At 57.7% G+C, this 57,671-nt stretch carries 50 protein-coding genes and 2 CRISPR repeat arrays; of the genes, 8 read left to right on the top strand and 42 right to left on the bottom strand.

The genetic code is table 11. The features are described 5' to 3' along the window. Positions 1–51: 51 nt before the first annotated feature. From HJ536_RS08235 to HJ536_RS08215, 5 genes are read right to left on the bottom strand one after another with little or no spacing between them, the layout of a single operon-like run. Positions 52–1,056 (bottom strand): branched-chain amino acid ABC transporter permease, encoded by a 1,005-nt coding sequence (locus tag HJ536_RS08235; protein ID WP_177157382.1) that lies wholly within the window; start codon positions 1,054–1,056, stop codon positions 52–54. A gap of 1 nt (position 1,057) precedes the next feature. Then, positions 1,058–1,924, bottom strand: coding sequence for a branched-chain amino acid ABC transporter permease (locus HJ536_RS08230; RefSeq protein WP_176853590.1), 867 nt, complete (start codon positions 1,922–1,924; stop codon positions 1,058–1,060). Further along, positions 1,924–2,637 carry an ABC transporter ATP-binding protein gene (locus HJ536_RS08225; protein ID WP_177157381.1) on the bottom strand — a complete coding sequence of 238 codons (714 nt, stop codon included), beginning with the start codon at positions 2,635–2,637 and terminating at the stop codon, positions 1,924–1,926. The genes HJ536_RS08230 and HJ536_RS08225 overlap by 1 nt, the downstream gene beginning before the upstream one ends. Further along, positions 2,621–3,355 (bottom strand): ATP-binding cassette domain-containing protein, encoded by a 735-nt coding sequence (locus tag HJ536_RS08220; RefSeq protein ID WP_177157380.1) that lies wholly within the window; start codon positions 3,353–3,355, stop codon positions 2,621–2,623. Before HJ536_RS08220 ends, HJ536_RS08225 begins: the two co-directional genes overlap by 17 nt. A gap of 51 nt (positions 3,356–3,406) precedes the next feature. Next, positions 3,407–4,672, bottom strand: a complete 1,266-nt coding sequence (locus HJ536_RS08215) for an ABC transporter substrate-binding protein (RefSeq protein WP_177157379.1) — start codon at positions 4,670–4,672, stop codon at positions 3,407–3,409. A 234-nt stretch (positions 4,673–4,906) separates the two neighbouring features. Between HJ536_RS08215 and HJ536_RS08210 the strand changes: the two genes are divergently transcribed. The 4 genes from HJ536_RS08210 to HJ536_RS08195 all read left to right on the top strand — a co-directional run bounded on the left by HJ536_RS08210 (position 4,907) and on the right by HJ536_RS08195 (position 7,940). Then, positions 4,907–5,710 carry an IclR family transcriptional regulator gene (locus HJ536_RS08210; protein WP_176853594.1) on the top strand — a complete coding sequence of 268 codons (804 nt, stop codon included), beginning with the start codon at positions 4,907–4,909 and terminating at the stop codon, positions 5,708–5,710. Between the two features lie 183 nt (positions 5,711–5,893). Continuing rightward, positions 5,894–6,382, top strand: a complete 489-nt coding sequence (locus tag HJ536_RS08205; protein ID WP_177157378.1) for a hypothetical protein — start codon at positions 5,894–5,896, stop codon at positions 6,380–6,382. Positions 6,383–6,398: 16 nt separating this feature from the next. Continuing rightward, a complete protein-coding gene (hpaH, locus tag HJ536_RS08200; protein ID WP_176853596.1) occupies positions 6,399–7,181 on the top strand; it encodes a 2-oxo-hept-4-ene-1,7-dioate hydratase in 783 nt (260 codons plus the stop codon). 12 nt (positions 7,182–7,193) lie between these two features. Continuing rightward, positions 7,194–7,940, top strand: coding sequence for an HpcH/HpaI aldolase family protein (locus HJ536_RS08195; RefSeq protein ID WP_177157377.1), 747 nt, complete (start codon positions 7,194–7,196; stop codon positions 7,938–7,940). 65 nt (positions 7,941–8,005) lie between these two features. Here the strand turns inward: HJ536_RS08195 and HJ536_RS08190 are convergent, their stop codons facing one another. From HJ536_RS08190 to HJ536_RS08150, 9 genes are all read right to left on the bottom strand, one after another. Beyond that, positions 8,006–9,358, bottom strand: a complete 1,353-nt coding sequence (locus tag HJ536_RS08190; RefSeq protein WP_177157376.1) for an NAD(P)/FAD-dependent oxidoreductase — start codon at positions 9,356–9,358, stop codon at positions 8,006–8,008. A 14-nt stretch (positions 9,359–9,372) separates the two neighbouring features. Further along, positions 9,373–10,707: an NAD(P)/FAD-dependent oxidoreductase gene (locus tag HJ536_RS08185; protein WP_228028677.1), complete on the bottom strand. Its 1,335-nt coding sequence runs from the start codon at positions 10,705–10,707 to the stop codon at positions 9,373–9,375. Continuing rightward, positions 10,704–11,585: an ABC transporter permease gene (locus HJ536_RS08180; RefSeq protein ID WP_177157375.1), complete on the bottom strand. Its 882-nt coding sequence runs from the start codon at positions 11,583–11,585 to the stop codon at positions 10,704–10,706. Before HJ536_RS08180 ends, HJ536_RS08185 begins: the two co-directional genes overlap by 4 nt. Before the next feature lie 10 nt (positions 11,586–11,595). After that, a complete protein-coding gene (locus tag HJ536_RS08175) occupies positions 11,596–12,546 on the bottom strand; it encodes an ABC transporter permease (protein ID WP_177157374.1) in 951 nt (316 codons plus the stop codon). Positions 12,547–12,615: 69 nt separating this feature from the next. Further along, the gene (locus tag HJ536_RS08170; protein WP_177157373.1) at positions 12,616–14,277 is read right to left on the bottom strand and encodes a peptide ABC transporter substrate-binding protein; all 1,662 of its coding nucleotides are present in this window, start codon (positions 14,275–14,277) and stop codon (positions 12,616–12,618) included. A 106-nt stretch (positions 14,278–14,383) separates the two neighbouring features. Continuing rightward, positions 14,384–15,715 (bottom strand): NAD(P)/FAD-dependent oxidoreductase, encoded by a 1,332-nt coding sequence (locus HJ536_RS08165; protein WP_177157372.1) that lies wholly within the window; start codon positions 15,713–15,715, stop codon positions 14,384–14,386. After that, the gene (locus HJ536_RS08160) at positions 15,715–16,416 is read right to left on the bottom strand and encodes an SDR family NAD(P)-dependent oxidoreductase (RefSeq protein WP_177157371.1); all 702 of its coding nucleotides are present in this window, start codon (positions 16,414–16,416) and stop codon (positions 15,715–15,717) included. Before HJ536_RS08160 ends, HJ536_RS08165 begins: the two co-directional genes overlap by 1 nt. Further along, positions 16,413–16,916 carry a MarR family winged helix-turn-helix transcriptional regulator gene (locus tag HJ536_RS08155; protein WP_177157370.1) on the bottom strand — a complete coding sequence of 168 codons (504 nt, stop codon included), beginning with the start codon at positions 16,914–16,916 and terminating at the stop codon, positions 16,413–16,415. Before HJ536_RS08155 ends, HJ536_RS08160 begins: the two co-directional genes overlap by 4 nt. A gap of 228 nt (positions 16,917–17,144) precedes the next feature. Continuing rightward, entirely contained in the window at positions 17,145–18,770 is a 1,626-nt protein-coding gene (locus tag HJ536_RS08150; RefSeq protein ID WP_177157369.1) for an ABC transporter ATP-binding protein, read from the bottom strand. A 283-nt stretch (positions 18,771–19,053) separates the two neighbouring features. Between HJ536_RS08150 and HJ536_RS08145 the strand changes: the two genes are divergently transcribed. After that, positions 19,054–19,995, top strand: coding sequence for a YihY/virulence factor BrkB family protein (locus HJ536_RS08145; RefSeq protein ID WP_176853607.1), 942 nt, complete (start codon positions 19,054–19,056; stop codon positions 19,993–19,995). A gap of 144 nt (positions 19,996–20,139) precedes the next feature. On the opposite strand, the gene HJ536_RS08140 is transcribed toward HJ536_RS08145, so the two are convergent. The 27 genes from HJ536_RS08140 to HJ536_RS08010 form a co-directional block, all read right to left on the bottom strand. Then, on the bottom strand, positions 20,140–20,721 hold the full coding sequence (locus HJ536_RS08140; RefSeq protein WP_177157368.1) for a hemerythrin domain-containing protein: 582 nt from the start codon (positions 20,719–20,721) through the stop codon (positions 20,140–20,142). A 473-nt stretch (positions 20,722–21,194) separates the two neighbouring features. Beyond that, a complete protein-coding gene (locus HJ536_RS08135; RefSeq protein ID WP_177157367.1) occupies positions 21,195–22,157 on the bottom strand; it encodes an ATP-binding protein in 963 nt (320 codons plus the stop codon). Further along, positions 22,154–24,514, bottom strand: a complete 2,361-nt coding sequence (locus tag HJ536_RS08130) for a DDE-type integrase/transposase/recombinase (RefSeq protein ID WP_177157366.1) — start codon at positions 24,512–24,514, stop codon at positions 22,154–22,156. Before HJ536_RS08130 ends, HJ536_RS08135 begins: the two co-directional genes overlap by 4 nt. Next, on the bottom strand, positions 24,511–25,323 hold the full coding sequence (locus tag HJ536_RS08125; RefSeq protein ID WP_177157365.1) for a hypothetical protein: 813 nt from the start codon (positions 25,321–25,323) through the stop codon (positions 24,511–24,513). The genes HJ536_RS08130 and HJ536_RS08125 overlap by 4 nt, the downstream gene beginning before the upstream one ends. 278 nt (positions 25,324–25,601) lie before the next feature. Next, the gene (locus HJ536_RS08120) at positions 25,602–26,486 is read right to left on the bottom strand and encodes a transposase (RefSeq protein WP_177157364.1); all 885 of its coding nucleotides are present in this window, start codon (positions 26,484–26,486) and stop codon (positions 25,602–25,604) included. A gap of 271 nt (positions 26,487–26,757) precedes the next feature. Beyond that, complete coding sequence (locus HJ536_RS08115; RefSeq protein WP_177157363.1) at positions 26,758–27,261, bottom strand: DUF6634 family protein; 504 nt, start codon at positions 27,259–27,261, stop codon at positions 26,758–26,760. Between the two features lie 671 nt (positions 27,262–27,932). Further along, positions 27,933–28,799 carry a CRISPR system precrRNA processing endoribonuclease RAMP protein Cas6 gene (gene cas6 / locus HJ536_RS08110; RefSeq protein WP_177157362.1) on the bottom strand — a complete coding sequence of 289 codons (867 nt, stop codon included), beginning with the start codon at positions 28,797–28,799 and terminating at the stop codon, positions 27,933–27,935. Between the two features lie 20 nt (positions 28,800–28,819). Beyond that, the gene (gene cas2, locus HJ536_RS08105) at positions 28,820–29,110 is read right to left on the bottom strand and encodes a CRISPR-associated endonuclease Cas2 (protein ID WP_177157361.1); all 291 of its coding nucleotides are present in this window, start codon (positions 29,108–29,110) and stop codon (positions 28,820–28,822) included. 221 nt (positions 29,111–29,331) lie between these two features. Then, a CRISPR array of direct repeats spans positions 29,332–30,094; the repeat unit is 37 nt; unit sequence GTTCATGAACCTTCACCGCGCTAATGCGGATAGAAAC. A gap of 109 nt (positions 30,095–30,203) precedes the next feature. After that, on the bottom strand, positions 30,204–31,091 hold the full coding sequence (locus HJ536_RS08100; RefSeq protein WP_177157360.1) for a hypothetical protein: 888 nt from the start codon (positions 31,089–31,091) through the stop codon (positions 30,204–30,206). Beyond that, positions 31,081–31,380 carry a CRISPR-associated protein Csx16 gene (gene csx16, locus HJ536_RS08095; protein ID WP_177157359.1) on the bottom strand — a complete coding sequence of 100 codons (300 nt, stop codon included), beginning with the start codon at positions 31,378–31,380 and terminating at the stop codon, positions 31,081–31,083. Before csx16 ends, HJ536_RS08100 begins: the two co-directional genes overlap by 11 nt. Next, a complete protein-coding gene (gene cmr6, locus HJ536_RS08090) occupies positions 31,377–32,375 on the bottom strand; it encodes a type III-B CRISPR module RAMP protein Cmr6 (RefSeq protein WP_177157358.1) in 999 nt (332 codons plus the stop codon). Before cmr6 ends, csx16 begins: the two co-directional genes overlap by 4 nt. Continuing rightward, positions 32,372–32,833 (bottom strand): type III-B CRISPR module-associated protein Cmr5, encoded by a 462-nt coding sequence (cmr5, locus tag HJ536_RS08085; protein WP_177157357.1) that lies wholly within the window; start codon positions 32,831–32,833, stop codon positions 32,372–32,374. Before cmr5 ends, cmr6 begins: the two co-directional genes overlap by 4 nt. After that, a complete protein-coding gene (gene cmr4, locus HJ536_RS08080; RefSeq protein WP_177157356.1) occupies positions 32,830–33,669 on the bottom strand; it encodes a type III-B CRISPR module RAMP protein Cmr4 in 840 nt (279 codons plus the stop codon). The genes cmr5 and cmr4 overlap by 4 nt, the downstream gene beginning before the upstream one ends. Next, the gene (locus HJ536_RS08075) at positions 33,666–34,832 is read right to left on the bottom strand and encodes a type III-B CRISPR module-associated Cmr3 family protein (RefSeq protein WP_177157355.1); all 1,167 of its coding nucleotides are present in this window, start codon (positions 34,830–34,832) and stop codon (positions 33,666–33,668) included. Before HJ536_RS08075 ends, cmr4 begins: the two co-directional genes overlap by 4 nt. Further along, positions 34,783–36,759 (bottom strand): type III-B CRISPR-associated protein Cas10/Cmr2, encoded by a 1,977-nt coding sequence (cas10, locus tag HJ536_RS08070; RefSeq protein ID WP_177157354.1) that lies wholly within the window; start codon positions 36,757–36,759, stop codon positions 34,783–34,785. The genes HJ536_RS08075 and cas10 overlap by 50 nt, the downstream gene beginning before the upstream one ends. Then, positions 36,759–38,003, bottom strand: coding sequence for an RAMP superfamily CRISPR-associated protein (locus tag HJ536_RS08065; protein WP_177157353.1), 1,245 nt, complete (start codon positions 38,001–38,003; stop codon positions 36,759–36,761). The genes cas10 and HJ536_RS08065 overlap by 1 nt, the downstream gene beginning before the upstream one ends. Before the next feature lie 489 nt (positions 38,004–38,492). After that, a CRISPR array of direct repeats spans positions 38,493–39,307; the repeat unit is 37 nt; unit sequence GTTCATGAACCTTCACCGCGCTAATGCGGATAGAAAC. Positions 39,308–39,316: 9 nt separating this feature from the next. After that, the gene (gene cas1, locus HJ536_RS08060; protein WP_177157352.1) at positions 39,317–41,260 is read right to left on the bottom strand and encodes a CRISPR-associated endonuclease Cas1; all 1,944 of its coding nucleotides are present in this window, start codon (positions 41,258–41,260) and stop codon (positions 39,317–39,319) included. A 753-nt stretch (positions 41,261–42,013) separates the two neighbouring features. Beyond that, the gene (locus HJ536_RS08055) at positions 42,014–43,195 is read right to left on the bottom strand and encodes a Fic family protein (RefSeq protein WP_177157351.1); all 1,182 of its coding nucleotides are present in this window, start codon (positions 43,193–43,195) and stop codon (positions 42,014–42,016) included. A gap of 986 nt (positions 43,196–44,181) precedes the next feature. After that, on the bottom strand, positions 44,182–45,945 hold the full coding sequence (locus HJ536_RS08050; protein WP_177157350.1) for a PHA/PHB synthase family protein: 1,764 nt from the start codon (positions 45,943–45,945) through the stop codon (positions 44,182–44,184). Positions 45,946–45,985: 40 nt separating this feature from the next. Further along, the gene (locus HJ536_RS08045) at positions 45,986–46,870 is read right to left on the bottom strand and encodes a 3-hydroxybutyryl-CoA dehydrogenase (RefSeq protein ID WP_338082422.1); all 885 of its coding nucleotides are present in this window, start codon (positions 46,868–46,870) and stop codon (positions 45,986–45,988) included. Further along, complete coding sequence (locus HJ536_RS08040) at positions 46,867–47,427, bottom strand: cob(I)yrinic acid a,c-diamide adenosyltransferase (RefSeq protein ID WP_177157349.1); 561 nt, start codon at positions 47,425–47,427, stop codon at positions 46,867–46,869. The genes HJ536_RS08045 and HJ536_RS08040 overlap by 4 nt, the downstream gene beginning before the upstream one ends. Before the next feature lies 1 nt (position 47,428). Further along, complete coding sequence (locus HJ536_RS08035) at positions 47,429–48,337, bottom strand: gamma carbonic anhydrase family protein (RefSeq protein WP_338082421.1); 909 nt, start codon at positions 48,335–48,337, stop codon at positions 47,429–47,431. Positions 48,338–48,470: 133 nt separating this feature from the next. Beyond that, on the bottom strand, positions 48,471–48,638 hold the full coding sequence (locus HJ536_RS08030) for a hypothetical protein (RefSeq protein WP_177157347.1): 168 nt from the start codon (positions 48,636–48,638) through the stop codon (positions 48,471–48,473). Between the two features lie 116 nt (positions 48,639–48,754). Further along, on the bottom strand, positions 48,755–50,446 hold the full coding sequence (locus HJ536_RS08025; protein WP_177157346.1) for a methylmalonyl-CoA mutase family protein: 1,692 nt from the start codon (positions 50,444–50,446) through the stop codon (positions 48,755–48,757). A gap of 4 nt (positions 50,447–50,450) precedes the next feature. Further along, positions 50,451–51,410, bottom strand: coding sequence for a methylmalonyl Co-A mutase-associated GTPase MeaB (gene meaB / locus HJ536_RS08020; protein ID WP_177157345.1), 960 nt, complete (start codon positions 51,408–51,410; stop codon positions 50,451–50,453). Further along, on the bottom strand, positions 51,407–52,849 hold the full coding sequence (locus tag HJ536_RS08015) for a phenylacetate--CoA ligase family protein (protein ID WP_228028676.1): 1,443 nt from the start codon (positions 52,847–52,849) through the stop codon (positions 51,407–51,409). Before HJ536_RS08015 ends, meaB begins: the two co-directional genes overlap by 4 nt. Continuing rightward, positions 52,849–53,256 (bottom strand): cobalamin B12-binding domain-containing protein, encoded by a 408-nt coding sequence (locus HJ536_RS08010; RefSeq protein ID WP_177157344.1) that lies wholly within the window; start codon positions 53,254–53,256, stop codon positions 52,849–52,851. Before HJ536_RS08010 ends, HJ536_RS08015 begins: the two co-directional genes overlap by 1 nt. Positions 53,257–53,391: 135 nt before the next feature. On the opposite strand from HJ536_RS08010, the gene HJ536_RS08005 reads away from it, so the two are divergent. After that, positions 53,392–54,051, top strand: coding sequence for a GntR family transcriptional regulator (locus tag HJ536_RS08005; RefSeq protein WP_177157343.1), 660 nt, complete (start codon positions 53,392–53,394; stop codon positions 54,049–54,051). A 140-nt stretch (positions 54,052–54,191) separates the two neighbouring features. After that, positions 54,192–54,395 (top strand): hypothetical protein, encoded by a 204-nt coding sequence (locus tag HJ536_RS08000; protein WP_177157342.1) that lies wholly within the window; start codon positions 54,192–54,194, stop codon positions 54,393–54,395. A 3-nt stretch (positions 54,396–54,398) separates the two neighbouring features. On the opposite strand, the gene HJ536_RS07995 is transcribed toward HJ536_RS08000, so the two are convergent. Continuing rightward, positions 54,399–55,313, bottom strand: a complete 915-nt coding sequence (locus HJ536_RS07995; RefSeq protein WP_177157341.1) for a LysR family transcriptional regulator — start codon at positions 55,311–55,313, stop codon at positions 54,399–54,401. A 118-nt stretch (positions 55,314–55,431) separates the two neighbouring features. Between HJ536_RS07995 and HJ536_RS07990 the strand changes: the two genes are divergently transcribed. Next, the gene (locus tag HJ536_RS07990; RefSeq protein ID WP_177157340.1) at positions 55,432–57,474 is read left to right on the top strand and encodes an NADH:flavin oxidoreductase; all 2,043 of its coding nucleotides are present in this window, start codon (positions 55,432–55,434) and stop codon (positions 57,472–57,474) included. Positions 57,475–57,671: the final 197 nt, after the last annotated feature.

Genomic DNA, 57,671 nt, shown 5'->3' with positions numbered 1-57,671 from the left:
ACCCGCGCCAGTCCAGCGCGGGTTTTCCGAATGTCCAACGGGCATTGCGACTCAATCGAGGGTACGTTTCACCGGCAACAGGTGCCAACCGGTCAGGCTCTCGATCCGGCCCCAGATGCCGCGTTTATCCACCAGCATGACCGAGATCGCGATGACCCCCATCAGCATCAGGTACCACGTCCCCCAATCCGCCGCGACCTGACGCAGGGCAAAGAACAGAACCGTCCCGATGATCGGCCCCTCGATGGTGCCGATGCCGCCGATGACGACGATAAAGATCACGAAGGCCGTCCAGTCATTCACGCTAAAGGCCGCGTCCGGCGTGATCCGCAGCTTTTGCAGGAACAGGAACCCTCCGGCCAGCGCGGTGAAGCCTGCTGTCAGGACATAGATCATGAACTTCAGGCGGCGGGTACTGACGCCCACGGTCTCGGCGGCCAGTTCGCTGTCGCGGATCGCGGTCATCGCCAGACCCCAACGGGACCGAAGCAAGCCCCAGACCAGTGCAACCGAAGCCACACCGATGGCGAAGGCGATGTAATACATGGCCATCTCGCGCTCTGCCCGACCATCGGCCAGCGAGCGAGCCACATCCACGGGCAGCGAAATCCCCGAGCCACCGCCAAGCGAGCCGACCTGGGCCATGCCCAGACGGAAGACCTCGGCGATCACCCACGTTCCGATGGCAAAGTAGGCGCCGTTCAGGCGGAAGGCCAACCAGCCGGTCGGGATCGCGATGATCGCGGTGCCCACGGCCGCCAACCCCAACGCGGGCAGCACGCCCATCCCGCCGAAAATAGCCAGCCCAAAGAACATGTAGCCCCCAAGGCCCACGAACGCTTGCTGCCCCACGGACACCAGACCGGTGTAACCCGCGAGCAGGTTCCACATCTGGGCCAAGGCCAGATAGCTCAGCGCCTCCATCAACAGGCGCAATTCGGCGCGGCCTGCCCACATGGGCGCGGTCGCCAGCGCGGCCAGCGTGGCCCCGAGGATGATGACAGACAGGCTGGTTTGCAGACGCGGTGCCGCGCCGGTTTGTGCGATCATGGTCATGTTAATGGCTCACTTTCGGGAACAGGCCGGTCGGGCGGATGACCAGCACCAGCAAGAAGGCAAGGTGTCCGGCAAGGATCTGGTAGCCAGCATCCACCTGCGCGCCGACGGTTTGCGCCACCCCGAGGATAATCCCCCCCAGCAGCGTGCCCCAGATGTTGCCAAGGCCACCGATGATCACCGCCTCGAACGCGAACAGCAGACGGGCTGGACCGGCGGCAGGGTCAAAGTTGGTCTTCATCGCCAGCCAGATGCCCGCGACCCCGACCACCAGCGAAGCAAGTCCAGTCGCCAAAGCAAAGGTATGCGCGTTGTTGCCCCCCATTAGTGGCACGATTTCCGGATCATCCGAGGTCGCGCGCAGCATCCGGCCCAAGGGCGTCTTGTAGAACACGAATTGCAGCAGACCGATCACCGCCACCGCCGTCATGAACATCAGGAACGGCAGCAGCCCCACGGCGAACTGGTCGCCAAGCTGGACGCTCGTGGTCTCCAGCCAGCCGGTTTGCAGCTTTTGGCTGTCGGCGGAAAAGACCTCGAGCAGACCGTTCTGGATGATGATCGACATGCCAAAGGTCACGAGGATCGGCGGCAGGATATCCTTGCCCAGGACGCGGTTCAGCAGCAGGCGCTGATTCATGTAGCCAGCGACCGCCAGCAGTACCAGAACCATGCCGACCCCGAGCACGGGGCTTAGCCCCCAGCTGACCACAAAGGTCAGGATCAGATAGGCCCCGACCACGATGAAATCCCCGTGGGCGATGTTCACGAACCGCATCACGCCGAACATCAGGCTCAGGCCCGCGGCGAACAATGCATATAGACCGCCAAGCATCACGCCTTGGACGATCGAGTTGATCCAGACCATCAGGCGGCCTCCCCTATTCCGAAATATGCGTTTGCGATCTGCTCTTTGGACAGGCTGTCGGGCGTACCCGTCAGGGACACGCGCCCCTCCATGAAGCAATAGATGCGGTCCGCCACGGCCAGCGCCTGACTGACATCCTGTTCGACCACCAGGATCGAAGTCCCTTGGGCGCGGATCATCGGAACGGCCTCGTAGATGTCCTTGATGACCTTGGGCGCAAGGCCAAGACTGATCTCGTCGCACAGCAGCAAGGACGGGTTCGACATCAGCGCGCGCCCGATCGCCACCATCTGCTGCTGACCGCCGGACAGGGCCGTGCCGGGGTTATTCCGCTTGGCCACCAGATCGGGGAAGAGATCATAGATTTTCTTCAGGTCCCAAGGCCCCTTGCGTTTGCCAGCCGCCCCGATCAGCAGGTTTTCCTCGACCGACAGGGACCGGAACAGGCGGCGCCCCTCGGGGACCATGGCCAGACCCAGCTTGTGGATCTGGTCCGCAGGCAGGCCCGCGATCTGCTGGCCGCAGAACCGGATCTCCTGCCCCTTGGACGGGCGCAGGCCGGTCAGGGTGCGCAGGAACGTGGATTTACCGGCGCCGTTCGAGCCGATGATGGCGACGGTCTCGCCCTCTTCGACTTGCATATCGACACCGAATAGGGCCTGAAAGTCGCCGTAATGGGCGGTCAGGCCGGACACCTCAAGCAGCTTGGTCATCGACCGAGATCCCCATGTAGATTTCCTGAACAAACGGATCAGACATGACTGCGCGGGGCTCGCCCTCGGCGACGATCTTGCCAAAGTCGATCACGATCAGCCGCTCGACCACAGCCAGCAGCGCGTGAACGATGTGTTCGATCCATATAATAGAGACACCGCTGGCATGAATGCCCTGGATGGTTTCCACCAGCTCGTGGCATTCGGCCTCGGTCAGGCCGCCGGCGATTTCATCCAGCAGCAGCAGTTCCGGCCCCGTGGCCAAGGCGCGGGACAGCTCCAGTCGCTTGCGCTCCAGCAGGGTCAGGCTGCCCGCGGGGCGGTTCGCCTTGTGCAAAAGGCCGGTGCGATCCAGAATTTCGCGGCAGGCTTCTTTGGGGTTGCGATGCCCCGAACCGCCAAAGGACGACGCGACCAGCAGGTTTTCGTAAACGCTCATCCCGACAAAGGGGTGCGGGATCTGGAACGACCGCGCGATCCCCGCACGGCAGCGCACCGACGCGGGCTGTTGGGTGACATCCGCGCCCTTGAACGACACGGTCCCCGAGGACGGCGGCAACGCCCCGCCAATCAGGTTGAACAGGGTCGATTTACCGGCGCCGTTCGGCCCGATGATCCCCAAGGCCTGCCCCTTTGGCAGATCAAAGGTGATGTTGTCCGAAACGGTCAGCGCCCCGAACTGTTTGTTAACGCCTTTAAGGCTGAGAAGTGGTTGCACGGTTCCCTCCACATCAAGGGGCGCGACCCGCAGCAGGGTCGCGCCGGTCGATCAGGCGATCGGCTTCATCGCACCGGTCAGACCGATGGACGGGGTGTGGCTGTTGGTGACGATGTGCAGAACGGGCTTGTCGCCCTCGATCTGCCACTGCCCGCCCGCAACAGGCGTTTTCGAGATGTTGGGCACCGGACCGGTCTGGAAGTTCACCGGACCAAAGACCGTGGCCAGATCGGTGGTGCGGATCGCCTCGGCGATGCTTTCGGGGCTGTCCAGATCCTGCGTGCGGCGCAGGGTGTCGATGACCACCTCGAACAGCGAGTGCTTGGCCCCCAAGGGCATGGTCCACGGCTTGCCGGTCGCGGCCTCATAGGCATCCGACAGGGCCTCGCAGCTCTGGCCGTTGAAGCTGGACATGTAGGGGAAGTACTTGTGCCACCAGACCTCGACCGACAGACCATCGGCGCGGTCCCCGAGCGCGGCCATCGCCTGCGGGAATTCGCTGGCCTTGGCGACGTTGACGACCTTGGGGTTAAAGCCCTGCTGTGCGGCCTGCGTCCAGAAGGTGGTGAAATCCGGCGGGATCATCACGCCCGAAATGATCTCGACGCCTGCTTCCTTGAACGCTGAAATCTGCGCGCTGAAATCGTCGGTCATGTTCTGGTAGCGGCCCGGATCGACCAGTTTGTAGCCCGCCTGCTGCATCACAGGGGGGAAGCCCAGTTCGGGGTGGCTCCAGCCATTGCCATCGGGATCGTTGGGCCACATCGCGCCCACGACCTTGTTGGTGCCGACCGCGTCCCACAGGGACATGAACACCTGAATGACGTCCTCGAGGCCCCAGAAGAAGTGGTAGGTGTATTCGAAACCCACCTTCGGATCGCCCTGACGGCCAAAGAAATGCGGCTGCCACGGGGTGTCGTTGGTGATGCAGGGCACGCCGTTCAGCTCGGCCTGATCCGCGACGGGGTTCGTGGTGTCGGGGGTCGAGGATGCCGCGATGATGTCCACCTCGTCCTCGAAGATCAGTTCCTGCGCCGCCGACGACGCGCGGTTCGAGTTCGACTGGCTGTCCTTGACGATGAATTCGACGGGATGCTTGGCGCCGTTGATCTCTAGCCCGTCCGCAAGCGCGGTGCGGAACTGGGACAGCACAAATTCATCGGGCTCGGCGAAAATGGCGAGCGGGCCGGTTTTCGGGGTGACGAACCCGATCTTGATCGGACGGGTCTTGGCATAGGCCGGCAGCGGAAAGTTGGAAACAGCGCCAAGCACGCCAGTGGCGGCCGCGCCCTTCAAAAGGCGACGTCGTGAAAGCATGAAATTCCTCCCTGATGCGCCCCTCCCTTGGCCGGAACCACGCGCTCCTCCTTGCGTGGATCTGCGGTCACCGGCGCGTGTCCGGTCGGGGTGCAATGTGCTTGTATCAATATACGATACACTATACCAAAATGCGGTAAGGTTGGATTCGTGTCAATAGCCTTGCCCGAAATGAATCAATTCGCGGTGCGTCGCCGCGCGGCGTTGAAGATGCGCCCAAGGGGGAGTAGCTGTTTGACAAAGACTTTTTCGCAGACCGGATGGAGCAAGCAGGTGGCCGAAGAAAAACCCCGCGCCAGTGACGGACAGTCGATTTCCAAGGCGATCGCCGTGTTGCGCGCGATTGCCGACCATCAGGGCAGCAGCCTTGGAGAGATCGCCAAAGCCACCGGACTGGCCCGATCCACCGTCCAGCGCATGGTCGGCGCCCTGAACAAAGAGGGGCTGGTGACCAAGAATTCCGGCCATCAGGGCGTGTTTCTGGGCATGGAGCTGGCGCGTCTGGGGGCCAAGGTGAACCTGAACGCCCGCACCCTGCTGATGCCCCTGATGGAGGAGCTGCACGCCCAAATCGGGGACAACATCGACCTGACGGCCTTGGACGACGGGCGGGTGATTGTGATCGAACAGATCGCTTCGAACGAGGATATTCGCGTTATTTCCTTTGTCGGGCGCGAACATCCCATCCACTGCACCGCCAACGGCAAAGCCCATCTGGCGCAGATGCCCCGCGACGAAGCACTGGCCCTGCTGCGCGCCAAAGGCATGCCCGCAATGACCAGCCACTCCATCACCGACCCCGAGCGTTTGCTGGCCCAAGTCGAAGCCTTTGCCGAGTTCGGCCTGTTCATCGATCGCGAGGAATACGGCGTCGATGCCTGCGCGATGTCCACCACCCTACCCGAGATCGGCGGCCGCAAATTGGCCATCTCGATCGCGATGCCGACAGCGCGGTTCAAGCGCCGCGAAGAAGATCTGAAGGCGGCGCTGCTGTCCTTCCGCCGCGCGGTCCAGGACCGTTTCGGCCCCTCGATCTAAGAATTTTACAACGCCCAAGCTGTTGAATTTGCGGGAAATGCCCCGCCAAGCGCCCCGCACCCCGTGCGAGGGCGCTTGACAGATTCGCGACTCATGCTCATTTTATGATACAGTGTACCATATTACGATACACTCGATCCGTTGAGGAGCGGACCTATTTCCACACCCTTGGGAGGACCCCAGATGCTACTCGCAGCCAAAATTCTGCTGACGATCTCTTCGCTCGGCTACAGCCTGATCCCTTTCCTGTTCGATTCGAACAAAACCCACTGGTTCAACCCCAGCTGGACCCCGCACGCGCGCTTTCACTGCGTCTGGCAGGTGATGTCCTACGTCTATATCGCCATTCTGGCGCTGGTCCTGATCTGGACCGCCGGTGACACCGCATGGCCCATCTGGATCGCCGCGATCCTGTCGGTCTGCGCCTATGGCGGCTTCTGGACTGCGGTTGCGATGCGCCCGATCTATGGCGGCCATCTGGTGGACGAAGTGAACGGCGTTCCCCCCTTCAAGCTGCCGATCCTGGGCCTGTGCGATGCGAACGTCACCCTGTTCACCACCGCCGTCATCATCCTGATGACCGGCTGCGCCCTGCTCGGCAGCGCCGCATTTGTTGTCGAAGAAATTACTCAGGCCGCTGTCATCCTGCCGACCGCGACCGCCGCATTCTAAACCACAGGACCAGTTCATGCTTTCGAACGAACAGCGTCAGGCGGCAGCAGAATCCCTGCTGACCGCCGAGCAGACCCGGATCGTTGTCCCTCAATTGTCCAAGACCTATCCCGAGATGGAGATCGAGGACGCCTATGACATCCAGCGCCGCTGGGCCGAGGGGCGCATCGCCAAAGGGGCCAAGATCGTTGGCCGCAAGATCGGCCTGACCAGCCGCGCCATGCAGATGGCCAGCAAGATGACCGAGCCCGACTACGGCGTCATGCTTGACGACGCTCTGTTCAAGGACGGCGCCCGTATCGCTGCGGGCACCTTCATCAAGCCGCGCCTCGAAACCGAACTGGCCTTTGTCATGGGCGAGGATCTTCAGGGCGAAGGTTGCCAGATGCACGACGTGATGCGCGCCACCGAATACGTGACGCCCGCGCTGGAAATCATCGACTACCGCACCGAGGTGCCGCGCGCGATCACCGACACGATCGCCGACAACGCAGCCTTTGGGGCAATCGTTCTGGGGGGCCGCATTTTCCGCCCCTTTGATCTGGACGTACGTTGGGTCGCTGCGACCCTGTCAAAGAATGGCGTGATCGAGGAGTCCGGTGTGTCTGCCGCGATCATGGGGCACCCAGCCGCGGGGATTGCGTGGCTGGTGAACAAGCTGGCGCCGTTGGGGGGTGGCCTCAAGAAGGGTGACATCGTGCTGGGTGGGTCCTTTACCCGCCCTGTCGATATCGCCTCGGGTGATGTGATCTATGCCGATTACGGCCCGCTTGGGTCCATCGGCGTCAGCTTCGAATAACTGGGGATAACGATGGCCGATCTGTACAAGAACGCCTTCAAGGCAGCCCTGCAAGAGATGCGTCTGCAAACCGGCATCTGGTGCACTCTGCGCGATCCCTTGGCGGCCGAGATGATGGCCGATTGCGGGTTCGACTGGATGATGTTCGACACCGAGCATTCGCCGCTGGACCCGATTTCGGTGCTGCCGATGCTGCAGGCCATCGCTCCCTATCCGGTGACGCCGATCGTGCGCCCCGGATCGCTGAACGCGGCCGAAATCAAAAAGCTCTTGGACCTTGGGGCGCAAACCCTGCTGATCCCCTATGTCCAGAATGCGGTTGAGGCCGCCGAGGCTGTGGCCGCCGTGGAATACGCCCCTGCGGGCATTCGCGGCGTGTCGGGCATGACCCGCGCCACCCGTTTCGGCAAGATCGCGGGCTACCACAAGGCGGCCCGCGCTGAAATCTGCCTGCTGGTTCAGGTAGAAACCGTCGAGGCTATGACCGAGATCGAAGCCATCGCCGCCGTTCCAGGCGTGGATGGCATCTTTATCGGGCCCGCCGATCTGGCGGCCAGCATGGGTCACGTTGGTAACCCCAACCACCCCGATGTGATCGCCGCCACGCTCGAGGGCATCCGCCGCATTCGCGCCGCGGGTCTGCCCGCCGGCGTGCTGACCCTGAACCCCGAAGTATACGACGCCGCCATCGAGGCCGGCGCTGTATTTGTGTCAAAAACCGTGGACATGGCAGCCCTTCGCAAAGGTCTGCTGGGCTAACTCCCCAGCCTCACGTACCATCGGAAAAGGCAGGTCTTTCGGCCTGCCTTTTTTGTTGCGCAGCGTCAGCGTTGCAGGATGCCCCCCATCGGACTGATTTTCGAGCCGTCGGAAAAACGGCTCAGGCGAAAGGGGGTCGGATCGACGCATGGACCTTGGCCGGTGATCAAGTCCGCCGCCAGCCGCCCTGCCCCCGTCCCCAGCCCAAAGCCGTGTCCTGAAAATCCTGTCGCCACAAACAGCCCCTGAATGCCGTTCTTGACCCCCGAAGTGTCCGAGATCACGGGGATCACATCCGGCATGACATCAATATACCCCGCCCACCGCTGCGCGATTTTGGCGTCCTTGAAGGGGGCATAGAATTCTTTCAGCGTGGCCAGAGCCTTGTCCAGCAAGGAGGTGTCCGGCACCGGATCAAGGATGCGGTTCTTCTCGAACGGGGTCACATCCTGCGCGGTCCAGCGGCGCGGCATCCGCAACGCCTCAAAGAACGCGGGCCCGATCCCCAAACTCAGGCTGCGCCATTCGTTTTTCAGCGTCGGCAGGAACTTGAAGAACAAACGGAAGCTGTCAGGTGTCAGTTGATATCGGCTCGGGGTGGCAGAAGCGATGGTATAGCCCCCGTCCGCACGTTTGCGCATCGCAAATTCGGGGTGTTTGAGCGTCCCCTCGGGCCCATCCGGCACGGGGTCTATCCGCTGCACATTCCCCTTGGTCCAGAGCTGCGGCAGCTCGATCCCGAGGTTCCCCAGAAACAGACGCGACCAGACGCCGCCCGCAACCAGCACCGCATCGCATTTGATCCGGCCATGTTCCGTGACCACCGCCGAAACCTTGCCATCCACCGTTTCCAGCGTCCGCACCGCGCAATTCTGGTGAACCGTCCCGCCATTGCGCAGGACCGCGCGCGCAATGGCAGGTGCCGCTGACTGGGGTTCCGCACGGCCATCATGCGGATTGTGCAGCGCGCCCTTGATGCCCAAGTCAAAGTCGGGAAAGGCCTCTTTGACCTCTTCTGGGCTCAGGACTTTGGCGGGGATTTGATAGGATTGCAGCTCCTCGGCCGAGCGTTTTTCATAGGCCAAGGCCGCGTCGGAGGTCACCGTATAGGTCGCCCCGCACTGCACATAGCCGGTCTTTTGGCCCGTGCGTTCGTCCATGGATTTCCACAGGCGCACGGACTCGATCATCAGGGGCATTTCGCGGGGGTCACGGTGGGTTAGACGCACCCAACCCCAATTGCGGCTGGATTGCTCGGCGCCGATCTGGCCCTTTTCGCACAGGGCGACTGTCATCCCGCGCTCCACAAGCTCTAGCGCGGCAGAGACCCCTGCGATGCCTCCGCCGATGATCACCACATCGACCTGTTCGGGCAATGCGGGGCTATTCTCGACCGGTTCGACTTTCGGTCCAGGCATGACGTTCTCCTATTTCATGCAAATGGGGGGAGCGGTGCATTTTGCAGTTTGGCCCGCAAGTTGTCGCGCAGCCGGTACCCGCGAAGTGCGGCCTGCGGCGCGATGCTCATGTAAAGGGGTTGCTGGCTGAGGGGCTCAAGCTTCAGGTCCAGATCGGCTTCGGGCGTACCTTTCGCCCAATCGGCCAGAATGCCGCCGATCATCGACCCCGTTGGCACACCCCGCCCCGACAGCCCCGTCATCGCGACCACACCGGGCGCAAGGCCATAGAGCCGCGGAACCGTCCGGCGCTGCATGTCCAGTTCGCCATACCAGAAGAAGTCCCAGCGCGGTTCTTCCTTCAGGTCAGGGTGCAGCCACTTTAGCCGCGCCGACAGGATTTGGCGGGTCAGCGCAGGGTCGCGGCCACGGGCACCCATCGGGAACATCGACGCCACAATCCGGTTCTCACGGTTGTATTTGTAGACGTAGATGTCGCCGCGCCCGTCCTGGATCGTGGTCCGTTTGGGCAGGACAACGGCTTGGGACTCTGGGGACATCGGCTGGGTGGCCGCCACGAACACCCGCATGATCTTGAAGGTCTGATCCAGTTTCGGCCAACCCGCAACCGTATAGGCGCCCGTTGTATAGATCACCTTTTCCGCGCGGACAGAGCCGTTTGGCGTTTTGACAACCCACGCCTGGCCCTGACGATCGCAGCTTTGGGCAGAGGTGCCGGTGTAGATCACCCCACCCTCTTGCTGCACGGCGCGGGCCAGCCCACGGGCATAGGCCAATGCATTCAGCCCGCCCGCCTCTTCGTGGAACCAGCCACCGTAGAAACGGGGCGATCCGGTGATGGCGTGTGCCTCTTCCCGATCCAGCAGACGGGTGCGGGCCCCGACGGCGTTGTAACTGTCCATGTGGCCGCGCAGGGTTTTCAGGTGAGAGGGGAATAGCGCGCCTTGGACGTAGCCGTTCTGCTCCCACTCGCAGTCGATGTTGTAGCGGGCGATCATGGCCGCCACTTTGTCATTCGCGCGGGTCTGGCGCTGGATCAGGCGGTCGGCCCAGGGCGCGCCCAAGTGGTTGCGCAATTCCGGCAGGCTGAAGTGCGTGAAGGTCGGCGTGCAGTGGCCCGCGTTCCGGCCCGATCCGCCGAACCCCACCTCTTCGCGCTCTAGCACCACGACCGAGACCCCTGCCCGCGCCAACTCCAGCGCAGTGGTCAGGCCGGAATAACCCGCCCCGACGATGCAAACGTCAGCTTTGACCTCACCCTTCAGCGCCTTTGTCTCTGGCGCATCGGGCGCGGTCGCGTACCACAAAGTGTCCTTGAATTCCGAGAACTTGCGCATGGCGTGGCTCATCCCAAATCGCTGCGGCTGTCAAAGGCGTCCCGCAGGCCGTCCCCGATGAAGTTGAAGCCCGCAACCGCAATGGTGATCGCCACCCCCGGCACGATGGCCAGCCAAGGTGCATTCGCCAGATACTGTTGCGCACCGTTCAGCATGTTGCCCCAACTGGGCAGCGGCGGCTGGATGCCGTAGCCAAGGAACGAGATATAGGCCTCTAGCAGGATCGCGCGGGCCACTGTCAGGGTTGCGGCGACGATGATGGGGCCAATGGCGTTGGGCAGCAGCTCGCGGAACATGATCCAGCGGTTCGACAGACCTAGCATGTGGGCCGCTTGGACGAAGTCCTGGTTCCGCAGGGATTTGACTTCGGCTTCGACGATGCGGGCGACTTCCATCCAGCTGGTGGCCGAGATGATCAGGGCGATCATCACAGGGCCGGGCTGGATGAACGCTGCCAGCGCCAGCAGCAAGAACACCGACGGAAACGACAGGAAGGCATCGACGACCCGCATCAGAACCGCGGACACAGCGCCCCCGTAATAGCCGGAAATCACGCCGATCACCGACCCGATGCAGGTCGCGATGATCATCACCGCAAACCCGACCGCCATCGAAATCTGCCCCGCATGAAACAGGCGCGCGGCAATATCACGGCCCAAGGGGTCGGTGCCAAGGATGTGGCCGTTCGTCCCCGGCGGGGCGAAACGGGACATCAGGTCGATGTAAAGCTCGTCATAGGGCAGCAGGTAGGGGCCGACGAAACAGGCTAGCGTTAAGGTCAGCACCATGACGGTGCCGATCAGGGCCAGCTTGTGGCTCAGGAACCGGCGCAGGGCGCGGGACTTGATAAGGGGTTTGCGCTCGGTGGAATTGGTGGACAGGGTTGTCATGGGCAGTTCCTCAATCAAGGCGGATGCGCGGATCGATGAGCGCAACGGTGATGTCAGCCAGCAGGTTGCCGACCAGAACCAGAACAGCCGAAGCCATCAACAGCCCCATGACCACGGGGTAATCCGAGTACCCGAGGCTATCGAGGAACAGCCGCCCCATGCCGGGCCACGTGAACACGGTCTCGGTCACCAACGCACCGCCAAGGACCATGGGCAGTTGCAGACCAGCCAGCGTGATCATCGGGACCAGCGAGTTGCCGACGATGTGTTTTAACAGAACGCGGCGACCGGTCAGACCTTTGGCCTTGGCGGTGCGGACGAAGTCCTGGTTCACCACGTTCAGGGTCGAGGTCCGCATGTAACGGCTCCAGATCGCGACATCGACCAGCGCCAGAACGGTCGCGGGCATGATCAGGTGGCGGACATAGTCCAGAACCGAGCCGTCACCGACCGTGTACATGTTGCCCGCGGGCAGCCAGCCAAGGTTCAGGGAAAAGATGTAGATGGCGATCAGACCGAACCAGAAGGTCGGGATCGACAGGGCGACCATCGCGAAAACCGTCATGGTGTAATCGAACGCTCCGCCACGGCGCAGGGCGCTGTAGATGCCGATGCTGCTGCCAAGGGTCACGGAAATCACGGTCGCGGTGCCCATCAAAAGCAGGGTCGCGAACAGGTGGCTGCCGATCACGTGCAGCACCGACTGGCCGTCCCGATAGGACGTGCCCCAGTCGCCGATCACCAGATGACTGAGCCAGTCGAAGTACTGGACGACCACGGGGCGGTCGAGGCCCATCTGGCTCGCGATCTTGTCGATTTGTTCCTGTGTCATGCCCGGACTGAGCGCGAATTGCGACAGGGGTCCACCGGGGGCCAGCGTCAGCACCGCGAACCCGATAAAGGACACAATCAGCAACAGGATAAGGCTCTGGCCGAGCCGAGACAGAAGATAGCGGGCCATGATGTCCCCTCATGTAGGTAAACGTTGGGGGAGGTCAGCCGCGTAACGCGGCTGACCAAGAGAGTGGGATCAGGTGCGCGCCCAATCGCGCACGTTCCATGTATCGATCCGGTTGTTCACGTTGGGGGTTGGGCCGGTCACGTCGTCTTTCCAGCCTTTGACCACCGCGTATTGGAACATCGGCAAGAAGGGCAGATCCTCGCGCATGACGGCCTGCATTTCCTGATAGATCGCCTTGCGTTCCTCGGGGACAAAGTTCTGCGCGCCTTTGGTCAGCAGCTCGTCTACCTTGGGGTTCTGGTAGGCAAAGGTGTTCTGCCCCGACCCACCCAATGCGGGCGACATGGTGGACATGAAGTAATCCGAGGTGTCAGGGTCCGCACCCGCCAGCGTGTTCAGGCCAACGACGACCGAGTCAAACTCGGAGTTCATCCAGTAGTCGCCCCACATGACCGCAGGCGGGAAGTTCTTGATCGTCATCTCGACGCCGATCATCGCAAAGGTCTGCTGGATGAACTGCTGTGCCTGCTCCCGCAGGTGGTTCCCCGCAGTGGTCGAGTTCGAGAAGGACAGGCGCACGCCGTCTTTGACACGGATGCCATCCGAGCCTTTTTCCCAGCCCGCCTCGTCCAACATGGCGTTCGCCTTGTCGATGCTGAACTCGTGTTTGGGCAGGCTGTCGTTATAGTAGAACGACTGCTGCGGCATGTAGGTCTCGGTCGGGGTGGGCACGCCGTAATAGAGCGCGTCGATGATCGAGGTTTTGTCGATCGCCAAGTACAGCGCCTGACGGACCGCTTTGTCCTGAAACTGCGGACGGGTCATGTTCAGACCGATGGACTCAAAGGTCGCGGTGCCCGCCACTTTGACAACCTTGCCGTCCAGCGTTTCCGCCTCGGCCAAGTGGTCAGGGGTGATGTACTGCAGGCCGATGACGTCGATGTCGCCCGATTTGAACTGGGTGTACATGACGTTTAAGTCAGGCACGTATTTGATGATCAGCGTCTTCAGGAACGGGCCGTCCATGTGATAGTCGGCATTCGCTTCCAGCTCGATGTGATCGCCTGCCATCCGGTTTTTGAACTTGAAGGGGCCGGTGCCGATGGGCGCGGTGTTCAGGATGGTGGCGTTCTTGTCCGCGGCCCCGTCGAACACGTGCTTGGGCACGATGTAGGTTGATGCCAGAATGGCCGCCATGGGGGCGAAGGGTTCGCTCATGGTCCAGGTCAGCTCGGTGTCCGAGACAACGGTGATGTCCTGCATCAGCTTGTAACCGGTCGAGCGGAACGAGCGGAAATCGGGATCAACGGTCAGTTCGAGCGAGAATTTCACATCCTCGGCGGTGAACGGCGTGCCGTCGTGCCACGTGACGCCCTCTTTCAGTTTCAGCTTCCACGACAGACCGTCTGCCGAGATACCGCCATTGGCAACGGTGGGAACTTCGGCAGCGAGAATGGGGAAGAACTCACCATCGGGATCAAAGTCGAACAGGGTGTCGTAGACCGCGTAATACACGCCCTCGTCCACCTCGATGTGGGGCATCAGAGGGTTGAACACGGTGGGCTCTTGGGAGAATGCCAGAACCAGCTGACCGGTCGCATCGGCATTGGCGGCAAAGGCTTTGTCGCGGCCAATCGCCATGGGCGTCATCAAGGCCGCACCAGCAGCCCCCATCATCATCAAGGCCTGGCGGCGGCTGAGATGTGCGGAATTTTTCTTCTCGTCAGTCATCTTGATTTCCCTGTTCGCGCTGAGGGAGGAGAAGAGATCGAGGCTAGCGCAAGGCACACGTTCTCTGTCAGGTGGACACGCAGGCGCCGCACCAGTTGGGGGAAGTTTAGAAGCCGCTGATGATCTCGATTTTCGAGCCGTCGGAGAAACGGGAGAAGCGGAAGGGCGTGGGATCGACCAAGGGCGTGACACCACGCACCAGATCAGCGGTCAGACGTCCGGCGGCGGGGCCAATGCCAAAGCCGTGGCCCGAAAAACCGGTCGCAATGTAGAACCCCGGAATGTCATCAACACCGGAAATCACGGGAATGGCGTCGGGGGTCACGTCAATCGCCCCCGCCCATCGTTGGGCAATCTCGGCCTTTTCAAAGACGGGAAAGGCCTTGCGCAGATTGCGCAGCGCCTCGTCCTGAAGCGAGAAGGACGGTTTGGGATCAAGGACGCGGTTATATTCAAAGGGGCTGGCCTCGTTGAGGGCCCATTTGTTCGGCAGCCGCGCCTCGTCGTAAAACCGCCCGCCGAACCTCAGCATCAGCGCCTTCCATTGGACCCCGAGGGCGGGCATGAAATCGCGCATGTAACGGAAGCTATCGGGCACGATGTCGACGATGTTCCGGAACCCGTCTGCAATGGTATAGCCGCCGTCCTGCCGCTTGCGGATCGCAAAGCCATCATACCAGATCGCGTGCTCCGGCCCGCCTTCGAGCGGCTTGGTGCGGATGACGGAATTCTTCACCTTCAGCTGGGGCAACCGCAGACCGGTATTCCGCGCAAAGAGGCTGGACCAAGCGCCCCCCGCCAGAACGACCTGCTCGCATTCAATCTCGCCGCGCTCAGTGACCACGCCGCAGACCGCGCCGCCCTTGGTTTCGATCCCGCGCACCGCGCATTCGGTCAGAATATGGGCCCCACGTTCCCGAGCGGCCTCGGCAATGGCGGGGGCTGCTTTTTGCGGCTCGGCCCGCCCGTCGGCGGAGGTATATAGCGCCCCTTCGATGGGCAGTTCGAACCCCGGCGTCATGGCCGCGAATTCCTCGCGGGACATCATGCGGCTGTCGAACTGGTAGTCCTTGAGCTGCTCCAGCCAACGCTCGTGTTCGGCGTAATCCTTGGGCGTCCCGCAGGCAAAGGCGATGCCCGACCGTTTATAGCCCAAGTCCCGCCCCGTGCGTTCCGCCAGCGTCGGCCAGATGCGCAGCGCCTCGGCCATCAAGGGGACTTCGCGGGGATCGCGGCGCGTGATGCGGACCCAGCCCCAATTGCGGCTGGACTGTTCATGCCCGATCCCGCCCTTTTCACAAAGCGCGACCTTCAGGCCCTGCTCTGCCAGTTCAAGCGCGGTGGAGCATCCGATGATGCCGCCCCCGATCACCACCACATCAACCTTTTTCGGCAGGTCCAGATCGCCGTGAACGGGGACTACAAACGGGCCGGGCATCAGAAACGCTCCTCGAGTTGGCAATTCACTGCAAATTCCGCGACGCTTGCCTCGTTCGGCAGGTCGATCAGCATCTGGATCACGCGGGCCAGATCCTCTGGCTGGGTCATCGCCGCAGGGGCGCGGTCGGTGATGGACATCGCCATGTCCGTGGCCACGAAACCGGGGCAGACGGCGGTGCAGCGGATACCCTGATCAAAGCCCGCCTGCCGCAGCGCGTGGGCCAGCCCGACGACCGCGAATTTGGACACCGAGTACGATCCCGCCTGCGCCGATTTCACCCGTTTGCCGGACAGCGAGGCCAGCATGATAATCCGTCCCTGCCCCGACACCCCGAGCGCGTCCCAACAGGCCGCAGCCAGACGGCGCGGCGCCTGAACGTTGATCTCCAGCATCTCTGCCATCTCGGCATCGGAAATCTCGATCGGCGTTTTGGGGATCATGATCCCGGCGCTTGCAACCAGCGCGTCAATCCGCCCGAACCGCGCCATCGCGGCCTGCGACCAGTCCTGAGCAGCGCCCGCATCCATCGCGTCATAGGCAAACAGATGCACCCGGTCAGGGTCGGCCTGCGCCCACGCAGGCATCACCGGATGACGCATCCCCAAGGACACCGCCCACCCCGCGTCGAACAGGGTTTTGGCCGTCGCCGCACCGATGCCCCGGCTGGCCCCTGATATCAGAGCAACCTTGCAGATCATTTCAGCTTGTTCCTCATGTTGATGTAGGCCCGCTTGAGCACCCGCATGAATTCCTGACGGTCTTCGGGGGGGATAAAGTCAAAGAAATCGTTCTCTTGGGTGCGGATGATGTCGCGCACCTCTTGGGCCAACGCGCTGCCCTTTTCGGTGATGAACAGCGATTGGGCGCGCTGGTCGTCCTCGTCTGACTCGCGGCGGATATCGCCTGCTTTGACAAGGTGATCGATGATGCGACCGGTGGCGGGCCTATCGCGCATCAGCACCTCGGCGATCTGCGAGGGGCGGATACCGGGATAGCCATCGACCAGCAGAAGCGTGGTGATTTTGCCCTTGCCCTTGGCCACATCCAGATGGGCGGTGCGTTGGTCCAGATCACGCGACACCACCGTGTCGATCGAGCGGATGTACCAGCTGAAAGCCTCGTCCAGAACGTCGATCCGCAGGCCCGCCACGGTAAAGGGCTCTGTCACATGATCGGGTTTGTCAGGCGTGTCACTCATGTCGAACTCACTGTCATCTTAAGTTCATGATTTGACGGGAACGCGCGTCGCTCAACAAAGAAGATTGTAAAACACAACTTTTTAATTGTGAAAAACAACTACTGCCGGATTTTGAAGCATCAAGGTGGTGTGGACGGTGGGATTTAGGGGTCCGAGGCCGGGTTCAGGATCGAAAAAGGGGCCGGCACTGGCCGACCCCTATGGGGTTCGAATGGTGAAAGTTTCGAGTCAGGCCGCAGCCGCCCCCGGAATCGCCGCAACCAAGGACCGGGTGTATTCGTGCTCGGGGTGCTGGAATATCTGGCTCGGTGGGCCATACTCGACCATCTTGCCGCGATGCATCACGATGATTTCGTCGCTGATCTGGCTGGCGACCCGCAGATCGTGGGTGATAAAGACCATCGCCAGCTTTCGCTCGCGGCGGATGTGATCCAGCAGTTCCAGAACCTGCGCCTGAATGGACACGTCCAACGCAGAGACCGCCTCGTCCGCGACGATCACTTCAGGGTCGAACATCAGCGCACGGGCGATGCCGACACGCTGGCGCTGCCCGCCCGAGAATTCGTGGGGATAGCGGTCAAAGGCCGACGCATCCAGCCCAACCAGATGCAACAGGTCCTCGGCCTTTTTGCGGGCGTCGCGTTTGGTCAGCAGGTTGTGGGCGATCGGCCCCACGGTCAGAGCTTGGCCAATCGTGAACCGCGGGTTCAACGAGGCATAGGGATCCTGAAAGATCATCTGGATGCGCGGGCGCAAATGGCGGAAATTCTCTTCGTCCATGTCGAGGGTGTTCTTGCCCTGAAACCGGATTTCACCGCTGTCCGCCGCGATCAGTTTCATCAAGACCTTCCCCATCGAGGATTTCCCCGAACCGGATTCCCCCACAATCCCGATGGTTTCGCCGCGATGCAGGGTAAAGCTGATGTCATCGACGGCCTTGACCTCTCGCATCCGGCCCAGAAAGCCGCTGCGCGTGCGGTAGGTTTTGTGCAGGTTCCGCACCTCGAGCGCGACGGGGCGGACCTTGTCACGGGTGCGGTCCTCTTCGCGCATTTTCGGGACGGCGGCGATGAGCTTCTGGGTGTAGGGATGCTGCGGATTGGTCAGCACCTCGGCGGCGAGGCCTTGTTCGACCAGATGCCCCTTTTCCATCACCAGAACCCGATCCGCGATCTCGGCCACGACACCGAAATCGTGGGTGATGAACATGACGCTCATGCCTTTGCGCTTCTGGATGCGGGAGATCAGGTCAAGGATTTGCGCCTGAGTGGTCACGTCTAGGGCGGTGGTGGGTTCGTCCGCGATCAGGATATCGGGGTCCAGCGCCAAAGCCATCGCGATCATCACCCGCTGCCGCTGCCCGCCGGACAGACGGAAGGGATACTGATGCTGGATCAACACCGGATCGGGCAGACCAACCTCGGTCAGCATCTCGACAACCTTTTCGGCACGGCTCTCTTTGGTGCCGATGCTGTGGGCATCAAGGACCTCGCGGATCTGGTCGCCGACCGTCATCAAGGGGTTCAGGGCCGAAAGCGGGTCCTGAAAGATAATCGACACGGCCCTGCCCCGCAGTTTGCGCAGCTCGGCCTCTGGCAGGTCCAAAAGAGGCCGCCCCTTGAAGGTAATCGAGCCTTTTTCAATGGTCATCACGTCGGGCAAAAGGCCCATCACCGTGTTCGCGGTCACGGATTTGCCCGAGCCGGACTCCCCGATTATACAAAGGATTTCGCCCTGCATGAGATCGAAATTGATCCCCTGTACGGCATAGGCGCGGTCGTGTTTTCCGGGCAAAGCGACGGTCAGGTCGCGCACGGACAGAACGGGGGTGTGCCCCATTTCCAGCGTGGTCATCAGTGTTCTCTTCGTTTGTTGTTATTATGCCTGACCAGAAGAGGACGGACCCAGCGCAGGACAAAGCGGCTTGGCCCTTTAAGCTGCGTCAAAGATGGATTTTTCAGACGGGCCGATGAAATGGCAGGAATGTGCTGTGTATTTGGGCATTTCCGGTGATGGCATGGCGATGCCCCCCGTGCCGCCGTATCACACCAGCCCCAGCCGCCAGACTTTTTCGGAAATAAGTCTGGCCCACCAAACGCAAAAAGCTAAATTTCATCGCGAACACGAGGAACGCAGAATGGCTGAACGCACGCCGATCGAAGCGGGTCGCGACGCCGTCATCACCCACGGCATCGTCACCGACAATCCCGAAGGGTTGCTGCACGGCACCGGCTGGCGTGCGGTTTGGGGCATTCTGCGCGAGGCTGGCCTGCGCCTCTGGAGCGACGATGCCTTCGGTCTGGCCGGGAACGTTGCCTTTCGCGTGCTGCTGGCGGTTTTCCCGTTTCTGATCTTTACGTCGTCGCTCACGGCCTTTGTCGGCAGTCAGAGCATGGCCGACAATCTGATCTCGTTCCTGATCGCCATTGTGCCGTCCGCCCTGATCGAGCCGATCGTGTCGGAGGTGCGCCAAGTGATGACCGTCCAGCGCGGCGGCGTCATGTCTGTCGGTATTTTGCTGACCATCTGGTTCGCCCTAGGCGGGGTCGACGGCGTGCGCGTGGGCCTGAACCGCGCCTACGGCGTGCGCGAGACCCGCGCGTGGTATGTGCTGTTTCCGCTGATGGCCCTGATGGTGGTGATCGCCAGTCTGGTGCTGGTGCTGGTCGGATATCTACTGGTGCTGGCCCCGCGCGCCGGATCGTGGCTGCACATCCTGTTTCCGGGCTTTGATCCGGCCTCTGTCACCGTCGGCTTCTTCCGGTATCCGGCTGCGGCGCTGATCCTAGTGTCTTCGCTGTTTCTGGCGCATGTGTTCCTGCCCGCCCGGCGCACCCGGTTTTCGTCGATCTATCCCGGAGTTTTGGTGACGGTGGGCGCATGGCTGACGCTGACTGCGGCCTTTTCGTTCTATCTGGCAAACTTCGCCACCTACTCGAGCTATTACGGCGGCCTCGCAGGCATCATCGCGACGCTCTACTTCCTGTACCTAGGCGCGCTGGTCCTTATCTTCGGAGGAGAGATCAACCGCGCAATCCGCATCCGCCGTTTAGCGCGTGCGATGCGGGGCGGTACTTAAGCCCTGAGCGGTTTGTCGTGGACCAAGTTCCAGAAACTGTTCGCCAACACCAATATGGAGTGCCGACTGGCTTTTGAGATCATGGGCGTCCGCAAAGATCACGCACAATCAGTAGCAACGGGGTAAAGGTCTCGTAGGCCCGCCTCAGATTGAACCGAGGTAATATCCGATGGCCTCGACCAATTCCGTTTCTTCGTAGCCGAAATGCGAGCGCACCACTTCCTCGAGCTTTCTATAGGTGGCGGCGGCCTGACCAAAGTTCGCTTCGCTCGGATTTTCGATCAAGGTATCGGCGGCACGATCCAGCCGGATGATCAATTCGTGCACAACCTCGTGCTCGGCCAGCAGCTTGGCGACGACCTCGCGAAACATGCCGCCTCCGGCGGCCTGAATGCGGGGAAACATGTCAGCGCCTTCGATGTCATGGTGGAACTTGAGCACCTGACACTCGCGCCCGCAAAGGGATCCGAACGCGCGAAAATTCTCGGACATATCGAGCGATAGCACGATCCGCTTCAGGTTCTCTGGCGGGGCGTCACCGGCTTCGATCCGCGCCAGTACTGCGCCGATCTGGGCCATTTCCATCAGATAGTGACGGTGGATTGCCGTAAGCTGCCGTCCTTGGCGGCGGTGCATATCCGTTGCCGCCGGAACCTTCGGCGCCTTGGGGCGGGAAGCTTCGTCGAGATCGAGGTCATCCAGAGATTGGGCGGAGAGATCAGTCATATCCGGAAAGGATGCCTTTTCCCAAAATAAGTCAAGAACATGGGACGCTTTATCGGAACGCGGGATGCTGCGGCGTTCCATGGCCGGCTCATTACCCTGAGGCTTCTGACCAAAGGGAAAAGGCAAACATGGAAGCCAGAGTCGAAGCGGCACATGCCAAGTAATCGACTAGATCACGAACAAAAAAGGGCGGCACCAGTTGGTACCGCCCTTTTTAACCTTTCCGTGAATCAAGCTGTGAATAACCCCATCGAACTTCCGGACCAAGATTTTGGGTCATTGAAATCATTGGACATTTTTCAGCCCAATCACCTCATCTGCTGTCCGAGTCACATGATCCTGCTACCGGATCTGAAGGCTTTGCATGAGCCGGTAGATTACTTGGGTCGCGTACCTTGAGACATATGAAGGGCCCTGGCTTTCGCAAGCCAGGGCCCTTCATTCTTAGGAAATTAAATATGGTGCGGCGTTCGTCAGTCCATCATGCCAGCCAGAAGCTCTTTGACTTCGCACATCTGGTAGTCTTCGCGGATGAAAGGGTTGTGGCCTGGCACGCATCCGGTCTTGGCTGCGTACCGATCCGCCAACCAGAAAATATCGAGTGCGCCCTGCTCGTCTTCAATGTTCGCGAAAACATCCACCATGAACTTGAAGATCAGACCGAAATGGTTGCCGTGAGCGTAGCACATGCGCTGGTAGGTATCCTCGTCGCGGATACCATCGATATCGACTCCTCGTGCCTCGGCGTAGTGGTAGAATGCAGTATCGATCTCATTCAGGTCGTGATCCGACAGCGGGTCCAACGGCCGCATGTGGTATGCTGACGTCAGGTTCCTCAACTGAGGATCGAAGTTCACTTTCGGCAGCAACTCAGGAATGCCGCTCAGGACAACAACAACGGGCCAGTCGGGGTTTTTGATCAGGGTCTTGATCGAGTTCACAACCTTCTTCGTGTCCTTCTCGCCCAGCGTTTCGAACATGTGCTGGCATTCGTCGATATGAACGATCCAATACCCTTGCGTTTTCAACTGCAGACGCACGCGCGACCAGATCTCATGCTCGGTCTTGCGGGGCGACATGTGGTAGCCAACCTGCTCCAGAATCTTGATGCCCAACGACTTCCAGGTCGTTTCGCCATCGAGAAAGATCGACACGCTTTGAACGCCCCGGCCGCATTCCAACGTAGGGCAGCTTTCCTGAAGACGCGACATCGCATGTCGGATCTCCTCGGTTTTCCCCGAATTGCTTTCGCCCACGATCGTCAGACAGCTGGCCTCGAACAGCTGGCCGGTAAGCACGCCCGAATCGTAGTCGTCCGCCGCAGCCTTGAAGAGGCGATCAAGGTCTTCCGCCCTCGACATGTGGAAGTACATGTTGCGAAGGCGCGCCTTGCGCATCGCGAGAGACATGCCGTCCATAGTGCTCAGATCTTTCATTTGAAACTGCCTCTTCCTTTTGGTGCGCCCGAGAACTTCCTCCCCGATTTCTTGCCGGGGGGCGCCTTCTGTTTTCGTGGCTTCTTTCCACCCGAGGGCCGGTCAGATGTGCTCTCCTGTCCGTCTCCCGGTTCCGTATCGCTGCGGCCGTTGGAGATATCAGGATCGGCGTCTGTCTGCGCCTCGTCGCCGCCTTCCCCTTCTTGTTCAGCGGCCCATTTCAACTTTTCTTCCTCGATCATTTCTGGCGTTGAAATTCCCCGCCCTGTGCCGCCAGACAGCAGCGTTTCCATGTCTGCCGAATGCGTCTCCTTGGGGTTTTCCTTGATCTGGAGGTTCATGACGAAGCTGTTCTCGAACCACTCTAAGATCTTTTCATTCAGCTCAGTGGACGGCATGCCATGGCTGGCCAACACATTTGCGAACTTGACGGAAAGAGCGTGCTCGATCTTATCGTCAATCGCCTTGGAATATTTCGCCAAAGCGTATTCATAGAATTCCAGATCGCTTGGGCGCGTGGCCCGCATTTCGTGAAGGGCGGCCATCAAAGTCCGCACCGAGTGATGCGCCAGATCAGGGCGCTTGTTCTCCAGGTAGTAGTGCTTGCCTTTGTAGAAAGCGGTGACCTCCCGGAAGTCCGTCGGATCGAGACGGATCTCGAGAGCCACGTTCTCCCCCCAGATTTCCTTCGGGAACTGCGTCATGTCACCAAAAGGAACGCCGAGGATATGAATGCCTTCCTTCGTCAGCTTCCGCTTCAGCTTTAGGCCAGTCGCGGCCCGCCTGACACGCACAGAAGGCGGCGCAATGGCGCCGTACTTCTGAGCCTCCTTCCATTGGTCGATGGGCCGCTTCCGATGCAGGCCAGCGTGCTCCTGAAGTGGATAGTAGTCGACGATGAACTGGTACAGAAGCTGGCGAAACACGTTCGCATCAAAGCACGCCCAGCCTTCCCTGTCGTAGGCAACCAAGCATTCGGGCGAGTACCCAGTCTTGCCGGGCAATTTGTCCGAGAACATGGTTCGCAAGGTCCCGAAAAATCTCTCGATGTACGGCTTGTCCATAGGCACACCGGTCCGGCCGTAGATGTACGCCCCACCCATCGAAAGGATCACCGCCTGGATCTCCTCGTTGAAAAACTCGTTGCCGGTATCGACCACGATCGTGCCGAGGCCCGTCGCATGGAACCAGGTGGCGACACATCCCGCCAAGCGGCTGAGCTCCGCCTTGCTGCGCGTAACCATGTCCAACACTTCAATCACCGTGCGGACATTCGCTGTCTCGGCCACACCGACACCGAGGATCATGCGTGTAGCAACATCGATGGCTGCGCAGACCCAAAGGCGCTGCACTTGTTTCTTCTTGGGCTTCGTGCGCTCTTGATCCTCCAGCTTTTCCTGAAGGTCCGGCGCCAGCAGCCCCCAGAACTCGCTCTTCTCACGCAGGGTGAACACATCGACGTGCTGGAAATCCAGTTCGATCAGCTCGCCCGGTTTGAGAACGCGCATTCCATGCTCAGTCGGCGACAGGAGCTTCTGCGCTTCCTGCAGGCCTTCACGTCCGAGGATCTTCTCGTACAGCGGAATGCGCTCCAGCCGACGATAAACGGTATTCCTGTGCGGCAGCCTAAGCGGCTCCATCCCCTTCGCAACTAGTGCAGCCGACGCTGCGTCGAAGGCCTTTTTCACCTCCGTGACGATGGAAGCCTTCGACGGCTGCGAGGTCGATCGGTACTTCTTGCAAACTGCCGTGAGCAATTCGCATGCTTGGGACGTCATGTGCCCGGGTTTCGTGTTGCCAGAGTTCTTCTGGTTCAGAAGAACCTCGGCCGTTGGTCGTAGTTGGCGGAAATATTTCTGGCAGAACTGGCTGATCCTCTTGGGGCTCCAGGTCTTGGCCTTGAATGCTCCCTTCTTATCCCAACCGAAGTGCAAGCACCTCTGCCGCTTGGTGGCTTCCTTCTCAATCTTGTCATAATGCCGTTCGACGGCTGACCAAGTGTATCGTCCGCCGGGAATGATCTTCTGGCAAGCCAGCGCCCAGGCCTCTTTCATCAAGGCCTCCTCGCGCTCCTTTTGCGATGCATCAGCCCAGGCCTTGACCGCAAGCTTCGCCGCGGCGGCAAGCTTCGCTTCCTCGGCCGTGTCGCGGGCATAGTTGTAGTCAGCAGTGAAATCCACGCGGGCCAGGATTTTCTGGAGCTCCGCATGCTCAATCACAAAATTCTGCGTGGGGCCGTCCTGAATCTCATTCCTGACGACGATCCCGTCATGGCAGAACCCAGTCACGACGACAGCATGACCATCGAACTCAAGCAGAGTTCCATTCGGGAAATGAATTTTCTCGAGAACGCTCATAACGCCCTTCTGACCCGTGTCGGATAATCAATGAGCCGGGTCTTGTCCGTCTTCAGGATTCCGTCCGCGATGCCTCGCAGGACAGCATCGAAGACACGACCCATCTCCGTCTTGGCTGCTTTGGCACCAACGCCGCGCACGACCAGCTCCTCGATCGAAAATTCTGGCACATCGATAATATCGACCAGGACCTCCGCGAGACGGCTGTCAGCAGCCGGGTCAGGAAAGCGCTTGGCCAGAAAAATCCGCTCGTTGTTGCCACGCACCTGCGGGTGAAACGACGCCTCAGAAATTGTCGCAAACCCACATCCGGCAGGAAGACCCAGCTTGATCTGTTGGGTGATGAACGCTGTTTCTTCACGACTCAGGGCGTCGTCGTTCTTCACGTAGAGGTACGTTTTCTCGCCGGTCTTCAAAGTCACGAGGAAGTCCAGCGTGTTCGACTTTTTCCCGTCGACCTCCTTCTGGAAGTGAACCTTGCGGGGCTGACCGTGCAGGTCGAATGTATTCGGATTGATCAATGCAGCGACGGCAGTGGCACGTTCAAGAGAGGACTCCACGCCAAAAATGCGCGGGAGATTGTCATCGGCCTCGACCCGCGCCACCAATTCTCCCGTCTTCGCAAAGTTCGAACGATGAACGACCTTCCGGACACCACGATAAGGCAGAAGCTTATCGAGGTTCTCGTAGCCAAGCTTCACCGACAGGTTCTCACCCATCGGGCCTTTTTCGAGGGCCTCTATCGCGTATGCCGGGATCACGGGAGCCGGCACGACGTCGATAGTGAAGGATGTGAAAGGTGCTGCCATGTTCGTCTCGTTTTTGTGGTAGCCTGTGCGTGAAAACTTGAGCCCGGAGGTGATCGCCACTTATCTAAGCCGGCGCGACCAACCAATCATCTCAAATATTTTCAATACCTTACACCTATAACGGTGGAAGCTATCCTTCTCGCAAAAGCTCCTTCCCCTGCTTTGTTACCGTTAGGAACGACCCGCTAGTCGGCGTTCGTCCTGCCTTGTTCAAAGTTCAGGTATGCCGGTGATTTTCATCCCGATACGTTTGGAATTCGGAAAATTGTCCGGAATTCTCAACGTCGAGAGCGGGTAAGATTGCGCTGCAAGACGTCCGCGGTAAGGGCATCGAAATCGCTTCGGAGCGGTGCTTCAACGAGCTGTGCCTCGTCGTCAGGCGGACAGATGCAAGCCAGCAGCATCCCGACACCACCCGGTTCCAGATCAGCCTTGAGCTTGCGCTTCACTCGTACGGCGGTGTCGTTTGACCGTGTACCGAGGAATTTCATGAACCGTGCGTTCGTCAGCATGTTCTTGCGGCCAGTGGCCTGCCGGATGACGTATTCCTCGGCGGCCAGCAGCCAAAGCAGGATCGGTATGTTGGTGGAGTTCAGGGCTGTGCCTGACGTCACTGACGTCTGATAGCCACAGCTGTTGCACTTGTAGATGTCTCGTGCCGTCTTCTGCCCTACCCTGTCACCCTCGCAAACCGGGCAAACGATGCCATTTGGCCAACGAACGTTCAAAAGTCGCTCGCGAGCCGCATCTTCTGAAGGGAAGGTCACCGCGATACCGGCATCCGGCAGCCGCACGTACAGCGACATCCAGTACCATCGGAGCAATTCTGGTTCTGACAAGGAGCTCGGTTCCATCGCGACGCAATACTGCATCAAGATTTCCCGCGGCAAGCGACGAAAACGTTCCACTCGCCTTGGGCACCAGCGCACGCGAAGCAATGGAGCGCCCCCATACGAGCCAGTCATGTGGTGGACGTATGCTCTACATGTCTGGCCGTGATGGCTTCGGTTGGAAGCCATGTCAGCGGAGTGGACAGCGTCACCGTCGACGAACTCCAGCGTCTTGATGGCACCGCTTTTCACGTAGCCCGTTTCCCAGCGGGTCACACTAGAGGGCTGTGCTGCGTTCATCCAAATGCCGCGATGTTCAAGTAACGTCTTCATTCGGTCTTTCCTGCTGGCACAATGTATCCGGTCTCGAACTGCACGGGCAGTCGAGCGGCGTGTGCTCTCTTAGATTAGTGTGCGATCGTTCGTTTCAGTTGGTCGGGGCGCCCAGAAGGATCGCCCCAATCACCCGGCCCGCATTCAGGGAATTACAGTTCTCATGGCTGCTCGCCCCACTTCTGCATCTCTTCTTTCCCAAGAGGAAATCGTAGGTCATGAAAGTTCTGAGCGAAATTTTCGAAAAAATTCCCCCAAGAAATGCATCCGATCAGGTCTGCGGTGGCCACCTGTTTGCGATGTCCGAAAGTGTTTTCGACACATCATTGAAACCTCTTTCTGCGGCCATTCCCGTAAGACGGGTCGGCTGCAGTTCCATGACGCGGCGCGCCAAGTGAAGCGGTATGCTGATCCCGTCGAGCCCTATCGGCACGCAGAAACTAGGAAGGTCGATGCCCAATGAAAGTTGCGATGTGCCCAGCCGTTCCGGCTCTCCCAGTCGGTACCATCGCGATAAGGTGCGGGCCCATTTGCGATCTTTGCTGATGTGGATCAGTAGAGATGTCTGGATGAGACTTGTCCCAAGCCTCGGGTGTCCTTCAACCCATCCGCGCAAGCTCATCGTCTCGCCCTGAAGGACGATCACATATCGGTCCATCATCGGAGCATCGCAGCGTTCTACGTCAGGCTCCGAGCCCTTCAGTACGGCATGGAATGCACTGATGCTGCGCTTTAACAGATCGTGATACAGGTAGTCGTGTGTGTTGTTCATCATGTCATACGGGTGCCGCCCCGGCTCCAGGCATGCACTGGGACCGGTGGTGGAGTTGAGGGTTTCGAGATGAACGTGCGCGTTCGGCGGCGGCTCTAAGCCGATTGAACAAAAAGGCGCAACCCTCAGAGAATTTTTTTCGACTGCCAACTATTTGATAAGATTAACATTTTTTCGCAAATCAGAATCCGGAAGCGTTGAAAACAAACAAAAAATCACTGCGATGAAGGGCGATTTCGCGCCCTAGATTTGTCTTCGACGCAGATCTCGGCCAAAAAAAATTTAGAAAATGAAATCTGATGTTCCTGACTGCCTACCAGCAGCACACTCTTAGGTCGAAATTAATTTTCCGATCTGCAATCTAAAGGTGAAACGCAGGCTTGCACGACGAATCGGTCTCGGGCATCTCGAGAACGTTTTTTGAATCGAGGCAAAGAGTTTCCCCCTCTTCAAACGCCCGAACATCGCCAAAGTCCAAAGAGAGCGTTACGCTGAGAGGCGTTTCAAAGCACACCCTACCAGCGTAAAATGGGCAGACTTGGCTACTCACAGCTCCCAATTTAGAACAGTCTAGAGCTCATGCGGTTCACGCAACGTCGATAGTGGCCCACTGCTTTCTTACGTTGGCACACCGATCTCTGGGGGCAGCCCCCACGCCATTAACCCCCTGCCCCTCAAATCACCACGAAACGTCCGCATCCGTACGCCCCATTTCCGCCAGCACAGACGACCTCGCCTATCCGCAGCATATGAGCGATGCCGTCTAGGTCACCCTCAAGACGCATCACACCTTTGACGCCCGTCTCTGCATAGCGCGTCTTCTGCCGCTTGGACCGATGCTCCCATTGATCAAGCTCGTTCTCAGCCCATGATACTTCCTTCAGGCAAGAGAATATCCGCGCTTGCTCTTGCTGAGGAGGCATCGGGCAGCCGACACCTTGCCATGCGAGCATACTGGCAGCGCGGCGATAAATTCCCCGTACAACTGCCTCTGGAGATGTTTGCAGGGCCTTACCCTGTCGCATCGACAACGGGGTCAGAAACCGCAGCAATGCTTGTTGCCCCAAAGCAAAGTCAGCCCCGCCAAGAGATCGCGGGGAAATCCGACATCCGAGTACAGCCTCCGACGACCAGCCATCGGCATGTGCAATCCCCCGTTCAAGCAATGCCACCAAATGTGATGCCAACAGATCCGCCCACACCTGCAAGGGGCCGAACAGCCGCAGCCGCAAAAGACCTGTCTGATCATCTGCCTGGAGCACGAAGGGCTTGGGATAAGATGCATCCCGGCTAAATCTGGTGGGCCATTCCAGAAACATCATCTGGCCTGCCGACGGATGATCAGACCAATTCGGATCTTGCGCAATATCCAGGGCCTGTCCCAGCGCCCCGCGCAAGGCCAACAGACGGGGGATTGTGCTGCGGGCCGCGCCTGTTGGCAAAGCAACCTCTATATCCGTCCAGCGCAGAGCGGCGGCGGCTTGCGGCCATGTCCAACTCTCGGCCTGTGCCATAGACAAACTGTTTCTGATCTGGGTCATCGAGACCCGAGACATATGGTTCATATCAGCCAGAACCCCTCGGCGGTTTGCATGGGAATGCTGCTGCCAAAGACGCGAGAGCGTTGAAATCCGTCCGCCCCGACCGCGTACATCCGCAGACTATCGCCCGCATCCAGATGCGTCGCCGCACGTTCTGCAATCGTATCAGCCTTGCGTTGACTTAGGCGCGCCTCAAAGACCGAGTACTGCACCCGAGTTGCGTGTTTCTCTAGTATTCCGGCGACCTTCCGGCGGCGTTTTGCGGACGATACGTCATAAACAAAGACCATCAGCATCTTTGTTCTTGCCATTTCCCGTCCTCATGAAAAAACTTCAACTAAAGCTTGCGCGACACAGCGCCAGAGTCAATAATTCAACCTTGGAAAAAGTGTAAACACCTGTACGACCTCATAAATTTGCGATTTTGCGACACGTAATTCAGTGTTTCACATTGCAAAATAAAAGGAGAAATGCTCGACCTTGGAAAGCAATGGTTTTTTCATCAACAAAATCAGTATCTTCCAGAAACCCTGTTCATGAACCTTCACCGCGCTAATGCGGATAGAAACAGGGCGCTGCTTGTTTTCACCGATGGTTTGTTCATGAACCTTCACCGCGCCAATGCGGATAGAAACTTACCAGTTTTGGACAATAGTCCCTCCCGAAAAATTAGTTCATGAACCTTCACCGCGCTAATGCGGATAGAAACACAAATATAATAGGTCCTAAGCAGAAAAATTGAATGTTCATGAACCTTCACCGCGCTAATGCGGATAGAAACTATTGCGGACAGGTCTTGCGAGACCACCGAAGGTTCATGAACCTTCACCGCGCTAATGCGGATAGAAACCTTTCTCTTCAACTCCGAGGGCCGCTGCATTGTTCGTGAACCTTCACCGCGCTAATGCGGATAGAAAAATACCTTGCCCACCGTGGTGAACTCTAAAAACCGTTCATGAACCTTCACCGCGCTAATGCGGATAGAAACCCATCGTTATGCTCCTAGGATTGCGCCGTTATGTTCATGAACCTTCACCGCGCTAATGCGGATAGAAACGCAAACACGCCCTTTCCTGTGGAAAACTTGACGCGCTCATGAACCTTCACCGCGCTAATGCGGATAGAAACATTGGAAACCCAGGAGTAGAGTAATCCGAGATTACCCCGTCCAGCTGAGGTGATTCATCGGGTTCATGAGCCTTCACCGCGCTTATGCGGATAGAAACTGAGTGTCTGGAATTAGGAAGCGGATTGTCCGGTTTATGAACCTTCACCGCGCCAATGCGGATAGAAACTTGGGTCAAACATTAGATAGGATTTCCCCCTGGTTCATGAACCTTCACCGCACCAATGCAAAAAGGCCGCCTTCGGGACGGCCTTTTACTCATGGGAATTATGCAAATGTTACATTGGCGATGTCGAGAACCCGATAGAGGCATCATAGGCTATTACCTTGCCCTGATCTGGTCCATTCGTCTTGGCGTAATAAAAGATCGCATTCCTGTTCAAAGACTGGATCGCTGTTGCGATCGAAAAGATTTTCAGGCCAGGAGTGACATCGAAGGCGACCCTATCCTCCAGGTCTTCTATCTTTTTCCCCGCATCCTCGGCGATCATCTCGAAAGCACGCGCAATCGCTGCTGTGACGTAATCGAAATTCTCATAGTCCTGCCCCTCTACACTACCATACATGGTCGTAAATCTGGCCGAGGGGTTTCCTTTGGCAGAAACTCTTTTGACATCGATTTCAGGACAAAAACCCGAAATGCAGGTTTGGAAAGCTTCGAATTGGTCGAAGTTTGGCTCTACAACCAGAACTTGCTTCAATTTCCCTTTGCGACACGCCGCACGGATCACGCGCAAGTTCTGTTGCCATGACAGTGGGTAAAGATTGCGATCCAGTTTATGCTCATCACACACATTACCAAGGTTACCTTCAAAATCCTCTACCAAGGCCTGCGCCTTCACCGTCGCGTCAAAACCAGACAGGTTTCCGATTGGCGAATAGCCTGTGATTAAATACTCGGGTGGTGTAAGTTCTGCATCCGTCCGAACACGGGCGGTGGCCTGAGTAATCCGATTGACACGCGGCGCGAAAAGGTATGCGCATCCCCAGAGCAGAAGAGCAAACAGTGGAATGGTGAAAAGAAAAACGTGGGCCTGATCAAGGTCCTCCCAAATGTGATCCCACAGCTTTTCCGAACTGTAAACGATCCCGGAAAGCACAACGGCAACGATCGCCGCGGGCCCCGCCATCCAATTTGCCGAAACGATCCTTGTTTTAGCGTCCATCTAAAATTTCTTTCGCCATAAATTCCTGCAGCCTAATTCCGAAACGTTGCAGATCCACCATGGTCAGTTCCTTGCCCCTATGCTCTGCAGGCAAATCAAGTATGACATGAAAATATCGCGCCCCTTTGGCGCAAACCTCTGCGACCAATTGGATTGGTAAAGTGCCATAGACGCGATCATTCTGCTGCACCTTCGCAATATCCAAGTGCGAGACGAAATTGGCTGCAATGTGCTGCCCTTTGGCCCATTCCATGGTCGCTTGATGACGAGACACAAACCAGTCTGTCATCTGAGTTTGAGATTTAGAGCTTTGAGAGGGATGCCATTAACAACCGTGCCATCTTCTAGATACTCGATGTTCGCAGCACCTGCACTCAGTGCGATGACCTTCACCTCTTCTCCGCAATAAAAGCAGATCGAACCTACTCGTTTCGTCAACTCCGGTGTTTGTTCAGCCAGTCTTTTTTCCGCCAAACTTCTCCGCTTAGAAGAATTCTGATCTAGATTTTTTCGTCTCTCGACACTCAAAAAGCGCCCGTAGCCCACAGCCGTTTTGGCACCGATCCCCAACCACTCAAGCGCTTCAAACAGTACGGCCTGAATGGCATCACAGTCCGTCTTATCTGCATCACTTCGCCGATTTACCGGCGCACATGAAAACTGGAATGTTTGCTGCTCTTCAATCGCAAGAAAGGGGGATGGCACGGGCGTGGCCCAATCCGAAGGTGTCTGGATAGCCCCTTCCTTCGGCACATCTACCAAACGCCAGCTTCCATGGGGCGTTATAATATCAGCCACGAGTTTTAGTGGCACAATCGGCAAAGCATCAAAGAAGATTACTGACCCTTGGCAATTCGCTGAACCAAAAATGCGATCAATCTCCGGCTTTTCCCACTCAAGCCACTCACGCGCCCAAGCAAGGCACATCCCTTTTAGCGAGCTGCCCGAAATATACGGCACCCCAAGCGTGTGGTGCCAAAGCAAACCATTTTCTAGGGGATGAGGTAGCCCCATGCCTGTGATCACCCGAGATGCGGTATCGGCTTTGACGCACCAGCCCTTCTGTTTACTCAAAAGAGAAGTTTGCCGTTCGACAGCGCGCTTTAGCTCCTCCTTAACTCCAACGGGGTTCTTGGCGAATTCTTTGATCCAAGCCTGCTTTTCGGGGTTCTTGACGTCAAATTCCTGGCTCGCTTCCCATCTGTCGAAGAACTTATCGAACTGCAGCCCTTTGTTTACCGGGACAACCTTGCGTTCCCGACCGCCTGATAGAAGCTGCATCATACCCCTTCCTCAGGCGCCGGTTCCGAATTTCCTTTTTCAGGCGGCGGGATCAGCGCTTCTGCAAAGGTCTTAAGCCATCGCAGATAAGTCATCATCTCGTATTGGGTACGTATCAGTTCCTTTTCAGTACCCTCCGACATCCGTTTAACCAGGTCTGTTGAGAGATAATTGAACGACTTCTCCGTGAAGTGCGGGCTTCTGGGGCCCCATCCAGAAGGATCAACCAGCCAAGCCGAGACATGGCAGAGCACATGCTTATGTGCAGCCGCATCGCCGCCAGAGCGATTGGCCAGCGCCAGCTCGAGCGCCAGAGCCTGCATGAGGCCGTTCCGCTGTACTGTGGATGGAAATTTCCGGACGTAGGCGCGATAAGCGCTGTTGGGCTCCGCAGATAACCCGACAACCTCGTTGACCTTTTCAAGTGCAAATTTTGCGCGCCGTTGATCAAGAGTCATCATATGGCAGCTCCGAGGGGAAGACATTGCATATGCAACCAGCCCTGCCCAATAGTCTCGTTCCCCCCCACTTGCAGGTATGGTTCAGCAACAATCGCCGTGCGAACTTTTTCCAAAGTGCCATTACGGGTCCCAAGAAACATCCACAGCAAGCTATCAGTCGGAAGAAGCTCTTCACTCCAAAGAGCACCGGTTTTCACACGTTTGTTCTCGTCAAGGCTGTTGCGCGTCACAACTTGAAGAGCAAATTCAGCAAACCAGGAAAAATCCGCATCATTCAGAATGACGATCCGATTTCCCAGCTCATCTTCATTCGAAAAACGCTGTGGAAATAATGAAATTAAAGTCTCTGAAAGTCCTTCAGGGACATAGCCTTGTCGCTGAAACTCTCTTTCCTCCAAACCGATTATTTCGCTCTCGGACAAACACTTTCCTTCAGCAATTTCATCGAGCTTTGGAAACGCGAGGCTTACACCAGCACGCGCAACATCTTGGGAGAGGCGGCGCAAGATGGTAGGACAGGTAATATAAAGATAGCTGTGAGACACAGATCGCACCGGCAACAGGGCAAGACGGGCTTCTCCAAGTAAGATGCTGCCAGCGCCTTTGTCGGATCCTTCATCTTCATCTGCGGCAACCCCAAAGAGATCCTTTTTCGCACCATCGTCGAAACCAGCGCCATTCGACCACACACGAAATGCACCTTTCATTCCTGATCCCGGAACATGAGGAAAGCCGGTCGAAGACTCCCTTGCAAAAGGCAAATCAATCGCAGCATTCGATTGCCCAATACCCACATGCACGGGTGTTTCTGCAAGAAACGATACAATCGCGCTCATGTGTTTTTTCTCCAATTTCCAATAATCATGTGACCCAAGCCCCATTCGGTCGCTGCGCCAACTTTAATAATTGATCCCTGTTTCGGGGTCTCTATTCCCAGAGCTTTTTCAAAGAACAGAACTGTCCCAGCGGGCAGCAGTTGCACCATCGGGATCGGGCGTCTGCTTAAAGAGTCCCAACCACCAGCCCATTCGGCTGTGCCAACACAGGCCGAGACAAGAGTACCCGACAATTCGGGATGCAGGGATGTGCCTGGCACAATTGTTTTTTTCAAAAGCATCGGTGACAAAGCTATCGCGCAATAGCCTCTTCGCCCGGCATCATCGGACTGGGCTTCTTGAATGGTCTTCAGTACCGAGGCGAAGCTAATCTCGGAATTAGACAGATGCATCATCCTATGCTCTCCGCCAACGGGTAGAGAACAGGAGGCAATCTCATCACACCCAAGCCCTGTCACCGAAAAATCGAGCGAGACGTCATCATGAAGACGAATGTGAGACGCGAAATAAAGCTCACCATCTCGCGTATGCCGTGACGTTTCATCAATCCCGATACCGGTTCGAACCTCATTTGACCAAAGTTTGTTGGCGGCGACCGGATTCTTTGGCGGAAGCCCGTTCAGAATCCGCGAAAAATCATCCAATTCGACAAAGGATTGGGAGAGCTGCTTGACCTTGCCAAAGCGCATGGCGCTCGACACCGCAGGCAAACGGACAGCACCAATATCTGTTTCAAAAGTTTCGTCACTCGGCGAAAGAAGTGCGGGCTGGATTCCGCTTTCAGACTGCACATTTACCACACTCAGCGGACACGGGAGTAAAACACTCGTCTGCCCCTCGTTCCTCCTAGAAAGCAAAATAGGGGAGAATTGGAGACTACCGAGAACACTCTTTTCGGATTGCCAATTCACACCATCTCCCAAGAAATTGGAGGGCCAAGCTTGTTCGGGAAAACCCAAGTTTTGCGCCAGTTTAAGTCTGAGCGCACCGATTAGCGTTGAACTGTTAGGTGGGAAAACACTCCGAGCCTGAGCTGCGCCGTCATCAGCCTGATTAAAGGGAGCGCCATCCCGAAACATCAGGGTATCGTTAGCATCAAAGCGGAATGATCTTTCAGTCATCATGCCGCGCCCTTTTGTTTGCAATTGAAGCAATAGTGCCATCGGAATTCAGGAACCGGATTACCTGTCCACCACCAAAACTCACGCCTGGATCCTGATCCGCTGATGGGCCACAAAGTGGCGAGTAGATTGAGCAGATTTTCTCGGACAGTTCCCTAATTTCTTTGGCTGCTTCATTTCTTCCGTATTGCTGTCGCAGTTGATGCGTGACGAGTGGCGAAAGCAGGACTTTCATGTCTACACTATTTCCAGATTTAAAGAGTGTTCCATATTTCCGTTCTACAGCGTGAAAGAAGCCGCCCGCCAAACCTGCGCCTCCATCAACACCCAGTCCAAGCTGCGCAATTTCATCAAGCTGCTTTATCAGGCCCCCTCCCGCTTCAAATGCACAGACCCAATCCGACTGCACTCCACCTGGCTTCAGGACAGCGATTGCCAGTGAGTTCCTGCCATTTTGATCTTTAGCAACCACATCAAGATAGTGGCTGGATTGCCTCAAAGCTGTCGATAAAGGTGTACGCTTGAAATGAGCGAAAATGATCGAACCTGAGAGCGTATACTGCGCTGATTTCTTGGAAAATTTTGCAAATGATGCGCTGTATATTTCGCGCATTTTCATGGCTGTTTCTATAGCTTCGTCAGCGGGCAACACCGCCAAAACATCATCGCCTCCAGCATACACCAAGACACCAGCCACCGCCTCTTGAGATCCCGGATCAAATGCAACTGCGACATCACGGGTGAAGTCTGCTAGCGCGGCTTTTATGACGTCAGGTTCCTCTCGTAGTGCGGCCCCGATGCTATCACCATCCATTCTCAGAATTGCATAGAACTCGGACGGTCGGTTTCCAATCTTGCCTTGCAACTCCTTGAGAGAGGCTTGCAGCTTCTGAGAAGTTCGATGATCTAATACTGTTGCGGTGCGTTTTTGAAAATCCTTTACCGTTCCCGGGATCGCGTCTTCGTGGAGCAAGTGCCCATCAAGGCGAAAAAATCTTGAGTTTCTGTCGTATGGGAGACCTAAAAGCTCTGGGCTTTCCCATTCAGAGAATGCTGCTGAAGGGAAAATGTTTTTTGCTGTCTCCGCATAATTTTGCAGGCTCTCTTCAACCCCATCAGCACTGCGATCAATGCCCCGAAGCCAAGGAGAGGCCGCAATATAACTCGTCGATGGCCAGTTCCGGATATTCAAAACCCCATCACCGGGACAAAAGGGCAAAGCACTTCCAATCTTCCCTTTTTGACGCACAAGAATTGGGAAAAGTCGCTTAACTGAGGCAATCGCACAAAGCGGCTCGTTCGGAGACACATCCAAGCTTTCCTGCCCGAGCTTCGCGCGGACGCATTCCCAAAAGGCCTGCTGCCGCCTCCGCCCCCCGATGCGATGGAACCCGGACAATTCCTGGTATTGTCCCATCAGGCGACAATGATCCCCGTCCTCGATACTGTCAGGAAAATGGGTTCGCCAGTTCTTGCGCAAGTCCAGCCATGCACCATCGCTGCCATCATTCGGAGCTTCACCGACAACCCAGGCTGTAGACCAAAAGTTTTGAATTTGTCGCTGCCATATCCGCGCTGCGGCTGAACCGCCATCCGCACTTTTTGAAGACACACTTTCGAAGAATGCATCCCAAATAGCCTCGCAGATTTCCGCCCAAGCATCATTCACGGCCTGCGTACTTCGCCGAGCAATATCTGCCGCTTCTTCAGCGGAAACCACTGCCATGAAGCGGTTTGGAAGGGATCCAATGTATGGCGCACCCTTCCGCTCGCTCAATGCCGTAAAAAGCGGATCATTCTCCACCTGTGGGAAGACAACCTGTCCACCCGCCTTGGTCACTGCTTGCATGGCGTGACCGGACAACAATGACAGTAAAAACGAACCAGCCCAATAATCTCGCAGCCTGCGGGCATCATTGATAAATCCCTGAACAGGGCCGATCGTGAAATGAAGGATTTTCTTGTCCATCAAGCAACCCTTTCGCCAAATGGTGCGTTGCCAGCTGATCCTCTTGAGCCGGCGCTGCCATGGCGAATTGCACCATCCAAGAAATCCAAAATAACCTGACGCTCGTACCGATACTTGACGTTGCTATCTCCAGCGATCTTCAGCGTCCCGACCGTGCCGTTCTTGAAATTTGGAAGGAAAAGATTGTCAAAGAAGATCGCGACAGGAACGTAAATCTTTCCAACACGGGCGATCCGAAAGATCAGCGGACTGGCGCGCCGTTCTACGTCGGTCTCCGACGGCGCAACCTTGGCCTTCAGGTTTTCAAGTCCTACATTTTTGCCATATTTGAAGTAGTTATGGGGCAGACCAAATGCGGCACGCTCTGGTACATTATTCGGTCGACAACGCCACTTACTTTGATCGTGTTCTTTGTCTGTTGACCACGCTGATTTGAACCAGTCATGGTCAGGGCGAAAGTTGTATAGGAGTGGCTTCCAGCTTCGATAGGTTCGAAACTCATTGCCAGCGGCTTCCAGAGCATCTTGTCCGCTTTTGAAACCTCCAGAGCTCCAAATGCGGATTTCGGTTTCCTTGGCGAAAGCGCTCAACTCCCATTGCTGACCGCCTACATTCCGTGAGCCAGCCAATGCCGCGATCTGTTGCTTCAAATCAGGTGCATCGACCACCGGCACAAATTCGTCGCAATACGGACACCCTTCAAAAGCCCGCAATGACAAGCTACCAAAGCCACGCCGCTTGCGACCGCCAAAAGCCCCAATCAATCCCGTCATTCGTATGGCACGGTACAAGGACTTAAGCAGCTCTGCTTTGGCAGGATCACGGGCGACTGCGGGTTTAAACCTGAAAGTCAGGGTGAAACGGGCATCTTCCACGTATTCTCGGTTCTTACAGTTTTCTGCCAGACCATAGCCCATGTAGGTCACGCCCGGCCTCTTTTTCGGATCGAAAAGGGCATTGGCTGTAAGTTTATCCCCAGACTTACCGCTCAGCGCTGCGACAAACAGCCCTTGACCACGGGTGGCATCCCCGAACAGCAGGCGCTCGTCCTTTTGCAGACGAGACAGGGCCTCCCGATAGGGAGCAGGATCTTTGGTGGCCGCAAGATAGCTCTGGAAGGCGATTGCGCGCCACCAGAAGACAATCTCGTTCTTGATGCTTGTTAGCCGGATCTCCGGCACACTCTGATCATTTCCAGCACCGAAAAGTGGCGTGACAACATCGAAATCTGCAGTCCAAATCATTTCTTAAAATCCGTAATTTGCAACAAGCTTGCAGAAACGTACAAATTTGAGAACCCCAGAAATCAAAAAATAAAATTCCCCGAGAAATATGTTGAAGGAACACAAAAATTCAAAGAATACTTGAGCTTACACGAAGTACGAACTCATGGCTCTACACCGTGAAAAATTTTGGAAACACTCAGGCAGCCAAAATATAAAATAGAACTTACACATTTACACCCCGACGACCCCAAAAAATATCCGTTTCGCTTGGCGCACTATCACCCCCAAAATCAGGGTTGATTTTTGGATCAGGGCGTACAAAGCTTGCATCACAATGAAAACAATGGGAAATCAACCTTGGAAATTATCAAGTTATTGATTTTTCGTGTGAATTTTAAATTTTGACATTCAAGACCGAGGCTTAATCAATCTACAAGCCCCGCTTGAAAATCGACATTGGAAAGGTGGTCGAATTCATAAATAAGATCAATGACCTGCAGCAACCCTGTTCATGAACCTTCACCGCGCTAATGCGGATAGAAACGCGAATAATGCATGAATGACCTCCCAGTCATAAATGTTCATGAACCTTCACCGCGCTAATGCGGATAGAAACTCTCATGAAATTAGCGAGTTCTTTTTTTTTTTTTTGTTCATGAACCTTCACCGCGCTAATGCGGATAGAAACTTAGACCTTTACAGCCGCACCACCACCGTAGAGTTCATGAACCTTCACCGCGCTAATGCGGATAGAAACGTGAGCATTCCCATGCCCGGCGACCTGATGAGTTCATGAACCTTCACCGCGCTAATGCGGATAGAAACTGACCGCTAACAATTTTCGCAAGTATTCCACTATTGTTCATGAACCTTCACCGCGCTAATGCGGATAGAAACGTAACGACGGTAGTGATGATAGCGAAAATGAAGTGTTCATGAACCTTCACCGCGCTAATGCGGATAGAAACAGAGAACTGTTGTTCTAGGATAGTTCCTCAAAGATTCGGTTCATGAACCTTCACCGCGCTAATGCGGATAGAAACTGAGGGTTGCAAGATCGTCGACATCAGAGATTTTTGTTCATGAACCTTCACCGCGCTAATGCGGATAGAAACTTTCTTTTTCTTGGGACGCGGACGAACAACAAGTTCATGAACCTTCACCGCGCTAATGCGGATAGAAACATTTCCGAACTTGCTCTCGGGATAAAAGTACGGTTCATGAACCTTCACCGCGCTAATGCGGATAGAAACCTACTTTCAAGGTTATTTGTTTGTATTTTTAAGTTCATGAACCTTCACCGCGCTAATGCGGACTGTGCGGGCGCTGGGTCAGTAGTCCAGCACCTGCCCCTTAAAAGGATTTTTGGTCGGGTCGGAACAATGGCGACCAAAGGCCCGTGCCTCTTCCAGCATGATCGCGCGCCACGTGCGCTGTTGTCTCGAATGAACCGAGCGCAATTTGCGTGACACTGTCCGCTCATAACCTGTGATCAAGGCCCGGATGCCTTCGCGATCAATCCGAACACTGTCATCGCACACGTCGAACATCTGATCCCGCAGGCGCGATTGGTTGAACAAAGTAACCGCCACGCCTTCGGTCAACGGGGCGCGAAACCCCTCCATCAGGTCATAGACACAGGCTTCGTGCCGGTCGCGGGGCGTATGTAAAAGCCCGAATCCAGGATGCAGACCAGCGCGCAAAATGGCAGAATGGATGTCCCGCTCCAACATCGCCGTCAGGTAGTTAATCGCCGCATTCAACGGATCAAGCGCGGGACGCTGCCGCATGAAATTCCCCTGCACGGCCGCGCACAACCTGCCCAAGGCTGGCCAATAAAGAGCAGCTGCGGCCCCTTCTTGCCCCATCAATTCGGGCACAGCGCCGCAATCGGGCAACTTGCGCAGGATACGCCCCAGCGCCGCCGTTGCCGCAATGACCTGAGGATCACGACTCCCCCGATTCAACCGATGCAACTGAGCGCGCATGTTGCGCAGTCGCAAATCTACCAGCCGCCGCGCCATATCCAAAGAAAATGCCGGATCCAGACACAGTCGCGCCTGCGCCAGATGCAGCCCCGCCCGGTCAAATTCAGGGGCGCGCAGCCACCCCTTGGTTTGACCACGTCCGTCAACAAAAGCCAGCTCCACTCCCGCCGCCAGTGCCTGCCGCAGCGCCCTGTCCGTTACTGTCGCGTCTGGCCCCACCTCAACCCGCGCAACCGCCTCGGGGTGAACGGCCATGACCTCATGCCCCTCACGCTGAACCGAGAACGACAGGTTCCGCAGGTCAAGAACCAACTCATCTTCCGTCAGATACAATACTCGATATGCCTCGGCGTCGTGCTGTGGGTCATCTGCGGGCAGCACGGCAGGCGGAGCAGCTTTCAGAAGTGTTCCGCTATCCTCATCGGGATCACTGACCTGCCGAAGAACCATTGAGCGGATGAACAAGTGGCCCAGAAACTCCATCCCCTCGTCGAAGGGCACCACGCGGGTCTTGTCGCCATGCAGCTCTAGCCCGTGTTCGCGCAGAATACCCGAGGCGTGCCCCAATGCGTTATGGGCCTGCGCTTCTGTCTTGGCCAGCAGCACAAAGTCATCGGCAAATCGGACGCAGCGAATTCCGATCTCGGCCAAGCCGTCATCGAACTGATCCAGATAGAAGTTGCACAATAGTGGCGCGATTGGCGACCCTTGGGACAGCCCAACACCGGGCGTGTCCATCTCGGCCCCGAAATGCTCCAGCCACAGGGCGATCAGATCCAGCGTTTCGTCCCGCCCAGGATGATCACGTAGCACCTCTGAGAGCCGAGCCAGCAAAGGCTCATGCGGAATACTGTCAAAGCAGCGGCGAATGTCGCTTTCAGCCACCCAGCCATAGCCCTGCCGCCGGAGCGCATCCACCCGACGCACCGCCATATCCACTGACCGACCAGAGCGATAGGCAAAGCTGTCCGGCGAAAATAGCGGGTCCAGAACCGGATCAAGCAGCTGTGCGACCGCAGTTTGCGCGATGCGGTCCCTGACGCAAGGTATGTTCAGCCGTCGCTGCCCGCCGTCACGTTTTGGAATATCCACCGCCCGCAAGGGACCGGGAAAGTAATCCCCATCCCGCAGTTGTGCCTGCAATAGTCGGATATTCTGCTCCAATCGGCGCTGGAATTTTTGGATCGTCACGCCATCGCCGCCTGGCGACCCAGAATTTTCGGCCACTTTTCCCCAAGCAGAAACCAATTGTTCGTCAGAAATCAGGGTTGAGAAAAGATCACGCATCGGTCCATCATAGTGCTATGAGGGGGCGGAATCGCGAAAATCAACCTTGGAAATCTAACAACGCCCTGAAATTATTTAAGTATTTTAGTTGCAAAACACAAAAAGAGAGGAAACAATACTGAAAATCTACCGGACAAACCTCGACCTTGGAAAGTGCTGTATTTTCCCAATATTTTTCACTGGCTTCCAGAAACCCCGTTCATGAACCGCTCCCGCGCTAATGCGGATAGAAACCCGGATCACCGGATCGATTTTCCAGTTGTGATTGGTTCATGAACCGCTCCCGCGCTAATGCGGATAGAAACAGACTGCGACAACGGCGATGACGCCCAGATTTACGTTCATGAACGGCTACCGCGCTAATGCGGATAGAAACAGAAATGGGACAACCCTGAGTCCATCCACAATTTGTTCATGAACGGCTACCGCGCACTCACTTCGCAAAATTTACAAATTGGACGACCTGAAAAGCAAAGCACTCGCGCTGTCTGACCATCAGGACCTAGAGACTTCACGCTTTGGCTGGGCCGAGCCGAAAATCTGTCTGTGCTAGCCAGCACGTTGGGCCTTGGTGAATTTACCAAGCTGAAAATAGAGGTCGGGGTCGAGAGTTTCCCCGCCGACATTTACTGCACGGACGCCACGGACAATGTGATGCCAATCGAAAGCCAATACGGCGCTACCGATCACCAGCATCTGTACCAAACCCTAAGTGATCTTTTCCCCAGGTGCCAAAACGTATTTCGCAGCAAATCAAACTGAATCAGAAAGTTGGAAAAGCTTCGGGAATAGCGTTTGATGGTGCTCAATCGGGAAAGCCAGCCGAATGGGACAGGTCGCACTCGCCTGTTTAAGGAAACCTCGATCTGACAGCTCTAGCAGTGCCGGAAGATGTGAGGCTCCAAGCATTTGACATGCATCCTCAATCGCCATCTCACCATGATGAAAAACATGGGAGACCAAATTCGGTAGGCCATTCTGGTCCGGGAATATTTCGCAGACCAAAGCAATATATCGTTCGCAGAGAGACGCCGAATTGAAAAGGTCCTTGGTAAAAAGCAGTTGTTCGTGGATGACGCCTAAGAACCAACCGGTGAAACTTTCAAGCATGGCAAGGGAGAGATTGCCGCGACCATCCCGATCCCCTCGGCGCGGTTGGTCTGCTGCTTCCATCCGCTGCTTGTATTCCAAAGGGTCGTTCAGCCCGCGCGCCAGACCACGGCTTATAGACCATAAACCTCGGCCACTGATACCAGCAGCTTGGCACATTGCATGAGACATCAAACGACTGACGCGACCATTCCCGTCATCGAACGGGTGAATGAAATTTAGCCGATGATGCGCAGCTGGAATTGACAGGACGCGCCCGCGAGCACCCCGCGTCAGGCCGAAATAGCGGCGTTCGAAATGCGCCATGAAAGCTTCGACCCGATGCGCAGAAGGAGGAATGTGAAGACCGACGCTAACCTCATGACCCTCGACTCGAAATTGGCCCGGGACAATCTCACGCCGCAACGAGCCATGCTCGGCAACCCGAAGATCAGGGTGCAGCGTTTCAAAGAAGCGCCGATGGATCTCACGTATGAAGGCCGCTGACGTTGGCACTGTACCGTGTGCCACGACTTCGTCGACCCAACTCTGCGCCTCGATGAGCGCAGCAGCCTCTTGTGCCAGTACGCTGTTCTCAACCTCATCGAAACAGCCTTCGACCGCGCGTTCGATATCGCAAGGATTAACTCTGTGGCCTTCGATCAGGTTGGAGAAATAGGAATTCGTGATCCGCATGACAGCGCGCAACTCAGCGACGGTGTCTTCATGCAGCCCCAAACCAAGAGCTTCAGCTTCCACACTGATTTTCACGACCAAATCTGAGAGCGCTTCAGGAACCGCCTCCTCAAGGCCGCAAGGCTCGATGCGCGCTGGTGTCTCTAGCATCAATTTGACGCTCCATTTTTTTCACGTCTAACGGACGAAAGAGGCGTATGGAAGCCTGGCGTCTGACCCGCGACATTGAGGAGATGGTCTGCTTCAGGCCCACGGCTCACATCGGGCACTCAGCGCCCTATCTTAAATGCAGCCAGAAGGCGCAGCTTGGGTTTCAGCAAAGCGCATCGCATTCCTCATCCCCGGCTGAAGCAAAGCCGTCCGAAACGCCTGCAAGTTGACCAGGGGAAATGGCAGCGGGTCCAGTCACGGACAGCGCAGGTATGTAGATAGAGCCCCCTCTGGACGGGCTCTGATACGCAACTCGAGTACTCCCTCGCCATAGGCTTCTTGCAGGTCTTTGAGCTACTTCTCGTACTGTGCGTGGATGTTTTGCGGCGTGGCGCGGAGGGAATTCTCCATCCCCTTCTTGGCGTCGTCGACTCAGGTTTCGACCTCAGACGGCGTCAGATCATAGGTCCGGCTAGCCCCCGCCACCGCGGTCTCACCCTGACTGATCTCAATCATCTGGGTAGTCTTTCGCTTAGGTGTCCAGCGTTTAACAGTTTCCTTCATACTCTTCTTCATGGCTACTTTCTTCCATTACAGCATGAGCAGGAAATCAATGGGGCAATACAAGAATTTGATGTCCAGGATTGGCAAGGGCGGATTCCGGACCTTCTCTGCACGCGCCAACCGATCTCTCTCAGAACAGGAAAGCGGACACTCCGCCAGTATCGCGCCGCGGAACCTTGGTTCACCTACAGGAAAGGGCGGAAAGTGTGCATTCGCTGCACGCGCGAATGATCCACTGTCCCGTTGCAAAAGCGGACTTTGCATCGCCGAAAGCCACTTTGCGATATGCTTGCACGCTAGAACTGTGTTGGCGATGTGGCTGAGCGCGGGAGATCGAATTGGAGGCCGTTCGAGCGAGTGCATTCAGAACGGCCAGTGTCACCCCTTTCCAAATCATGGTGACACAGCGCATTTGGAGGGCTTCACCCCGCGCGCTGCTTCACATAGCTCCCCGGCGCAGCGCCTAAGTCGTTTTCGGCGGGCTTGCGCACCGGGACGAGGTCGCCGGAGCGGGGTTTCAGCCAAGCGTCCCAAAGCGGCCACCAGGATCCCTGATGGAAGTTTGCCTCTTTCTGCCACTCCACGGCGGTCTTCGATAGGTCGGAATTGGTATAATGGCCGTACTTGCCCTTGGACGGCGGATTGACAATCCCAGCGATGTGACCCGACTGCGAGAGGATGAAAGTTTTGTCTGCCGATCCCATCTTCTGTACGCCGCGATAGCAATCCTTCCACGCCGCGATATGGTCGCTTTCGGCGGTGACAGCCATCAGGGGTACGCGCACGTCAGACAGTTTCAGCGTGCGGCCCATCAGAGCGAACCGTTCCTCAGCGAAGTCGTTGGCTCGGCAAAGTCCGCGCAGATACTGCATCGTCATCTTTCCCGGAAGGTTCGTGCTATCCCCATTCCAGTAGAGAAGATCGAAGGCGGGCGGTGTTTCGCCTAGCAGGTAGGATTTGATCGCCGGGCCGTAGACGAGATCGTTCGAGCGTAGGAAGGACATGGTTCGTGACATGACCCGCGCGGGCAGCAGGCCAGATCGACCTACCTGTACTTCGATGCCGTCAACGAAATCCTCCTGCAGAAATGGCGTGAACTCGCCCTGATCCGAGAAGTCGGTCAGCGCTGTGAATAGCGTTGCGGAGTTGACCGAAGTGTCTCCGATCTGGTTCAGGTAGGACAGGGTCAGCGACAGGGTGGTGCCGGCAATGCAGTAGCCCACCACATTGACCTTCTCTTGATCGCAGATTTCCTTGGCAGCCTCGATCGCGGCGAGAAAACCATCAGTGATATAATCCTCGAGCCCGGCATCCTTCAACGACTCGTCTGGGTTCACCCAAGAGGCCACGAAGACAGTGTAGCCTTGCTCCGTCAACCAGCGGATTAAGCTGTTCTGCGGCTTGAGATCGAGAATGTAGAACTTGTTGATCCACGGGGGAAAAATCACGATCGGGATGGCATAGACGTTTTCGGTCGTCGGGGCGTATTGGATCAGCTCCATCATCTTGGTGCGTAGCACCACCTGTCCAGGTGCGGTAGCGATGTTGTCGCCGACTGAAAAGGCACTGTCATCCACAAGCTTGACTAACAGCTCGCCATTGTTGGCTTCGAGATCCGCCACGAGGTTTTCAAGCCCCTTCAGCAGGCTTTCGCCGTCCGTTTCCATCGCGCGGCGCAGGGCTTCTGGATTGGAGCCGAGAAAATTGTTCGGTGCCATCAGGTTGGCAATTTGGTCGGTGAAGTAGCTGAGGCGGCGCTTATCGGTCTCGGGTAGCGTGTCGAGGTCAGCCACTGCGCTGCGCATCGCGGCGGAGGTGACCTTGTACTGACGCTTGAGGTAGTCCAGCCATGGGTTCTCTTGCCAATCAGCATCGGCAAAGCGCTTGTCCTTTTCGGTGCCTGGACCGTCCTCGGAATGCTGCAGGGCGCCGACCCAAGCCTGCATCGAGCTTTCCCAAAAGCCTACCGCGTGCCCCACGGCCCATGTTGGGTTTTGCAACATTTGCTCCCACCAAGCGGCGGCGGTCTTGGCGTATAGGTCCGGTCCTGGTGCCTCGATGCCGGGGTTTGGCGACTTGCGACGTGACAGCGCCATCATCAGTCGCACGGACAGTTGCTGCAACCGCTCTGCAGTGTCGCGCTGGCGTCCCGTCAGGGTTTCTAATTCCGGTATCGTATCGCTCATTGCCCCCTCCCAAGGTTCATGTTGATGCTCACACGCCTCTTCAACGTGTCGGTACGGGGCCGGCATCACGGTCCCGGTAATCGTAAAATCCTCGCCCGACCTTGCGGCCGAGCCACCCTGCTTCGACGTATTTCACCAGCAGTGGGCAGGGGCGATACTTGGTGTCTCCGAGTCCCTCATTCAGAACGTGCATGATTGCGAGACAGGTATCCAGCCCAATGAAATCGCCAAGCTCTAGCGGACCCATCGGATGATTTGCGCCAAGTTTCATTGAATCGTCGATCGAGCTTACGTTTCCAACGCCTTCGTAAAGAGCATAAGCTGCCTCGTTGATCATCGGCACGAGGATCCGGTTGACAATGAAGGCGGGGTAATCCTCGGAGATCGAGGCCGTTTTGCCCAGACGTGCGACCACGCCCGCCACCGAGTTAAAGGTCGGCTGGTCGGTGGCGATGCCGCGGATCAATTCCACCAGTTGCATAACGGGGACCGGGTTCATGAAGTGCAGGCCCATAAACCGTTCGGGGCGGTCGGTCGCGGCGCCGAGCCGCGTGATCGACAGCGAAGACGTGTTCGTGGTGAGGATCGTATGTGGAGCGAGATGGGGCGCGAGATCGTCGAAGATGCGGCGCTTGACACTTTCGTCTTCGGTTGCGGCCTCGATCACGAGGTCGCATTTTCCGATGACGTCGACAGAAGCAAGGGACAGTCGGGTGCCGGTCGCTCTTGCGTCTTCTGCCGCGAGCCGGTTCTTCTCTACGAGCCTCGCCAGTGACTTGCCGATCCGTCCCAGCGCGGCCTCGACCTGTGCCGGAGAGAGGTCATTCAAGGAGACGGTGTAGCCCGCCTGAGCCAAGACCTGCGCGATTCCTGTGCCCATCTGTCCTGCGCCGATCACGCCGACTGTGCGGATTTTCGACGTCACGACAGGCTCTTACCCTGCTGCCAGAGATGTTCAGTTTGGCCGGTGTCTTGGGCGACCCGCCGCGCAGCGATGAACAGCACGTCTGACAGCCGGTTGAGATAGGCCATACCCTGTGCGCCGTCCTGCGGTTCAAGTTCCAGCAGAGAGATCAGGCGGCGCTCCGCCCGCCGCGCCACTGTCCGAGCCATGTGCAATGTGCTGATCGCCATAGAGCCGCCGGGCAGGATGAACTCTTTCAGCGGTTGCAGCCCATCGTTGAGTTGTTCAGCCAAAGCGTCCAGCCGTCCCACATGGGCAATTGTCAGTAGCACAGCATCTGGATGCGAGAGCGCACCGCCCAGATCAAAAAGATCATGCTGCACAAACGAGAGCGCCTCACGCAGGGTATGGTCCTCTGGCAGCAAACTTTGTGCAAAGCCAATGCATGATGACAGTTCGTCTACTGTACCAATGACCTCCATCCGCGGAGCGTCTTTGTCAATGCGCGAACCGTCCGACAGACCGGTCGTGCCGGTATCGCCGGTGCGCGTAACAATCTTTGACAAGCGATGTCCCATGTCAGTCCTCCCCGTTTAGTTCTGATTGCAGTTGGGTCAGTGGTTCGTGCGGTGTAGCGCTGAAGGTCCGAGCGTATTCGACGTAATGTGGAAGGGTGCCGGACATGATTGCCCGCTTGCGCTCATCCATTGGTCCAATCGGCCGCGCCGGTCGCCCGGCCCAAACCTGCCCTTTGGTCAGCATCTGTCCCGGTTCAGACTGCGCGCCCGCCGCTACCAGAACATCGCTTTCCACATGGGTGCCCGGGGCAAGGATCGCTCCGATGCCGATCAGGCTGCCGCTTTCCACCGTGCAATCGGCCATAGTCACGTTGTGACCGATCGTGACATCAGCGCCGATGGTGATATCGCCTTCGATACAGGTCAGAACCGAGTTGTCCTGCACGTTCGAGCCGTCACCGATGCGGATCACGTGGCCGCCCGCATTCAAGGTGCAACCATACCAAACGCCGACGTCTCTCCCGCTGATCAGGGTTCCGGTCAACCGCGAGGTTGGGGCGAGGAAGCATTCTGCCGTATCTTCCGATCGCGTTACTTCCTGCGAACCACTATCAGCAGCACGTGTCTTGCGATGGCGCGCTTCGCGCTCGGCTGTGTTGATCTGCGAAACCGGCTTTGCGGGGCATCCCGAGTAGAGCCAGCCGCCATTCAACTGCGAGCGTGGAAAGACGATGGATCCGGCTGCGATCACCGCGCCATCCCCTATGACTGATCCGTCAAGGATCACCGCGTCCCGCTCCACCACGCAGTCATCGCCAACGGTGCAGGCATGAATCACGGCATTCTCTCCGGCCGTGACATGGTGGCCGATAATCGTGGGTAAGATGGCATGGGCGATATGCACCGTGCCGTGACCGCCTAGGTGGAAATCGTCGCCGATATCGATTGTGTGCCCATCTGCGCGGATCACGCTGAAAGCTCCGAGCCAAGCGCCTGTGCCAAGCGTTGCCCGCCCCAGAACTGCGGCCCCCGGTCCAGCAAAGGCCGGGGCACCCGCCAATCTCGGAGTAACACCCTCGTAAGTGGCTATGAGTGCGGTCAACTCAGACAAGGCTTGCCCTCCGCTGAATTCTACGAGCCTGCGCTTGCGCGTCGCCAGCTAGATCGCGGATCGCTTCGAAGGGCAGATCGTCGAGCAACTTGGCGCAGTAGGCGACGTCATCGGCATCAATCTTCGCCCCGATGGCATGGGCGAAAAAAAGCCGTCGCACCGCCAGCCGCCTGTGCCCCAGCCTCACCGAATGTGACAAGAGCTGCGTAGCTGCATCGCGGTCGCCCTTCCGGACACGTTCGCTCAAGTCCCTAGTATGTTTCCTAGCCTGTCCCATCAAAACACCGGCGTTTCGCGGTAGACGCCCCAGATGGCCTTCAGCTTCTCGACGATGTCACCCATGGTCGCGCCTTCCTTCACCAATTGGATGGTGACGGGCATGATGTTCTGGCTTTCATCCTGAGCGACAGCAACAAGCTCCTCGAGGAGGGTCTGCACCTTGGCTTCATCGCGGTTCGCCCGCACCGACTGCGTGCGCTCGACTTGCCGCCGCGCGGTTGACTCGTCGTAGGGATGAGTCTCGATCTTGACGTCACTCTCGTCGAGCACATAGCGGTTCACGCCGATAACCGGCTTTTCCCCCGATTGTTTGCGTAAAGCGGTCTCGTAAGCGAAGTCGGCGATGTGCTTTTGGAACCAGCCTTCCTCGATCAGCTTGATGGTGCCACCGCGCTCTTCGACTTCGTCGAGGATTTCGAAGATTTTCTTTTCGTAGTCGTTAGTCAGGCTCTCAACGAAATATGATCCGCCGAGCGGGTCAACGACCTGAGTCACGCCGGTCTCATCTGCAATAACCTGCTGCGTGCGCAGCGCCAGTTGCATGGCGTGCTCTGTCGGAATGGCGAAGGCTTCGTCGTAACCGTTGGTGTGCAACGATTGCGCGCCGCCAAGAACTGCGGCCAGCGCCTGCGTTGTCGTACGCATTACGTTGACCATATATTGCGGCTTTGTCAGTGAGGCTGCCGCCGTCTGACAGTGGAAACGAAGACGCATCGATTCCGGTTTTTGCGCCCCGAAGCGCTCCTTCATAATTTTCGCGTAGCAACGACGCAGAGCCCGGAACTTGGCGATTTCCTCGAAGAAATCGGCTTGGCAGACAAAGAAAAAGGCCAGACGCGGTGCAAAGTCATCAACCTTCACACCGGTTTTCAGCACTTCCTCGACATAGACGATCAGGTTCGCCAGCGTGAAGGCGGCCTCATGCAACGGCGAGCTTCCGGCCTCGGAAACGTGGTAGCCCGAGATATTGATCGGGTTGTAGCGCGCCATGGTCTTTGTTGTGTGGCCGATGATGTCGCGGACGATGCGAACTGAAGGCGCGATCGGGTAGATGTATTCCTTCTGTGCCATGTATTCTTTTAGGATGTCCGCCTGCACGGTCCCCGAGACCTTGTTTAGGTCATAGCCACGCTCTTCACAGAGCGCGATATACATGGCGAGCAGGATCCACGCCGTCGGGTTGATCGTCAGCGAGACCGAGATCTTCTCCAGATCGATCCCGTCTAGCAGCGCGCGCATGTCGGCCAGCGTGTCGATTGCCACGCCCTCGCGACCCACTTCGCCGTCGGACATAGGATGGTCGCTGTCATAACCCATCAAGGTCGGCATGTCGAAGTCTGTGGAAATCCCAGTCTGACCCGCCTCGATCAGGAACTTGAAGCGTTTATTGGTGTCTTCCCCAGTCCCAAAGCCTGCGATCTGGCGCATTGTCCAGTTCCGACCGCGATACATCGTCGGATAAGGACCACGGGTAAAAGGATATTTCCCCGGCAACCCGATGTCCTCGGCGGGGGTGTCGGCGATGTCGGCGGCGGTGTAGGTGCGCTTGACCGGAAAATCGCCGAGGGTGAAATAGGCCTCTTTCGCTTCCGGCGCGCGGGCGATGAAATTAGCAACTTCCGTGTCTTCCCAAGCCTTGGCGGCGGCGGCAATTTCTTCGGGGGTGGATTGGGCGATGGTCTTGGTCATTTGGTCAAATCCTTGAGAATGCGTCAGCAATGGCAGTGGCGGCGGCGTAGGGATCGGTTTCGCGGGCAGCCACGCGGGGGGTGTAGGTGTCAAAGGCGCCATCGCGCCTTAGCCTTTCGAGCATCAGCGTCTCCGTCGCCTTTTTCAGGCGGAAGGCGCTGATCTGAGCACGTCGCGCCTCTCCGGCTGGCCCATCGAGGGCGGTCAGATGTTTATCGAAAGCAGCCACCAGATCATCGAAGCCTTCTTCGTTCAGCGAAGACGTTCCCAGAACCGGCGGCACCCAGCCTCGCGTGAGAGCCTGACCAACCCCGTCCTTCAGCATCATCTTGAGGTCGGTCATGGTTCGGTTGGCATCCGAGCGGTCACATTTCGAGACGACGTGGATGTCGGCGATCTCTAGGATGCCCGCCTTGATAGCCTGAATCTCGTCCCCCAGCCCCGGCGCCGAGACGACGACGGTGGTGTGTGAAGACTTCGCAATTTCCACCTCGTCCTGTCCGACGCCCACCGTTTCGATGATGATTTTGTCAAAGCCGCCGATGTCCAGCACATCGACCACGTCGAGCGCTGCATGCGCCATGCCGCCCACCGCGCCCCGCGTTGCCATCGATCGAATGAAGACATGTGGATCCATAACGAGATCCGACATGCGGATGCGATCACCAAGGATAGAGCCGCCCGAATAGGGGCTGGAGGGATCGATGGCGACGACAGCCACGCGCTGGCCTTGGTCCCGCAGTTTGCGCACCAGCTTGCCCACCATGGTGGACTTGCCCGAACCAGGAACGCCGGTAATGCCGATCACGTGGGCGCGGCCCGCGCGGCGATAGATCTCGCCCATGGCGGAGCGCACTTCGGGAACACCGGCTTCGGCGCGCGAGATCAGCCGTGCGATCGCCCATGTCTCGCCTGCAGATGCAGGTCCGATCATGTCTATCGAGGGGATATAGGGCCTGCTCATGACGAAGCTTCCAGATGGCGGGCCTGCATCTCGGCAAAGGCTACACGGTCGTCAATCACGCGCTTGGCTTTGAAATCGGTCCGTTCATGAGTGTTCGGCGCGACGATCTCGATCACCGAACGCAGACCGAGCATGTTGTGCAGCTGCGTTGCCACCTGCGCATGGAAGGCTTTGCGGGTGTCTTCGCCGCGCGCCCAACCTTCGCCCTCTTGTTCGACCGAAATCAGCATCTCGTCCATCGTGCCTTCGCGGGTGATGAAGATGCGATGCTCTCCGCCGTACCCATTGAGTTGGCTCAATGCGGCTTCGATTTCAGACGGATAGACGTTCTCGCCCCGAATGGTGATCATGTCGTCGATCCGGCCTATGATACCCATGGGCAACTGCGGGTAGGTGCGTCCACAAGGCGTCGGGTCATTGGTCCAGACGGTCAGGTCACCAGATTCCAACCTGATCATCGGTTGGGAGGTACGTTCAAGATGCGTGTAGACTGGTGTTCCGCGTTGACCATAGGGCACGCGGTGGTGCGTGGCGGGATCGCAGACCTCGGTGTAGACGATGTCCTGCCAGCATAGCATCCCCGGCGTTTCCTTCGACCCGCCGACGTGCATCCAAGGTGTCATCTCGCCCATGGAGCCGCTGTCGTAGACCTTGGCACCATAGAGGTCCTCAATGCGCTCGCGGATCGACGGGATCGAAGCCCCAGGCTCGCCACTGAAGAACATGTACTTCAGCCCGAACTTGCGCGGATCGCGCCCGTCCTTGATCGCCGTTTCGGCGAGGTGGATTGCGTAAGTCGGCGTGCCGTAGAAGCCTGCCGGTTTAAGGATGTCGAGCCACTGCGCACACCGCGACGACATGCCTGCCGCGCCCGCGCCAAACGGAAACGCCTTGGCACCCAGCCGCTCGGCACCGCCAAGCGCACCCCATGACCCCATGTAGAGCGAGAAGATCGCAGCGACGCAGATCGTATCCCCTGGGCGCATCCCCATAGCCCACATGATGCGGGCATGGGCGTTGGAAATGCTGCGCCAGTCTTGCGCCGAGATGCCGAAGGCAGTGGGGCGGCCAGTGGTCCCGGATGTGCCGTGGACGCGGGCAACCTGGGAGTCCGGCACGCAGAGGTAATCCCCGAACGGCGGATGCGCCTCTTGTGCCGCGCGCAGGTCAGCCTTCTTCACAACCGGGACGCGGGATTCGAAATCCTCCAGCGATTTCAACTGCGAAGGATGAAACCCGGCCTCGTCCCACTTCCGCTTATAAAACGGTGCGTTCTCGTAAGCGTAGGCGCAGACCTCTTGAAGGCGCTGTAGGATTGCCGCCTCGCGGTCTCCCGCTGGCATGGTCTCGCGTTCCTTGAACCAGTAGCGCGAGGATGGGTCCGGCAAGTAGCTGTCGTCGTAGGACGGCGGCCAGGACCATTGCTCCATGGCAACCATCAGCGTGCCCCCCGCGCCTCGACGAGACCCGTCAGCGTATCGATGATCTGCTGCGGTGGCGTGTCCTGAAGCAGCACTTCGGCGACGCCCATCTTCTTGAGCTCCACCACGTCCTCGTCGGGCATGACCCCGCCTGCGACGACGATCATGTCCTCAACATTTTTCTCTTTCAACAAAGCAAATATCTTAGGGAATACCGTCATCTGCACGCCCGACAGCAGCGAGACGCCCAAAATATCCACGTCTTCCTGCACCGCTGCAGTGACCACTTCCTCGGGCGTGCGGTGCAGCCCTGTATAGACCACGTCCATGCCACCATCCCGTAGCGTACGCGCTACCACCTTCACGCCGCGGTCATGGCCATCAAGGCCCACCTTTGCGAGCAGTACTCGGATCTGTGCCGACATTTTCCTCTCCCTGTTTTTAAACCAAAACTTGGTATCTCGTGTTCCGTATACGAAACACGACGACTTGAAACCTGTCAACGCAGAAAGTAGACTGGCTCGTAGGGAGGCAGGGAAACCCCTTTTGAAAGGACGCGCATGGAAGCCTTGGTTCAGAATAAATCGCTTGTTGATCAAGCTTATGATGCACTTCTTGAGGCCATTAGCGCCGGCGATATTCGAGCGGGTGAGCGTTTGAACCAAGACGAATTGGCAGACCGCCTGAACGTCTCGCGCCAACCATTGACGAGCGCCATTGCCATGCTGAAGGCGCAGAGATTCGTCCAAGAAACCGGAAAGCGCGGCGTGATCGTTGCCCCCATCGATCAGGCGTTGTTCGATTCAATTTATCAATTCAGAACGGCGGTCGAGCCGCTTGCCGTTCAACTGGCGACCGCGCGGATGACCAAGGAAGCCATCGCCACAGGCCGCGAGATCATCGCACGCGGGAAGAGCCATGTGCAGAGCGGCGACTTCGCCTCAGCCCTGCGTGCGGACATGGATTTTCACACACTGATCTACGATCTATCAGGCAACATCATTATCGCCGACACCATGAGCCTGAACTGGCGCCACCTCCAGCGTGCTATGTCCGAGGTTCTCAGTGTCCCTGGGGCGACCCTGCGCGTTTGGAAGGAACATGACCAGATATTCGGCCACATGGTCCGTGGTGAAATTGACGAGGCCGCGCGCCTCATGCGAGAACACATGGAACATGCCGCGCCTCGGTCCTTGAAATTCGGGAAACAAGAGACTTGATCTTCCTCTGTGCGGCAGCCGTTGGAACAAAGTTTCAAATTTCGCGACAGGATTCATAGTCGCTCGGCTCGATACCGATCGAGGTCACCCAGTTTCGCACTAGGCGAGCGCACTGCCTCGTCGAAATATCAAGAGGTTTTTTGAAGCGGCCCGACCGAGACGAACATCGCGTTCACCAAGCCCAATTCGCCGAAGAGGAGGATGGGATCAAGGAGGAAGGTGTTCTTAGGCAAGCCGTATCCCTCAATGCCGGCGTGGATGGCTTCCGCGGTGAATTCACCAGTGATGGCGCAGGCGGATTGACCATCGACTACGGCCGAACACTCTGCGGATCAAGTCATTGAAACTCAGCGGAATTCTGACCCCAGAACCGCCCGGTCGGCGGCCATCTGTGCCACCAGCCATTGTGCGATTTGTGGAAGAATCTCACGCGAGGGATGCCTTGAACACTGGATAAGCGAATGCTGCCGTCCCGTGTGATGCACGTGGCCTGTTGCGGGCACCAGCCTGCCTTCGAGAAGCAGCCGTGACGTGACACTGAGCCAGCCAAGAGCGATCCCGCCGCCGTCCAGCGCCGCCTGAAGGATAACGGAATAATCGTCGAATTCATGGCAGACATCACCGCTTTCCCCCGGTCGGGGCAGAGCCGCCATGTCCGCCCAAATGCAATGCGTATGATCCGACAAATGCAGGATAGTCCTTGGTCCCGTCGACATGTGATCAACCTTGTAGGCGGGGCTACACAGCGGCAGGACGATTTCCGGCGAAAAGGTCCAACTGGGGTGATCCGGGTCGGGGCCATCCGTGGTGCGCATCGCTAGATCGGCATCATCGGGCAGCCCCGGCATCAATCCGGAAATCAGGTGAAACCGCAACCGCACCTGCGGAAACGCCTGCGCAAATGCCCCGAGACGCGGCGCCATCCAATGCGCGACAAACGACCCCGATACCGACAGCGTGACGGTATTCGCGTCCTCGACCTTGCGCCGTTCGATGGACGTGACCGACTGTTGGATAGTGTTCAGGCCCTGTGCAACGGCAAGGAACAGCTCGCGACCCGCATCGGACAGCTGCGCCCCGGTGGCGCGGCGTTCGAACAGGGCCACGCCAATTTCCGCCTCAAGCGCCGCGATGTTGCGGCTGACCGAGGGTTGCGAAATGTTGAACGCCTTTGCCGCCGCAGAAAAGCTGCCATGGCGAGCCGCGCATTCGAAAACGAGGAACGGTTTGAGAGAGGGAAAGCGGTGCGTGAAGTCTTCCATACTCTGAGCGTATATCTCTGCCGCATTTTTTCAATATTCCATAATGTCCTGCCCCACGACATCAAGGTGCAAGTGTATAGGGCGGTATTTGGCCATCGCCTGATCAGGAGTGGCACAGATGCAATCAATCCCCGTTGAAACCCCCAAAGATCCCCTGCTGCAGCCCTTTACCCTGAAGGGCCTGACGCTGCGCAACCGGGTCATCAGTACAGCCCATGCGTCGGCCATGGATGATGGTGGGATGCCTGCGGAGCGCTATCGCGCCTACCATGTCGAAAAAGCGCGCGGCGGGCTGGCCATGACAATGATCGGCGGAAGCGCAATGGTGTCACGCGATTCCAGTTGGGGGGCCGGTCAGGTCAACCTGTCGACGGATGCGGTCATTCCCCATCTGGCGAAACTGGCCGAAGCGATCCATGCCGAAGGCGCGGCGGTGATGACGCAGATTTCGCATCTGGGGCGGCGGGCGCAATTCGCCACCGGTGACTGGTTGCCGGTCCTCGCTCCGTCACGCCTGCGCGAACAGCGAAACCGGTCCTTCCCGCGCGAAATGACACGCGAAGACATCGACCGCATTCTTGATGATTTCGAAAACGCCGCGCGTCGGGTGGCCGATGCGGGTCTTGACGGGCTTGAGACGCTGACCGGTGGCCACCTGATCGGCCAGTTCCTGTCGCCAATGATGAATACCCGCACAGACGGGTTTGGCGGCAGCCTGGAGAACCGGATGCGCTTTGCCTTCATGGTCCATGAACGTATCCGCCGCGCGGTGGGTGATGCCATGCCGGTCGGCATCCGGCTGGTTGTTGACGAAGGCATCGATGGCGGCTTGCGGCTGGACGATTGCATCGAGATTGCGCAGGCATTTGAACGAGAAGGCACGGTAGACTTCTTTAATTGCATCTACGGACGCATGGAAAGTGACCTTGTCCTGTCCGAAGATAACATGCCCGGCATGTTCCAAAAGAGCGCGCCGTACCTCGGTTCGGTGGCGGCCTTCCGCATGGAAGTCAGCCTGCCGCTACTGCATGCGGGCGGCATCCGGGATGTGGCTACGGCCCGCCATGTGCTGCGCGCCGATTTGGTCGATCTGGTCGGCATGACGCGGGCGCATCTGGCCGATCCGCATTTGGTGCAGAAGCTGCGAGCCGGACGCGAAGACGAGATCCGCCCCTGCGTCGGCGCATCCTATTGCCTGCTGCGCAAGTCGCATTGCGTCCACAACCCAGCAACGACGCGGGAACTGAAGCTGGGGCATGACATTCCAAAGGCGGCGCAACCGGGCAAGGTCGTGGTCGTTGGCGGTGGTCCAGCCGGCATGGAAGCCGCCCGTGTCGCATCCCTTCGTGGGCATCAGGTCGTGCTGTTTGAAGCAGCGCCTCAGCTCGGCGGGCAGCTGCGGCTGGCGACACGAGTTCGCGAACGGGCAGATTTGCAGGGCATCATCTATTGGCGTGATAACAGCCTTTATGCGCAGGAGGTGGATGTGCGGCTGAACACTTATGCCGACGAAAGCGATATTCTGGCGGAACAGCCTGACACGGTCATCCTAGCCACGGGTGGCGTACCCGATCTGGACTGGCTGGAAGGAGCCGAGCACTGCCTGTCAACTTGGGATATCCTAAGCCAGCCCACCCCCGCCGCGTCATCCGTGCTGATCTACGATGCTACGGGCAGGCAGGCTGCGGCATCCTGTGTGCTGGAATTGGCCCGCGAAGGAAGGGAGATCACCTTTGCAACCCCCGACGATGCCACGGTTATTGAGATGCCATATCAGGACCGTAGCGGGTTCCGAAAACACTTTGCCGAACTTGGCGTGAGCCAACTGACAGATACACGTCTGATCGCTGTCCACCGCAAGGGCCGCACGCTCGAAGCGGTGTTTCAGAACACCTATTCCGGCGCGGAATTCACCAGAACGGCCGGGGTTGTCGTGGTCGAACACGGGACACAGCCCATGGATGACCTGTTTGATGCATTGCGCGAAGCCTCCTCGAACAAGGGGTTTACCGACCCGGACATTCTGACAAGGCGCGCAGACAACAGCGCACCATTGGGCGGAAAGAACGGATTCGCCCTGCACCGGATCGGGGATGCGGTTTCGTCGCGGGATCTGCATGCCGCCATTCTCGACGGCTACAGGCTTGCAAGGCTGATCTGACCACTTTGAAAGATGAACGGAGGGCGGGCTACAGTCAGCCCGAAGCCAAAGTCTGGCCACCTCTGTGCAAAGGGATTATGCGGATCGAACCTGCTGTCCCTGCGCGCGTCACTAGGCCACCGACGTTCCGGACTACGAAGCCCGTCAGGCCGCTTTGATCTGAACAGGTGATGTTGTGAAACTTCCGAAGGGTATTG

Origin of the sequence: Donghicola mangrovi, from assembly GCF_013377535.1 — a bacterium.
In the GTDB taxonomy this organism is placed as follows: domain Bacteria; phylum Pseudomonadota; class Alphaproteobacteria; order Rhodobacterales; family Rhodobacteraceae; genus Donghicola; species Donghicola mangrovi.
The sequence above is the reverse complement of the archived record's forward strand: the minus strand, read 5'-3'. Positions and strand labels throughout refer to the sequence as shown.

Excerpts from the sequence above, each read along its gene's own strand:
- HJ536_RS08235 (WP_177157382.1), bottom strand. The coding sequence starts at position 1,056 with ATGACCATGATCGCACAAACCGGCGCGGCACCGCGTCTGCAAACCAGC.
- HJ536_RS08230 (WP_176853590.1), bottom strand. The coding sequence starts at position 1,924 with ATGGTCTGGATCAACTCGATCGTCCAAGGCGTGATGCTTGGCGGTCTA.
- HJ536_RS08225 (WP_177157381.1), bottom strand. The coding sequence starts at position 2,637 with ATGACCAAGCTGCTTGAGGTGTCCGGCCTGACCGCCCATTACGGCGAC.
- HJ536_RS08215 (WP_177157379.1), bottom strand. The coding sequence starts at position 4,672 with ATGCTTTCACGACGTCGCCTTTTGAAGGGCGCGGCCGCCACTGGCGTG.
- HJ536_RS08205 (WP_177157378.1), top strand. The coding sequence starts at position 5,894 with ATGCTACTCGCAGCCAAAATTCTGCTGACGATCTCTTCGCTCGGCTAC.
- hpaH (WP_176853596.1), top strand. The coding sequence starts at position 6,399 with ATGCTTTCGAACGAACAGCGTCAGGCGGCAGCAGAATCCCTGCTGACC.
- HJ536_RS08195 (WP_177157377.1), top strand. The coding sequence starts at position 7,194 with ATGGCCGATCTGTACAAGAACGCCTTCAAGGCAGCCCTGCAAGAGATG.
- HJ536_RS08190 (WP_177157376.1), bottom strand. The coding sequence starts at position 9,358 with ATGCCTGGACCGAAAGTCGAACCGGTCGAGAATAGCCCCGCATTGCCC.
- HJ536_RS08185 (WP_228028677.1), bottom strand. The coding sequence starts at position 10,707 with ATGAGCCACGCCATGCGCAAGTTCTCGGAATTCAAGGACACTTTGTGG.
- HJ536_RS08180 (WP_177157375.1), bottom strand. The coding sequence starts at position 11,585 with ATGACAACCCTGTCCACCAATTCCACCGAGCGCAAACCCCTTATCAAG.
- HJ536_RS08175 (WP_177157374.1), bottom strand. The coding sequence starts at position 12,546 with ATGGCCCGCTATCTTCTGTCTCGGCTCGGCCAGAGCCTTATCCTGTTG.
- HJ536_RS08170 (WP_177157373.1), bottom strand. The coding sequence starts at position 14,277 with ATGACTGACGAGAAGAAAAATTCCGCACATCTCAGCCGCCGCCAGGCC.
- HJ536_RS08165 (WP_177157372.1), bottom strand. The coding sequence starts at position 15,715 with ATGCCCGGCCCGTTTGTAGTCCCCGTTCACGGCGATCTGGACCTGCCG.
- HJ536_RS08160 (WP_177157371.1), bottom strand. The coding sequence starts at position 16,416 with ATGATCTGCAAGGTTGCTCTGATATCAGGGGCCAGCCGGGGCATCGGT.
- HJ536_RS08155 (WP_177157370.1), bottom strand. The coding sequence starts at position 16,916 with ATGAGTGACACGCCTGACAAACCCGATCATGTGACAGAGCCCTTTACC.
- HJ536_RS08150 (WP_177157369.1), bottom strand. The coding sequence starts at position 18,770 with ATGACCACGCTGGAAATGGGGCACACCCCCGTTCTGTCCGTGCGCGAC.
- HJ536_RS08145 (WP_176853607.1), top strand. The coding sequence starts at position 19,054 with ATGGCTGAACGCACGCCGATCGAAGCGGGTCGCGACGCCGTCATCACC.
- HJ536_RS08140 (WP_177157368.1), bottom strand. The coding sequence starts at position 20,721 with ATGACTGATCTCTCCGCCCAATCTCTGGATGACCTCGATCTCGACGAA.
- HJ536_RS08135 (WP_177157367.1), bottom strand. The coding sequence starts at position 22,157 with ATGAAAGATCTGAGCACTATGGACGGCATGTCTCTCGCGATGCGCAAG.
- HJ536_RS08130 (WP_177157366.1), bottom strand. The coding sequence starts at position 24,514 with ATGAGCGTTCTCGAGAAAATTCATTTCCCGAATGGAACTCTGCTTGAG.
- HJ536_RS08125 (WP_177157365.1), bottom strand. The coding sequence starts at position 25,323 with ATGGCAGCACCTTTCACATCCTTCACTATCGACGTCGTGCCGGCTCCC.
- HJ536_RS08120 (WP_177157364.1), bottom strand. The coding sequence starts at position 26,486 with ATGAAGACGTTACTTGAACATCGCGGCATTTGGATGAACGCAGCACAG.
- HJ536_RS08115 (WP_177157363.1), bottom strand. The coding sequence starts at position 27,261 with ATGATGAACAACACACACGACTACCTGTATCACGATCTGTTAAAGCGC.
- cas6 (WP_177157362.1), bottom strand. The coding sequence starts at position 28,799 with ATGACCCAGATCAGAAACAGTTTGTCTATGGCACAGGCCGAGAGTTGG.
- cas2 (WP_177157361.1), bottom strand. The coding sequence starts at position 29,110 with ATGGCAAGAACAAAGATGCTGATGGTCTTTGTTTATGACGTATCGTCC.
- HJ536_RS08100 (WP_177157360.1), bottom strand. The coding sequence starts at position 31,091 with ATGGACGCTAAAACAAGGATCGTTTCGGCAAATTGGATGGCGGGGCCC.
- csx16 (WP_177157359.1), bottom strand. The coding sequence starts at position 31,380 with ATGACAGACTGGTTTGTGTCTCGTCATCAAGCGACCATGGAATGGGCC.
- cmr6 (WP_177157358.1), bottom strand. The coding sequence starts at position 32,375 with ATGATGCAGCTTCTATCAGGCGGTCGGGAACGCAAGGTTGTCCCGGTA.
- cmr5 (WP_177157357.1), bottom strand. The coding sequence starts at position 32,833 with ATGATGACTCTTGATCAACGGCGCGCAAAATTTGCACTTGAAAAGGTC.
- cmr4 (WP_177157356.1), bottom strand. The coding sequence starts at position 33,669 with ATGAGCGCGATTGTATCGTTTCTTGCAGAAACACCCGTGCATGTGGGT.
- HJ536_RS08075 (WP_177157355.1), bottom strand. The coding sequence starts at position 34,832 with ATGGCACTATTGCTTCAATTGCAAACAAAAGGGCGCGGCATGATGACT.
- cas10 (WP_177157354.1), bottom strand. The coding sequence starts at position 36,759 with ATGGACAAGAAAATCCTTCATTTCACGATCGGCCCTGTTCAGGGATTT.
- HJ536_RS08065 (WP_177157353.1), bottom strand. The coding sequence starts at position 38,003 with ATGATTTGGACTGCAGATTTCGATGTTGTCACGCCACTTTTCGGTGCT.
- cas1 (WP_177157352.1), bottom strand. The coding sequence starts at position 41,260 with ATGCGTGATCTTTTCTCAACCCTGATTTCTGACGAACAATTGGTTTCT.
- HJ536_RS08055 (WP_177157351.1), bottom strand. The coding sequence starts at position 43,195 with ATGCTAGAGACACCAGCGCGCATCGAGCCTTGCGGCCTTGAGGAGGCG.
- HJ536_RS08050 (WP_177157350.1), bottom strand. The coding sequence starts at position 45,945 with ATGAGCGATACGATACCGGAATTAGAAACCCTGACGGGACGCCAGCGC.
- HJ536_RS08040 (WP_177157349.1), bottom strand. The coding sequence starts at position 47,427 with ATGGGACATCGCTTGTCAAAGATTGTTACGCGCACCGGCGATACCGGC.
- HJ536_RS08025 (WP_177157346.1), bottom strand. The coding sequence starts at position 50,446 with ATGACCAAGACCATCGCCCAATCCACCCCCGAAGAAATTGCCGCCGCC.
- meaB (WP_177157345.1), bottom strand. The coding sequence starts at position 51,410 with ATGAGCAGGCCCTATATCCCCTCGATAGACATGATCGGACCTGCATCT.
- HJ536_RS08015 (WP_228028676.1), bottom strand. The coding sequence starts at position 52,849 with ATGGTTGCCATGGAGCAATGGTCCTGGCCGCCGTCCTACGACGACAGC.
- HJ536_RS08010 (WP_177157344.1), bottom strand. The coding sequence starts at position 53,256 with ATGTCGGCACAGATCCGAGTACTGCTCGCAAAGGTGGGCCTTGATGGC.
- HJ536_RS08005 (WP_177157343.1), top strand. The coding sequence starts at position 53,392 with ATGGAAGCCTTGGTTCAGAATAAATCGCTTGTTGATCAAGCTTATGAT.
- HJ536_RS07995 (WP_177157341.1), bottom strand. The coding sequence starts at position 55,313 with ATGGAAGACTTCACGCACCGCTTTCCCTCTCTCAAACCGTTCCTCGTT.
- HJ536_RS07990 (WP_177157340.1), top strand. The coding sequence starts at position 55,432 with ATGCAATCAATCCCCGTTGAAACCCCCAAAGATCCCCTGCTGCAGCCC.